Annotated in this window: 64 protein-coding genes (1 of these 64 running past the window's edge); 49 read left to right on the top strand and 15 right to left on the bottom strand. The window is 42.2% G+C overall.

What is annotated here, in order from left to right:
* From ABIS22_05290 to ABIS22_05280, 3 genes are all read left to right on the top strand, one after another.
* Nucleotides 1-572, top strand: the 3' portion of a protein-coding gene (locus ABIS22_05290; GenBank protein MEO7741300.1) for a DUF3152 domain-containing protein. It extends 163 nt beyond the left edge of the window; only the last 572 of its 735 coding nucleotides appear in the window; its start codon lies off the left edge, out of view; it ends in the stop codon at nt 570-572.
* Nucleotides 569-1,393 (top strand): hypothetical protein, encoded by an 825-nt coding sequence (locus ABIS22_05285; GenBank protein ID MEO7741299.1) that lies wholly within the window; start codon nt 569-571, stop codon nt 1,391-1,393. Before ABIS22_05290 ends, ABIS22_05285 begins: the two co-directional genes overlap by 4 nt.
* Nucleotides 1,394-1,669: 276 nt before the next feature.
* On the top strand, nt 1,670-1,876 hold the full coding sequence (locus ABIS22_05280; protein MEO7741298.1) for a hypothetical protein: 207 nt from the start codon (nt 1,670-1,672) through the stop codon (nt 1,874-1,876).
* A 41-nt stretch (nt 1,877-1,917) separates the two neighbouring features.
* Here the strand turns inward: ABIS22_05280 and ABIS22_05275 are convergent, their stop codons facing one another.
* Both ABIS22_05275 and ABIS22_05270 read right to left on the bottom strand, forming a co-directional pair.
* Nucleotides 1,918-2,379 (bottom strand): hypothetical protein, encoded by a 462-nt coding sequence (locus ABIS22_05275; GenBank protein ID MEO7741297.1) that lies wholly within the window; start codon nt 2,377-2,379, stop codon nt 1,918-1,920.
* Nucleotides 2,351-3,166, bottom strand: coding sequence for an ROK family protein (locus tag ABIS22_05270; protein MEO7741296.1), 816 nt, complete (start codon nt 3,164-3,166; stop codon nt 2,351-2,353). The genes ABIS22_05275 and ABIS22_05270 overlap by 29 nt, the downstream gene beginning before the upstream one ends.
* An 88-nt stretch (nt 3,167-3,254) precedes the next feature.
* Between ABIS22_05270 and ABIS22_05265 the strand changes: the two genes are divergently transcribed.
* From ABIS22_05265 to ABIS22_05245, 5 genes are all read left to right on the top strand, one after another.
* Nucleotides 3,255-3,641, top strand: coding sequence for a hypothetical protein (locus ABIS22_05265; GenBank protein MEO7741295.1), 387 nt, complete (start codon nt 3,255-3,257; stop codon nt 3,639-3,641).
* A gap of 99 nt (nt 3,642-3,740) precedes the next feature.
* Complete coding sequence (locus ABIS22_05260; protein ID MEO7741294.1) at nt 3,741-4,814, top strand: S1 RNA-binding domain-containing protein; 1,074 nt, start codon at nt 3,741-3,743, stop codon at nt 4,812-4,814.
* Nucleotides 4,815-4,848: 34 nt separating this feature from the next.
* A complete protein-coding gene (infB, locus tag ABIS22_05255; GenBank protein MEO7741293.1) occupies nt 4,849-6,621 on the top strand; it encodes a translation initiation factor IF-2 in 1,773 nt (590 codons plus the stop codon).
* Nucleotides 6,622-6,800: 179 nt separating this feature from the next.
* Complete coding sequence (locus ABIS22_05250) at nt 6,801-8,342, top strand: hypothetical protein (GenBank protein MEO7741292.1); 1,542 nt, start codon at nt 6,801-6,803, stop codon at nt 8,340-8,342.
* A 68-nt stretch (nt 8,343-8,410) separates the two neighbouring features.
* Nucleotides 8,411-8,842, top strand: a complete 432-nt coding sequence (locus ABIS22_05245; protein MEO7741291.1) for a DUF5663 domain-containing protein — start codon at nt 8,411-8,413, stop codon at nt 8,840-8,842.
* On the opposite strand, the gene ABIS22_05240 is transcribed toward ABIS22_05245, so the two are convergent.
* From ABIS22_05240 to priA, 3 genes are read right to left on the bottom strand one after another with little or no spacing between them, the layout of a single operon-like run.
* The gene (locus ABIS22_05240) at nt 8,830-9,732 is read right to left on the bottom strand and encodes a methionyl-tRNA formyltransferase (protein ID MEO7741290.1); all 903 of its coding nucleotides are present in this window, start codon (nt 9,730-9,732) and stop codon (nt 8,830-8,832) included. The genes ABIS22_05245 and ABIS22_05240 overlap by 13 nt on opposite strands.
* Nucleotides 9,695-10,267, bottom strand: a complete 573-nt coding sequence (def, locus tag ABIS22_05235; GenBank protein ID MEO7741289.1) for a peptide deformylase — start codon at nt 10,265-10,267, stop codon at nt 9,695-9,697. Before def ends, ABIS22_05240 begins: the two co-directional genes overlap by 38 nt.
* A gap of 21 nt (nt 10,268-10,288) precedes the next feature.
* Nucleotides 10,289-12,229 (bottom strand): primosomal protein N', encoded by a 1,941-nt coding sequence (priA, locus tag ABIS22_05230; protein MEO7741288.1) that lies wholly within the window; start codon nt 12,227-12,229, stop codon nt 10,289-10,291.
* 57 nt (nt 12,230-12,286) lie between these two features.
* On the opposite strand from priA, the gene ABIS22_05225 reads away from it, so the two are divergent.
* From ABIS22_05225 to ABIS22_05105, 25 genes are all read left to right on the top strand, one after another.
* Nucleotides 12,287-12,943 (top strand): phosphoribosyltransferase family protein, encoded by a 657-nt coding sequence (locus ABIS22_05225; GenBank protein ID MEO7741287.1) that lies wholly within the window; start codon nt 12,287-12,289, stop codon nt 12,941-12,943.
* Nucleotides 12,944-13,020: 77 nt separating this feature from the next.
* Entirely contained in the window at nt 13,021-13,320 is a 300-nt protein-coding gene (locus tag ABIS22_05220) for a winged helix-turn-helix domain-containing protein (GenBank protein ID MEO7741286.1), read from the top strand.
* The gene (gene recJ / locus ABIS22_05215) at nt 13,321-14,958 is read left to right on the top strand and encodes a single-stranded-DNA-specific exonuclease RecJ (protein MEO7741285.1); all 1,638 of its coding nucleotides are present in this window, start codon (nt 13,321-13,323) and stop codon (nt 14,956-14,958) included.
* A gap of 270 nt (nt 14,959-15,228) precedes the next feature.
* Nucleotides 15,229-15,381: a hypothetical protein gene (locus ABIS22_05210; GenBank protein MEO7741284.1), complete on the top strand. Its 153-nt coding sequence runs from the start codon at nt 15,229-15,231 to the stop codon at nt 15,379-15,381.
* Between the two features lie 129 nt (nt 15,382-15,510).
* Nucleotides 15,511-15,726: a hypothetical protein gene (locus ABIS22_05205; protein ID MEO7741283.1), complete on the top strand. Its 216-nt coding sequence runs from the start codon at nt 15,511-15,513 to the stop codon at nt 15,724-15,726.
* 3 nt (nt 15,727-15,729) lie between these two features.
* Nucleotides 15,730-16,182, top strand: a complete 453-nt coding sequence (locus ABIS22_05200) for a GatB/YqeY domain-containing protein (GenBank protein ID MEO7741282.1) — start codon at nt 15,730-15,732, stop codon at nt 16,180-16,182.
* A 17-nt stretch (nt 16,183-16,199) separates the two neighbouring features.
* Complete coding sequence (locus tag ABIS22_05195; GenBank protein ID MEO7741281.1) at nt 16,200-16,745, top strand: nucleoside monophosphate kinase; 546 nt, start codon at nt 16,200-16,202, stop codon at nt 16,743-16,745.
* Nucleotides 16,730-17,491 carry a type I methionyl aminopeptidase gene (map, locus tag ABIS22_05190; GenBank protein ID MEO7741280.1) on the top strand — a complete coding sequence of 254 codons (762 nt, stop codon included), beginning with the start codon at nt 16,730-16,732 and terminating at the stop codon, nt 17,489-17,491. Before ABIS22_05195 ends, map begins: the two co-directional genes overlap by 16 nt.
* A 48-nt stretch (nt 17,492-17,539) precedes the next feature.
* Nucleotides 17,540-18,778 carry a cell division protein FtsA gene (gene ftsA, locus ABIS22_05185; protein MEO7741279.1) on the top strand — a complete coding sequence of 413 codons (1,239 nt, stop codon included), beginning with the start codon at nt 17,540-17,542 and terminating at the stop codon, nt 18,776-18,778.
* Between the two features lie 63 nt (nt 18,779-18,841).
* The gene (ftsZ, locus tag ABIS22_05180) at nt 18,842-20,038 is read left to right on the top strand and encodes a cell division protein FtsZ (GenBank protein ID MEO7741278.1); all 1,197 of its coding nucleotides are present in this window, start codon (nt 18,842-18,844) and stop codon (nt 20,036-20,038) included.
* 15 nt (nt 20,039-20,053) lie between these two features.
* Complete coding sequence (nrdR, locus tag ABIS22_05175; GenBank protein ID MEO7741277.1) at nt 20,054-20,509, top strand: transcriptional regulator NrdR; 456 nt, start codon at nt 20,054-20,056, stop codon at nt 20,507-20,509.
* Nucleotides 20,506-20,763, top strand: coding sequence for a hypothetical protein (locus tag ABIS22_05170; GenBank protein ID MEO7741276.1), 258 nt, complete (start codon nt 20,506-20,508; stop codon nt 20,761-20,763). Before nrdR ends, ABIS22_05170 begins: the two co-directional genes overlap by 4 nt.
* On the top strand, nt 20,756-21,388 hold the full coding sequence (locus ABIS22_05165) for a vitamin K epoxide reductase family protein (protein MEO7741275.1): 633 nt from the start codon (nt 20,756-20,758) through the stop codon (nt 21,386-21,388). Before ABIS22_05170 ends, ABIS22_05165 begins: the two co-directional genes overlap by 8 nt.
* A gap of 12 nt (nt 21,389-21,400) precedes the next feature.
* The gene (locus ABIS22_05160) at nt 21,401-21,658 is read left to right on the top strand and encodes a hypothetical protein (GenBank protein ID MEO7741274.1); all 258 of its coding nucleotides are present in this window, start codon (nt 21,401-21,403) and stop codon (nt 21,656-21,658) included.
* Nucleotides 21,659-21,890: 232 nt separating this feature from the next.
* Entirely contained in the window at nt 21,891-22,484 is a 594-nt protein-coding gene (locus ABIS22_05155) for a hypothetical protein (GenBank protein MEO7741273.1), read from the top strand.
* A complete protein-coding gene (ileS, locus tag ABIS22_05150) occupies nt 22,484-25,345 on the top strand; it encodes an isoleucine--tRNA ligase (GenBank protein MEO7741272.1) in 2,862 nt (953 codons plus the stop codon). The genes ABIS22_05155 and ileS overlap by 1 nt, the downstream gene beginning before the upstream one ends.
* Before the next feature lie 205 nt (nt 25,346-25,550).
* Nucleotides 25,551-25,763, top strand: coding sequence for a hypothetical protein (locus ABIS22_05145; protein MEO7741271.1), 213 nt, complete (start codon nt 25,551-25,553; stop codon nt 25,761-25,763).
* 56 nt (nt 25,764-25,819) lie between these two features.
* Complete coding sequence (locus ABIS22_05140) at nt 25,820-26,041, top strand: hypothetical protein (GenBank protein MEO7741270.1); 222 nt, start codon at nt 25,820-25,822, stop codon at nt 26,039-26,041.
* Nucleotides 26,042-26,055: 14 nt separating this feature from the next.
* Entirely contained in the window at nt 26,056-26,436 is a 381-nt protein-coding gene (locus ABIS22_05135) for a metallopeptidase family protein (GenBank protein MEO7741269.1), read from the top strand.
* Between the two features lie 76 nt (nt 26,437-26,512).
* Nucleotides 26,513-28,828 carry an Ig-like domain-containing protein gene (locus ABIS22_05130; protein MEO7741268.1) on the top strand — a complete coding sequence of 772 codons (2,316 nt, stop codon included), beginning with the start codon at nt 26,513-26,515 and terminating at the stop codon, nt 28,826-28,828.
* A 78-nt stretch (nt 28,829-28,906) separates the two neighbouring features.
* Complete coding sequence (locus ABIS22_05125; protein ID MEO7741267.1) at nt 28,907-29,791, top strand: CAP domain-containing protein; 885 nt, start codon at nt 28,907-28,909, stop codon at nt 29,789-29,791.
* 12 nt (nt 29,792-29,803) lie between these two features.
* The gene (locus ABIS22_05120; GenBank protein MEO7741266.1) at nt 29,804-30,619 is read left to right on the top strand and encodes a sugar phosphate nucleotidyltransferase; all 816 of its coding nucleotides are present in this window, start codon (nt 29,804-29,806) and stop codon (nt 30,617-30,619) included.
* 65 nt (nt 30,620-30,684) lie between these two features.
* Complete coding sequence (gene rplU / locus ABIS22_05115) at nt 30,685-30,993, top strand: 50S ribosomal protein L21 (GenBank protein ID MEO7741265.1); 309 nt, start codon at nt 30,685-30,687, stop codon at nt 30,991-30,993.
* A gap of 106 nt (nt 30,994-31,099) precedes the next feature.
* The gene (locus ABIS22_05110) at nt 31,100-31,861 is read left to right on the top strand and encodes a ParA family protein (protein MEO7741264.1); all 762 of its coding nucleotides are present in this window, start codon (nt 31,100-31,102) and stop codon (nt 31,859-31,861) included.
* Nucleotides 31,851-32,741: a ParB/RepB/Spo0J family partition protein gene (locus ABIS22_05105; GenBank protein ID MEO7741263.1), complete on the top strand. Its 891-nt coding sequence runs from the start codon at nt 31,851-31,853 to the stop codon at nt 32,739-32,741. Before ABIS22_05110 ends, ABIS22_05105 begins: the two co-directional genes overlap by 11 nt.
* Here the strand turns inward: ABIS22_05105 and lepB are convergent.
* Nucleotides 32,738-33,337, bottom strand: a complete 600-nt coding sequence (lepB, locus tag ABIS22_05100; protein ID MEO7741262.1) for a signal peptidase I — start codon at nt 33,335-33,337, stop codon at nt 32,738-32,740. The genes ABIS22_05105 and lepB overlap by 4 nt on opposite strands.
* A 101-nt stretch (nt 33,338-33,438) precedes the next feature.
* Here lepB and ABIS22_05095 point away from each other — a divergent pair, with 101 nt between their 5' ends.
* From ABIS22_05095 to ABIS22_05085, 3 genes are read left to right on the top strand one after another with little or no spacing between them, the layout of a single operon-like run.
* Entirely contained in the window at nt 33,439-35,109 is a 1,671-nt protein-coding gene (locus ABIS22_05095; protein MEO7741261.1) for an LCP family protein, read from the top strand.
* 29 nt (nt 35,110-35,138) lie between these two features.
* Nucleotides 35,139-35,918, top strand: a complete 780-nt coding sequence (locus tag ABIS22_05090; GenBank protein MEO7741260.1) for a hypothetical protein — start codon at nt 35,139-35,141, stop codon at nt 35,916-35,918.
* Nucleotides 35,919-35,967: 49 nt separating this feature from the next.
* Nucleotides 35,968-37,134, top strand: coding sequence for a trypsin-like peptidase domain-containing protein (locus ABIS22_05085; protein MEO7741259.1), 1,167 nt, complete (start codon nt 35,968-35,970; stop codon nt 37,132-37,134).
* Here ABIS22_05085 and prmC read toward each other — a convergent pair.
* The 5 genes from prmC to ABIS22_05060 all read right to left on the bottom strand — a co-directional run bounded on the left by prmC (nt 37,131) and on the right by ABIS22_05060 (nt 40,675).
* Nucleotides 37,131-37,976, bottom strand: a complete 846-nt coding sequence (gene prmC, locus ABIS22_05080; GenBank protein ID MEO7741258.1) for a peptide chain release factor N(5)-glutamine methyltransferase — start codon at nt 37,974-37,976, stop codon at nt 37,131-37,133. The two genes, ABIS22_05085 and prmC, sit on opposite strands and share 4 nt — an antisense overlap.
* Complete coding sequence (gene prfA / locus ABIS22_05075; protein MEO7741257.1) at nt 37,939-39,009, bottom strand: peptide chain release factor 1; 1,071 nt, start codon at nt 39,007-39,009, stop codon at nt 37,939-37,941. Before prfA ends, prmC begins: the two co-directional genes overlap by 38 nt.
* A gap of 62 nt (nt 39,010-39,071) precedes the next feature.
* A complete protein-coding gene (locus tag ABIS22_05070; protein ID MEO7741256.1) occupies nt 39,072-39,398 on the bottom strand; it encodes a type B 50S ribosomal protein L31 in 327 nt (108 codons plus the stop codon).
* Nucleotides 39,399-39,533: 135 nt separating this feature from the next.
* A complete protein-coding gene (locus ABIS22_05065; GenBank protein MEO7741255.1) occupies nt 39,534-40,148 on the bottom strand; it encodes a hypothetical protein in 615 nt (204 codons plus the stop codon).
* A 23-nt stretch (nt 40,149-40,171) separates the two neighbouring features.
* Entirely contained in the window at nt 40,172-40,675 is a 504-nt protein-coding gene (locus tag ABIS22_05060) for a low affinity iron permease family protein (protein MEO7741254.1), read from the bottom strand.
* A gap of 165 nt (nt 40,676-40,840) precedes the next feature.
* Here ABIS22_05060 and rpsB point away from each other — a divergent pair, with 165 nt between their 5' ends.
* Nucleotides 40,841-41,560, top strand: a complete 720-nt coding sequence (rpsB, locus tag ABIS22_05055; protein MEO7741253.1) for a 30S ribosomal protein S2 — start codon at nt 40,841-40,843, stop codon at nt 41,558-41,560.
* Between the two features lie 2 nt (nt 41,561-41,562).
* Nucleotides 41,563-42,159 (top strand): elongation factor Ts, encoded by a 597-nt coding sequence (gene tsf, locus ABIS22_05050; GenBank protein ID MEO7741252.1) that lies wholly within the window; start codon nt 41,563-41,565, stop codon nt 42,157-42,159.
* Between the two features lie 74 nt (nt 42,160-42,233).
* On the opposite strand, the gene ABIS22_05045 is transcribed toward tsf, so the two are convergent.
* On the bottom strand, nt 42,234-42,794 hold the full coding sequence (locus tag ABIS22_05045) for a hypothetical protein (GenBank protein MEO7741251.1): 561 nt from the start codon (nt 42,792-42,794) through the stop codon (nt 42,234-42,236).
* A 109-nt stretch (nt 42,795-42,903) separates the two neighbouring features.
* Here ABIS22_05045 and frr point away from each other — a divergent pair, with 109 nt between their 5' ends.
* The 5 genes from frr (at nt 42,904) to greA (ending at nt 47,164) form a co-directional block, all read left to right on the top strand.
* Complete coding sequence (gene frr, locus ABIS22_05040) at nt 42,904-43,458, top strand: ribosome recycling factor (protein MEO7741250.1); 555 nt, start codon at nt 42,904-42,906, stop codon at nt 43,456-43,458.
* Nucleotides 43,459-43,475: 17 nt separating this feature from the next.
* Entirely contained in the window at nt 43,476-44,627 is a 1,152-nt protein-coding gene (locus tag ABIS22_05035; GenBank protein MEO7741249.1) for a M50 family metallopeptidase, read from the top strand.
* On the top strand, nt 44,605-45,372 hold the full coding sequence (locus ABIS22_05030; GenBank protein MEO7741248.1) for a type II CAAX endopeptidase family protein: 768 nt from the start codon (nt 44,605-44,607) through the stop codon (nt 45,370-45,372). The genes ABIS22_05035 and ABIS22_05030 overlap by 23 nt, the downstream gene beginning before the upstream one ends.
* Before the next feature lies 1 nt (nt 45,373).
* On the top strand, nt 45,374-46,615 hold the full coding sequence (locus tag ABIS22_05025; GenBank protein ID MEO7741247.1) for an aminoacyl--tRNA ligase-related protein: 1,242 nt from the start codon (nt 45,374-45,376) through the stop codon (nt 46,613-46,615).
* A gap of 93 nt (nt 46,616-46,708) precedes the next feature.
* Nucleotides 46,709-47,164 (top strand): transcription elongation factor GreA, encoded by a 456-nt coding sequence (greA, locus tag ABIS22_05020; protein MEO7741246.1) that lies wholly within the window; start codon nt 46,709-46,711, stop codon nt 47,162-47,164.
* Between the two features lie 50 nt (nt 47,165-47,214).
* Here the strand turns inward: greA and ABIS22_05015 are convergent, their stop codons facing one another.
* A complete protein-coding gene (locus tag ABIS22_05015) occupies nt 47,215-47,850 on the bottom strand; it encodes a hypothetical protein (GenBank protein MEO7741245.1) in 636 nt (211 codons plus the stop codon).
* 84 nt (nt 47,851-47,934) lie between these two features.
* Here ABIS22_05015 and ABIS22_05010 point away from each other — a divergent pair, with 84 nt between their 5' ends.
* Entirely contained in the window at nt 47,935-49,446 is a 1,512-nt protein-coding gene (locus ABIS22_05010; GenBank protein MEO7741244.1) for an amino acid--tRNA ligase-related protein, read from the top strand.
* A gap of 55 nt (nt 49,447-49,501) precedes the next feature.
* Here ABIS22_05010 and ABIS22_05005 read toward each other — a convergent pair whose 3' ends face one another.
* Both ABIS22_05005 and ABIS22_05000 read right to left on the bottom strand, forming a co-directional pair.
* On the bottom strand, nt 49,502-49,813 hold the full coding sequence (locus ABIS22_05005) for a DUF5663 domain-containing protein (GenBank protein MEO7741243.1): 312 nt from the start codon (nt 49,811-49,813) through the stop codon (nt 49,502-49,504).
* A 44-nt stretch (nt 49,814-49,857) separates the two neighbouring features.
* A complete protein-coding gene (locus ABIS22_05000) occupies nt 49,858-50,958 on the bottom strand; it encodes a hypothetical protein (GenBank protein ID MEO7741242.1) in 1,101 nt (366 codons plus the stop codon).
* A 164-nt stretch (nt 50,959-51,122) separates the two neighbouring features.
* Here ABIS22_05000 and ABIS22_04995 point away from each other — a divergent pair, with 164 nt between their 5' ends.
* From ABIS22_04995 to ABIS22_04975, 5 genes are all read left to right on the top strand, one after another.
* A complete protein-coding gene (locus ABIS22_04995; protein MEO7741241.1) occupies nt 51,123-52,886 on the top strand; it encodes a DUF2207 domain-containing protein in 1,764 nt (587 codons plus the stop codon).
* Nucleotides 52,887-52,889: 3 nt separating this feature from the next.
* A complete protein-coding gene (locus ABIS22_04990; GenBank protein ID MEO7741240.1) occupies nt 52,890-55,202 on the top strand; it encodes a helicase-related protein in 2,313 nt (770 codons plus the stop codon).
* An 88-nt stretch (nt 55,203-55,290) separates the two neighbouring features.
* Nucleotides 55,291-56,586 carry a serine--tRNA ligase gene (gene serS, locus ABIS22_04985; protein MEO7741239.1) on the top strand — a complete coding sequence of 432 codons (1,296 nt, stop codon included), beginning with the start codon at nt 55,291-55,293 and terminating at the stop codon, nt 56,584-56,586.
* A 51-nt stretch (nt 56,587-56,637) separates the two neighbouring features.
* The gene (gene raiA, locus ABIS22_04980; GenBank protein ID MEO7741238.1) at nt 56,638-57,009 is read left to right on the top strand and encodes a ribosome-associated translation inhibitor RaiA; all 372 of its coding nucleotides are present in this window, start codon (nt 56,638-56,640) and stop codon (nt 57,007-57,009) included.
* A gap of 87 nt (nt 57,010-57,096) precedes the next feature.
* Nucleotides 57,097-57,671 (top strand): preprotein translocase subunit SecA (locus ABIS22_04975; protein MEO7741237.1); only part of this gene is annotated, 575 nt, incomplete at its 3' end.

Here is a 57,671-nt window from a genome sequence, read left to right as displayed (position 1 = left end):
AAGTTCCAACAGTGAAAGATCCAGCATGGTTGGCTGCAGTTAAGGTGGCGGAGCAGCAAGCTGCTGCCAAACCCATTAGTCGTACCGTAACCTATAGCGTCACTACTAAAGGTAATGTTACGGCATCACTGGCTGAATTTAGACAGCAGGCAAATGCTACATTAAATGATGGTCGAGGGTGGGCACGACTTGGGGTGGGGTTCCAAGAGGTGGAATCCGGCGGTAGCTTCACACTTGTACTTAGCGAAGCAAGCCAATTACCAACATTCTCTACAGGTTGTACTGCTGATTATAGTTGTCGTGCTGGCCGGTACGTTGTTATTAATCAGGACCGTTGGATGGGCGCAACGCCATCTTGGAATAATGCAGGTGGATCCCTTCGGGACTATCGACACATGGTTATTAATCATGAAACAGGCCACTGGTTGGGTCATGACCATGAGCAGTGTGGTGGTGCAGGTCAAGCAGCCCCTGTTATGCAGCAACAATCGATAGACCTACAGGGTTGTACATTTAACGCATGGCCACTCGCAAGTGAAATGTGGTCGACACAGCTGGGGATTAACAGATGAAACTAGTACCACTTAAGAAAAAATTTCATCATACTAAACCGTCTTCACGAATAGGATTATTTCTTAGTCATCATAAAAAAATTTCTATAGCTCTTGGAGGAGCCTTGTTTGTGTGTCTAATCGCTGGTTCGTACATATGGTGGAGTTTTTCTGCCTGGGCGCAGTTTGAGGATCGATATGTAAGCCTTCGACAAAACACTGCTACTAAATTTAGTGATACGCTGAAGCTTCCAGTTGGAACGGCGGATCAAAAAATAAAAAAAATAGCCGCTTTTGATGAACTCGGTAAAGATATCACAGGTCAGCAGAACATATGTGAGGACGTACCTGGTCTAATTAAGTGGCAACACACTGTAAGTGCTATAAAAAGATATGAAGACGACTGTAAGTCATTACTTGTAAAGTTAGGTGTCTTAAAAACAAATATCACTGAAATGACAGGTTATATAAAAGATGAGCAGGCCGTAGCTACGCTTATCCAGACTGCTAGTACCGGTTCGTTAGCTGAACTTGATGAAACGACAATGCAAGATACGGCAGCGAAATGGCATACTTTTAGCGAAAAGATGAAAGTTCTTAAGGTGACAACAGAATTTGAGCCAGTTTTGATAGATTTAAGGACTAAATCAGATCATCTTGATGCGTGCTGGCAGGAAGTTATTGCCGCACACACGGCTAAGGATAGGGCAAGATTTGAGAAGGCTAGGGATGAGCTGAGTAGGGCATACGGATCATTTAAAGATAGCAGGCAGGTTAGTGATAAAGTATCCGCTGAAGTCCAAAAAACACTTGAAGCTCAGTACGCACAGAATAAGTCTTAAATAAACTCTACAATATAAAAACGACCAATCTCGCAGATATGGTCGTTTTGCATTTGAATCTAAATTTGGAATTCAAACAGGTGCATATTTATAATATAGCACCCAGTGACTATTTGCAACGCTAGCATCATCATAAAATATGCTTATGTAAACATTGACAAAAAGCATAAGCTGTGGTAATATGAATTCATACACATGTCATATGTGAGGTAATCGGAGGGTTCATAGGTGTTGATAAGACACTTGTGGGCTTTTTTTAATAAGGAGAAAAGTACCATGGCAGGAACAAAACTAGGCGGCCAAAAGGCTGCAGCTGCAAACAAAGCAAAGTACGGATCAGACTTTTACGCTAAAATTGGCGCAAAGGGTGGTCAGAACGGTAAGACTGGTGGCTTCGCTGCTAATCCAGAACTTGCACGTATTGCTGGCGCAAAGGGTGGTCGTATTAGCCGCCGTAAGAAAACTCTTGTTGTAGAAAAATAACATTTTTTTGCTTAAAATAACACTCCGTTTGGAGTGTTATTTTAATTCTTAATACTGTATCTCTTCAGGCCGCAAAGACGTGCGTCGTTAACTTTCCATCTATGGCTACACACAGGGCAGTTATACTGGTATTTTTTTGTTTGAAACCCAGTTGCATTGCATGCCGGGCAGCTACTCCGAGCGTGTAGCCAGTCACGATAGCTATCTAATCCTCCTTGAACTGTGCTATCTTCGATTATCGCACCATATCGCGGTCCAAGTAGTGTCACGGCATAGTCCCATGCATCACGCTCCATCTCTATTAATTGAATATCTCGCGAGTAACCGGTGTGGTCGAGAATCCCATGAGCAAGTTCGTGAAGCAATGAGGCAGTATCTTTTGAATCTTGAGCGTAATATACGGTGTTGTTATCTGGTGACCAGTAAAAATTATCTCCAGGGGCAAAGTTTAATGCCGGAAAATCGGATATGATGCTATTTAACAGCGAGGCAATCGATGGCATAGTAGTAGCAGCCGTAAATAACTGCTTCTTCTGGGTGAGCAGCCTGTAGGAATTGTGGGCATGGGATATGAGAAGGTAGCCTATCGCGTAGTATTGCTTCAAGGCTAGTTCCAAATCTTTCAAAATAAGTTCCAATGCTACCACCGATGATAACGACGTCAGGTTGAACCATAGGTATGACAGCAAGAAAGCCTCGACTTATACGGTCACTAATTTGAAGCCAGTCATTCTCATCCGTTATATCTCTTGCGAATTTGCCAAATATTCCGTAAATTGCTTTTCCTGACGCAAAACTCTCCCATTCTCGGACTTTACCCTCGAACTCAATAAGTATACGGCCACCTTCACTATGACGGAGACCTGGGTCAATTTGGCCATTCGTCGTAACACCTGTGCCTATTCCTGTACTAACCGTCACATAAAGTGAGGACGTAGGAATTGGGTCTAAGATTCGAGTTTCGGCGAGCCCAGCTAGGTTCGCGTCATTATCCACAAAGATTGGAATACCTTTGAAATATGGTGCGAGGCTTGCAGTGATATCAAAATTTTCCCACGTAAGATTATTGCACCAAGTGACAACATTATTCACAACGGTTCCTGGCAGCGCAATCGAAATAGCATCAATTGTTTCGTTTCCAAATTGCTCACTCAATGTTGCCGTAAGAAGAGTGACATAATCCGTCTGATCTGGAGGCGTCTGGAACTTAACTTTTTTTTGTATCAGTCCATCCGACGAAAAACTCGCCACCAACGTTTTTGTCCCACCCGTGTCGACCGTCACTAACATGCTTTTAGTGTAGCACACTCTCTCCTCGGTTGCGTCAGAGATGAAAAAACAGTATAGTAAAGATAAAGTTAAGAGAGAGGTAATAGACGTGAGTCAACAAGTACGAACAAATCAGGGTGGTTCGGTACTAAGTTTTATGATCATAGCGGCTGCATTGTTATTCGTTATTTTGGGAGGTATTTATATTGTTCGAAGAGAGGGTACCAAGACACAATCTATTGGCGATAGTGCGCAGACTTCGGACGGTACGACGAGTCCAGCTGCAACGGATAATAAGGGCACAGATTCATCTCCTAGTAAAACTCCCACCAGTCCAGATACAACGAGCAATCGCACAAGCGAAAGCAGCCAAGGCGCTGTAGTGCTTCCACAGACTGGTCCAACTGAAACAACCGTCAGTGCATTAATGTTGTCCATTTTAGTAGGCTTAGTTGTTGCATATAGTCATTCAAAACGCAGTCTTTCATCACTTTGACTTCTCTCTCTATCTGGGGTACAATGGAGGATAGTCTAGGTGCGCTATGTTTAATGCGCGTCAGGAATATCAATTAAGGAAGGAGTCTTAACAAGACTTATGGCAACTAAAGCCGCAATAACAATGGATGACTTGCTCGCCGATGAAACTGGCGCTAAGCAACTAACAGCAGGAGAAGTAATTACAGGAAAAGTTCTTTCACTTCGTAAACACGAAGTACTGATTGATCTTGGCGCTCAAGGAGTTGGATTTGTTCCACGCCGTGAAGTTGGATTTTCTCGTGCACTTAAAGAAGGTGACGAGGTCACTGCAAGTGTCGTTGATTCCGAAATGGATAACGGATACTCACTTTTGTCACTTCGTAAAGCTGCAAAAGATCGTGGCTGGGAAGAAGTGATTGCTCGCCAAGAGACAGGTGAAGTTATTGACATCACTCCATACGATGCAAATCGCGGTGGTCTACTCGTGGAATTCGAAGGTGTTCGTGGCTTCCTTCCTGTTTCTCAACTATCAGCTGAACATTACCCACGCGTTGGTTCAAGTGATAAAGATGAAATCCTACAGCGTCTTAATGCACTTGTTGGCGTAAGTTTTAAGGTACGCATTCTTGATTGTGACCGTAAAGCTAACAAACTGATCTTTTCTGAAAAAGAAGCGATCAAAGATGGTCTTGCAGCTAGATTCGAAAAACTAGCCATTGGAGATAAAGTAAATGGTGTTGTAACTGGTGTTGTCGACTTCGGTGTATTTGTTAACGTTGAAGGTATCGAAGGACTTGTGCACATCTCGGAAATTAGCTGGGAGCGTGTTAACAACCCTGGTGATTACGTTAAAGTTGGTCAGACAATCGATGCAAAAATTATTTCAATCGATAAAGATCGCTTAAGCCTTAGTATTAAACAATTGTCAGATGACCCGTGGATGACAGAAGTTGATCAGTTCAAACCAGGCAGTAGTGTCGAAGGAACGGTCACAAGGATTACCCCATTTGGCGCATTTGTTCAGATTAGCCCAGCCGTCGAAGCACTCGTTCATATAAGTGAGCTTGGCGAAGGCAGTGATGCAGATCCTGAAAAAGTCTTTACTCTGAATGAACGCAAAAAATTTGTAGTTCTTGATGTAGAAAAAGATAGCCGCAAGATCTCACTCAGTCTTGCTGATAAGAAAAAATAACACTTCCCCGGAAACCGGATAGAAAGGAGCGTGTATGGCTGAAAAAGTAGTTGTTGTTGCTGACTCGATTACAGTGGGTGAATTGGCCGAAACGCTTAATTTACCGGTAACCTCACTGATTGGTGAGTTATTTAAGAATGGTATTGTTGCAACTATTAATCAACGCATTGATTTTGAAACTGCAACAATTATCGTCGAAGAACTTGGACTCGATGTAGAGCTTGAGAAAAAAGTCGCAAGTACAGCGAGTGAACGTAAGATTCATACTCTTAGTGATAAAGCGGTTGATCGGCCGCCGATTGTTGCCGTAATGGGGCACGTTGATCATGGTAAGACAAGTTTACTTGACGCTATTTTGCAGCAAAAAGTTGTTGATGGTGAAGCAGGTGGTATCACGCAGCACATTAGTGCTTACCAGACAGTACGTAAGGGTCGCTCGATTACCTTACTCGATACGCCTGGACATGAAGCTTTCGCAGCACTTCGCCAACACGGCGCAGCTCTTACTGACGTTGTTATTATTGTTGTTGCGGCTGATGATGGTGTAAAACCTCAGACGATTGAAGCAATTCGTTTCGCTAAAACAGCAAATGCCAAAATTGTAGTAGCAATAAATAAAATGGATAAAGAGTCTGCTAACCCGGGTCTTGTAAAAGGCCAGCTTGCTGAACATCAGATTATTTCAGATGATAAAACTTGGGGCGGGGACGTCCCAATGGTAGAAGTAAGCGCAAAGACTGGTGCGAATATTGAAGAACTTCTCGACACGGTTCTTTTAGTTGCTGATATAGAAGAGCTTAAGGCGGATATTGACGTGCCTGGAGAAGGCCTAGTTATTGAATCACATATGGAAACAGGACGTGGTTCAGTTGTCGGGCTGCTCGTTGAACAAGGTGTTCTAAAGCCAGGACAGTTTCTCGTCGCTGGCACTACTTACGCTAAAATTCGTACACTACTTGATTTTGCGGGTAAGCCTATTAAATCTGCAGGTCCCGCCACCCCAGTTACGGTAACTGGCTTTAAAGAACTACCGCAGTTCGGGAATGTTTTTTCGGTTGTTGCTAATGAAAAAATCGCTCGAAACCAAACGGCACTAGCTAAGATTGAACATGATAAAAATGCTGCGAGCACAAATGTTACCGGTGCTGACCTTCTAAAGATGATGACTCAAAAGCATGAGTCACAAGATCTTAATGTGATTGTAAAAGCTGATGTACAGGGTTCACTAACTTCAGTCATGGATAGCTTGCGTTTGGTTGATACGGGTGGCGAGATCACACTCCGAGTTATTGGTAGTGGTGTTGGTAGTATCTCTGAAAATGATATTCGTCTTGCAGCTAACGAAAACACGATTATCTATGGCTTTAATGTTGAACTGCCTCCTGCAGTTAAGCGGCTTGCGATGCGTGACAAAGTACAAGTACGTATTTTTAAAGTTATTTATGAGTTACTCGATGATGCTCGTAGCTCAATGGAGGCTATGCTTGCACCAGAAGTCGTTGAGACTGAGATTGGAACACTAACAATTAAAGGTGTGTTCCGAACTCTTAAAGACGAAATTATCGCAGGTGGAGAGGTCACTAGTGGTAAAGCCGTACCAAATGTACTCGTTCGTATTAAACGCGGCAAGGAGAAGATAGCTGAAGCTGAGGTTACAAAGGTTCAGCGTCAGCAACAAGAGGCCAAAGAGGTATTTGAAGGTGAGATGTGTGGTCTATCCATCAAACTTGCTCATAAGATGATCATCGAAGAAGGTGACGTCCTTGAGTTCTTCAGTCGTGAACTTGTTAAGCGAACTCTAAAATAAACTCAACTTTATTCGCTATTAATACAAATAACCACACTCGTAAGGGGTGGTTATTTGTATTAAGTAGGTTTATAGTTCATAATGCTTGCTTTTTATCAACAAATATGATAGTATGAGGTTATAGCCCAAATAAAAACAGCAAAAATAATTCGAACATATCTCAAAGGAGAACCACCACAATGAGCGAACAATCACCTAAATCTACGAATAAAGCCCAAGAACTACTTAATAGTTTTGATGAAGAACAAGTTATTTTTGATGAAAAACAATATTGGGCAGCAATGAACGCTGATGCAGGCACTGAAGATTTTAGTAGTGAAGCTCGTCAACGACTTAATGACGTTACTGAATACGATGCACATCTTGCGAAGATGGCTGCACGTGACGAAAACTTTACTCCTCATGATGCTGCTGAAGGCACACGTACTAACGACTTTGACCCACTCCTAGACGAAGCACATGCTGATAATGAGGCATTTGATGCTAATCTTGAAGCTGCTCGAGAAGCTAAAGAAGCATTTGCTTTAAAAGTTGAACAAATTATTGTAGGAAATAAATTCCTTCGATACGCACGTCAACTTGCACGTGATGTTGCAGCACAAAAAGCTTACCAGCCTGAAGAAGGTGACAACTTTGATGTGCTTGCTGATAATATTGAAGCAAAACAAGATCACATTGAATCAATTGTTGCAAAATTCCTTGATAGCGACGAAGCTAAAGACCTATCTACAGAAGAAAAAGATGCAATTATCGATGACATTTATGATGCTACAGAAGGTAAATCTATTGAATATGAGTCGACTGTAAAAATTACACCTGAAGAAGACCCTCTTGATAACGAAACAGATGATTCTGACGAAGAGACAACTTCAACTACACCTGAATCAGATCCACTAGATTCAGAAACTGATGACGAAGAAGATTCTCTTGATTCTGAAACAGACGACGAAGAAGATTCGCTCGATACAGAAATTGACGACGACGAATTAGATAACGAAACTGATGACGAAGAAGACCCTCTTGATAACGAAACAGATGATTCTGACGAAGAGACAACTTCAACTACACCTGAAGAAGAAGAAACTGAATCTACTCCTGAAGTAAAGCGAACTATCCGAAAGAGACTAGCAGTACTATTTTACCGGGTTAAAGAATCTACAGGAAACTTTATACGATCTCGTACGAATGGTGAGCACTCAAAGACTAACCGTAATATTGCAATTGGAGCAGTTGCACTAGCTACTGCAGGATTTGCCGCATGGTACTTCATGGGTCGTCATACTGGTGGCGTCGGAAGCGGTGTCAAAGATAATACGAACACTTACACTGGTGGTGCAGGTGCGGGCAATGGTCACTCTGAGGTTATAAATCCTACACACCCTAGTGGTGCAGGTAGCGGTGAAGTTGTTCCTACCACCCCAGGTACAACAGGTCCAAAAGTTACTGAAGTTATTAAAACTCCTACTAAAGTAGCTGTTACACACGAAGTGTTTAGCCCTGCTGCACACACTGTCACTCCTGGTGAGGGTTGGTTCCAGACTATGAAAGAACTCAATGTTCCAGCAGGTGACCGCGCAGCTTTACTTGAAAAGGTTGGTCCAAAACTTGAAAAAATGGGTGCTGCTTACCGTGATGCATCAGTTGGTGGTTGGGGTATCAATATGCCAGCTAACGGCCAGTTCAGCGACGCTGTACTTAAAGTTATCGCAGAAGCTAAGTAATAGCTTCCTGGCAATCGCAGTCTCATAGTATATAATACAAATAGAAGTAAAATAAAAAGGAATCCCATATGTTTCAACTAGATGATGCATTTCTCCAAGATATCGGCATGGCTGATCTACCAGATGACCAAAAGGAAGCGTTCTTACAGCACATTTATGCAACTTTAGAAGAACGTGTTGGTGTAAAGCTATCTGACGGACTCAGCGATGAGCAACTTGAAGAGTTTGAGAAGATTATCGATAAAGACGATGCCACAGTTGGTGCATGGTTATCAACACATGTTCCGGCATATCAAACGGACGAAATCTTTATCCGAATGCAGGAAGTTACAAAATTACCAGCTAATGACCCAGGTTTAATTGCAGAATTTGCCTCGACAAAATGGCTTGAACTTAATCGACCTGATTACCGAGTTGTTGTTGCTGCTGTTCTCGATGAACTCAAGAAAGAGATTATCGGTAATACAGATAAATTACTTGACTCTAATCAAGCAGCATAACCGTTCAAGAATGCTATTGCACTCATTGTGCGACCGCTAGGAGCGACAAGTTCATCAATTGATAGAAAAGCACCGTCCTGACATACAATGTCGAGCGGTGTTTTTTTACTGTGTTCGACATGGCTTTTTGTAATAATACAGTCTTGTCCAAGAAGGTTTATCTTCGATTTCGGAAATCCGAGATATGCTCTCACGTGACGGTCGGCCTGCACTGCAGTCAGTAAGCTCGGGTCTAGCTGGCCATCGGATTTTTGAAGTAATTGGCTGTATGACGCATTCGTATTTTTTTGGGGGGTTGGTACCAATGACTCATCGAGAATATGAGGAAGGAGTGAAAATAACAGAGTGGCACTTTTGAAAGCAATTGTATTGTAGAGTTCAAATTTTGTTTCATGACCAGTAAGTAGTACTTCGGTTTGTCCATATACCGGACCTGAGTCCATTCCAGCCGAGAGCTGCATAATAGAAACACCCGTTTTTGAATCACCGTTTATAATAGCTGATTCAATTGGTGTTGGGCCACGATACTGGGGAAGAAGAGAGGGGTGAATATTAATGATACCAAGTGGAAAAAGATCAATGATACTTTGTGGAATAATACGCCCATATGCCACAAGAATGGCAGCATGGGCACCGTAGCTTGCGATTTGATCAGCTATATCAGTTGGACGGTCTGGAAGCAGGACAGGAATGTTATGAGCGGCAGCGACTTCCGCAACCTCCAATTTTCGGTTGTTACGAGAGTTTCCATCGCTATGATGAGAAATCACCGCCTTGATATCGTACCCATGATCAATGAGGCCTTTTAGTATAGGTACGTTTGTTGTCTTCAGGCCACTAACCAGGCGCTCATTACCAAAGAATAGGAGAGTTTTTGATGTGTTCATCATAATCGAGTGGTTGTAGCTCGCCTTCCTCATCGAGTGTGTAGAATGCTTCAGTCTTATCGCGTATATGATCTATGAAAACAATGCCATTGATGTGATCAATTTCATGTTGAATAACTCGCGCTAGAAAGCCTTCGGCTTTAAAACGAACTTCATTGCCTTCAAGATCAACCGCTTTCACACGAATTTTTGTATAGCGGGGGACTTTACCATATACATGGCTTACACTAAGGCAACCTTCATAGTCATCAACTACACTTCCTTCATATTTTACGACGACAGGATTAATGAGTGCTGTAAATTCTGGCAGGCTTTTGTCATCAAAATCACTGCGTACAATAACAACTCGATCAAGTCTGTCAATTTGAACAGCAGCAAGAGCTGCACTGATTTCATGTGGTCGCGAAGCTTCCCAATCTAGCGCAGCGGACGTCATGTCGTCGACAAGTTTTAAAGTTACATCATCGATAACATGAATTTTTAGTGATTTTTGCCGAAGATGCGGACTAGGCAGTGTTATGATGTCTTCTTTTTTCATTAGTACAAGTATAACAGATAACTACAGCAAACTAATGGGGTCAAGCTCAGTCTGCCAATGAGTAGATGGTACATGATCAAGTGCTTCGATAAGAAGCTGGCGTTTTGCCGATTTTAGCGTTAATTGCCAACGATATGTATTATGCTGGCGTTCGTAGAATGATGGTACAGGTCCAAGAACTTCAACACCATTAGGTAGTTTTTGACGCAGCTGAGCCGCGAGTACTTGAGCTTGATTAACAGCCGCCTTTTCTGTTTTATAGATACATGTCAATCGAAGAAGATAGCAAAAAGGAGGGAAGTTACCTTTCTTGCGTTCAACAAGCGTCTTTGTGTAAAAATCCGTGTAGTTTTGAGTTAAGCCGTCAACGACAGCCGGATGGGTGGGTTGGTAGCTTTGCACGACAACATCGGTTTTGTGATGTGAACGCCCAACTCGTCCGACAACTTGTGCTAGTAATTGAAATGTCCTTTCACTTGAAGTGTAGTCTGGCATCGACAAGCCTGCATCGGCTTGAATAACACCGACTGTTCGTAGGTGGGGCAGATCGAGGCCCTTAGCTACTACCTGTGTACCAATTATAAGATCTATTTTTCCATTGTAGAGTTGTTCATATTTTTGATCAATTGATTCACCCGATTCACTATCACCATCAAAACGGAGAATGATTTTATCAGGATATATTTTACGTAGTTCAGATTCAATCAGTTTTGTTCCGATACCTTTATGCACAATGTCAGTGTGCTGACATACTGGACAGCTCGTCGGTACTTTCTCGATAAGTCCACAAATATGACAACGAAGATGATGCTTGTCAGCATGAAGCGTCAGTGGAACAAAGCATCGTTGACACATCGCTGACCATCCGCAATTTTCACAAAGTGTAGTTGATGCGCTACCGCGACGATTATGGAATACAAGTGCTTGCTTGCCACTCGCGAAAGTTTCGCTTAATTTCATCAGTAGCACGTCGGATAAGAACCTATGCTGTTTAAAATTTGTATGCTTGGTCATATCAATCAGATGTACGATTGGCTTTAACGTATCTTGACGGGCTGGGGTAGGCATCTCGATTATCGGCCTGCCATGTAACGGAGCCGTATAATAATCAGTTACAAGTGGAGTTGCACTACCAAGAATCAACTTTGCACGATGCGCTCCTGCGAGGATACTCGCCGCACGAAGGGCTGAATATCTTGGTGCTTGTTCCTGTTTAAAAGCTGGTTCATGTGCCTCATCGATAATGATGACACCTATTTTTTGTAGTGGAAGAAATAATGCTGATCGTGGACCAATTACAACGCGAGGTATCGTACTTTCGAGAGCGTTCTTCCATGTCAAATGTCTCTGTGCTTCTGTTTGTCTTGAATGTGTCAGTAAGATATCTTCAAAATGATGTGAAAATTCATCTACAAGTTGCGAGGTAAGTGCAATTTCCGGGACAAGAATAATCGCAGATTCACCTCTCGATATTGAACGCTTTACGAGCTCGATATAGACATGTGTCTTACCAGAGCCAGTTACTCCATGCAGGATCGCAGATCCTGGGGTCATATTATCAATAATATCTAACGCTTGTTGTTGATCTAGAGTGAACACAATTTTTGTTCGGTCACGTGAAGAGCTATGTAAAGATGTATGTTGGGGTCTTCGGGCCTTTTGAATACCTCTTGGTAGTATTGTTTGTAGCACAGTAGCGAGCGGAGTTTTATAGTAGGTGCTTAGCCAATGTGCAAGTTGGACGAGAGCACTAGGCAGTGCGACAGGCTCGATTGTTGAAGATATTTGCTTAGTATCGTAAGTGGGCTTTGTCACTTCCTTCATAACGATACCTACTAATTGCTTTTTACCGACCTCGATTACGACAATTGTACCAATGGCTAGCTGGGCAATGGATGCATAAGTGAAGACATCCGTGTTTGAGCGAATAATTTGATTTGGAGCAACCTCAAAATAGAACATTGTTATTATTATAGCGCCGCTTTAAGCTTTTTGCTTTGCCTGTTACACTATAATCATATGTATTTTGAGAATCGTGCCGAGGCTGGAGGATTACTCTCCGAACAACTTGTTGAGAAGTATCGCTATGAAAACTGTGTTGTTGTAGCCCTTGGTGACGGGGGTGTCTTGGTCGGTGAGCAGATAGCGATCTCACTTCATTGCCTTCTTACGTTACTTATTATTGAAGATATTGAGGTGCCAGGAGAAAGCACAAGTTTTGGTGGTGTTTCGCAAACAGGGGAGTTCACTTACAATGATGCATTTTCATCAGGCGAAATAGACGAATATACAAGCGAATTTCATGGTTATTTAGAAGAAAAAAAGCGTGAGGCATTTCAAAAAATTAATCGTTTGATTGGTGATGGCGGAGTGATAGATTACGAGATGTTGAGAGATCACGTCGTTATTTTGGTTTCTGACGGGCTTGATAACGGTGCGTCAATTGATGTTGCGATGGATTTTTTAAAACCACTACGTTTACAGCGATTAATAATAGCCACGCCGCTTGCAAGTGTGCCCGCTGTTGATAAATTGCATATGGTTGCAGACGAGTTGCACATTCTTGACGTGAAAGAAAACTTCATGGGAGTTGATCACTACTATACCAATAATGACATACCTTCACATGAAGATACGATTGCAAAAATTAATGAGATTGTACTTAACTGGCATTAAAACAGCTTGTCGAATGTTGTAAGATTGTGCTAAGATTAATCATAACGAATACGACAGTCAAGTGATCAAGGGAGAGTATGTTAGACGTTTTTATTACCTCAAGGGTACGACGAAAAATTGTGGTTGTGTATGCAAAATACCCAGACTTTCACACGCATGTTCGTGGTCTTGCAAAGCTCATCAAAGAAGACCCAGGTAACATTCAACGTGAATTGAAGCGTCTAGAGAAGGTCGGTTTTTTGACAAGTGAAAAACAGGGCAATACAAAGATTTATTCAACTAATAAACAGTTCCCAATTTTTAAGGAGCTACAAAGTATTGTGATCAAATCACAGCAACAATCTGGTCGCCCAAAACGTACACCTGCTGATCTTTAAATGACACTATTTGATCAAATATTAAGAGCACGTGGCTTAGAGGGTAAAGCACGTGACTCTTTTTTATCACCAGCATATGAAGCTGGTCACGATCCTTTTTTACTGCCAGATATGAGTAAAGCAGTTGAGAGGTTAGTGGTTGCGCATGATCTTCAAGAAAAAATTACAATTTATGGTGACTATGATATTGATGGGCTTACAGCAACAACTGTCCTTCTGGACGCATTTGATTCATTCGGATTTACGCAAGTAGATGCATTCATCCCTAATCGTTTTGTTGAAGGGTATGGTCTAACGGTAGATGCAGTGGAACGGATTGCTGCAACAGGTACACAACTTATCGTAACTGTAGATTGTGGAAGTTTGAGTGAGAAAGAAATTATAAGAGCCGGAGAACTAGGTGTTGATGTCATTGTGACAGATCATCACAATGTTGCTCCCATACAGCCACCAGCAGTAGCTGTCATAAATCCAAAGCGTTCTGACCATAAATACCCATTCATTGATCTACCTGGTGTCGGTGTGGCATTCAAACTAGTGCAAGCTTTACAAGGTCGTCTAGCGGGACTGCCCATTGGTCAGGAAAAATGGCTACTAGATCTCGTTGCACTCGGAACTGTATGTGACGTCGTGACATTAATTGATGAAAATCGTACGCACGTATACTGGGGGCTAAAGGTATTAGCCCAAACTCGACGACCAGGCCTTAAGGCTTTAATGGCAGTTGCGGCTATTGAGCCCTCTATGGTGACGGCACGTCATCTCGGGTTCGGCCTTGGACCAAGAATGAACGCCGCAGGCCGTCTGGAAACAGCGCAATATGCATTGGATATGTTGCGTGCTCGAAACGGAATATTTGCACTTGAAAAGGCAAGGCAGCTAGACGAATTAAACATGAACCGTCGTGCAGATCAGGATAAAATTTTCAGATCAGCATTGATACAGGCCGAAAAGTATACTGCAGATCCAGTACTTGTCGTTAGTGCGGCGGATTGGAGCCATGGAATTATAGGTATTGTTGCCGCAAAGTTGCTTGAAAAGTACAAAAAACCAACATACGTTTTGCAGGAAATGGGCGATGTCACAAAAGGTTCAGCACGTAGTTATGGTGATTTTAGTGCGGCCGACGCAATACGGGCAGCAGACGATATAGTTACAAAAGGCGGTGGTCATAAATTAGCTGCTGGTGTGACCATGCCAACGACAAATATTGATGCATTCCGCCGTCGTGTTAATGAATTTTATGTTTCACAAAAATTATTTAATCAACCAGCGCTCTTACTCCCGAAGGCTGATGTGACAATTAGTAATTTATCAGAAGTAACAGACTCGCTGCTGGACCAATTAAAGAATCTTGAACCGTTCGGTAATGCTAATCCTGAACCAATTTTAAAAATCGAAAACATTCTTGTTGTAGGTGTAAGAAAGATGGGCTCTGATAATCAGCATGTGAAGCTAGAACTCAAAGACGTGAATGGTATGGTTATGCAGTTTATATCATTCAACGCACCAGAACATTTTTTCGTTCAGCCTGGTGAATTTATAACAATTTGGTTTCAGCCAACGTTGAACGAATGGCAAGGCAGACGAAGTACGGAGGGGCGATTGTTACACCTAGAATTGGGTATTGCTGATTAAGCTTGCAAACAGCTTATCTTAGTGGCAGTATAGCTGTATCGGATGTCTGCGAGATACATTTCTTGCACCGATACTAAGTAGGAGGTTTGTGTGGCGCACATTCACGTAGAACCTGTGGTGCGATATTTCGATATCGTCGTCCAGGGCATTGGCTCCATTAACCAGGTAGAGCTTCAGCATGACCTGCTTCGGGGCGAGGACATAAAAGCACTGGGTATTCGGAGGACCGAAGAGTTTCAGAAAGACTCGATGGTCACTATCCGGGTGTTCATGGAGTCTGATGCGAATGTTGAGAGGTTGCAACACTATCTCTCCAGCAAGATCACAGAGTGGTTCAATCAGGGAGGTGAATTCGCTGCGACGCTCAGTCGAACACATGATCGACACGTCATCCTTCTGAAAGAAGCCGTCCCCGTCGTCTGAACTGACTATCCGACCCTCGAGGTTGAGTTCCGCGTTTTAGCGGTTAACTCCCTCGAGGGCGGAACTCAACCAAGTAAAATTATGAATCCTGTTGCACCAGTCATGTATCTCTGTTATAATCGTAACATTATGGTACAAGTCACACGTAAAGATGAAAGAGAAGCAAACGAGAATATTATTCGTCGTTTTAACCGCAAAGTGCTACAAAGTGGGGTTTTGGCTGAAGCTAAGGCTGTCATGCGTTTTGCAAAACCACTGAGCAAGCCTGAGCGTCGTACAAAAGCGATTATTCGCCGTGCACGTAAGCAAGAAAAACTAGCTAACGCCCGTCTAGGAATTCGCTAGTCAATGGCGCTCAAACAGCGCATTGCAGACGATTTAAAAGCCGCCCTTTTGGGCGGCGATCGTTTTGTGACTGAAACACTTCGTGGTTTAAAAGCTGCAATTCTTAACATTGAAGTCGCAGAAGGAAAGCGTGAAACTGGCCTTGATGACGTAGCGATTGAACAAATAGTGGTACGTGAAGTGAAAAAACGAAATGAAAGTGCGACTATCTATGAACAAAATGACCGAATGGAATCAGCTGCTGATGAACGCAAAGAGGCTGAAATTTTGTCAGTATATCTTCCCAAACAACTATCTGAAATAGAAGTTCAAGCCATTGTTAACACGACAGTTAGTGAAATGGGTGTTACGGATATCTCAAACATGGGTAAGGTGATTGGTGCTGTTAAACAAAAAGTTGGCAACACTGCAGACAGCGCAACGGTAGCCCGTATTGTAAAGTCAACGCTTAATTAACACAAAAAGGAGTAGTAATGATCGTATTTTTTGGCCCAGCTGGAGCGGGAAAAAGTGTCCAAGGACAGATGCTAGCTGCACGCCATGGATGGCGTTGGTTAAGTGCGGGACAATTATTACGTGACACACATGATTTAGAATTAATCAAAGAGATGCAGACGGGTGCTTTAGTGAGCCCCCAAAAAGTTAACTTACTTATGGGCGACGCGCTGTCTCGTGCAAAAAGTATTGAGCGAGTTATTCTCGATGGTTTCCCCCGAGAACTCTCACAAGCTAAGTGGCTAGTTAAATCTCAGCCTGAACATCAGCGATCCGTTGGATTAGTTATAGTTCTTGAGGTGCCACGTTCAGAACTATTAAAGCGACTTGAAGTGCGTGGTCGTATCGATGACACGCCGGAAGCAATTGACGAGAGACTTCGAATTTATCGCCAAGAGATGTACCCCATCCTTAGTTTTTTAACAGAACAAGGCATAAATATTGCACATATTGACGGTACAGGAACAGTGGGTCAAGTACACGATCGTATTATGGAAGAGCTTGTGGCATGCAGCCTCGTATAAAATCAGAATCTCAAATTCAAGCAATGCGCGATGGCGGTAAAATTATTGCTACAATATACCAAGATTTAGTATCAATTGTTCATGCGGGAATGACAGAAAAAAGTATTAATAAATGGGTAGAAGGTGAGATCACTCGTCACGGTGCAATAGCAACCTATAAGACAAGCGAAGTAAACTTTCCGGCTGTTATATGCATTTCTACTAATGATCAGATTGTTCATAGTGTACCCAGTGATTATATTTTAGAAAAAGGTGACATTGTAAGCTTTGATTTAGTTCTTACTTACAAAAATATGAAAACAGATGCTGCCTTTACTCTGATTGTAGATGAGAAGCCAAGTGGCGTTAAGAAGCATTTAGTGAACATAACAGAACGAAGCCTTTACGCCGGTATTGATGCTATTAAAGGGAGAGGCACAAGAACCGGTGACATCTCTGCTGCAGTTGAGAAGGTTCTCCGTGAGGGTAAACTGGGTATTATCCGTGACTTAGTTGGCCATGGTGTTGGATTTGAAATGCATATGCCACCCGAAGTGCCAAATTACGGTAAAAAGGGAACCGGAACTCTTTTGCAGCCTGGGGATACTATCGCAATTGAACCTATGGCCACACTTGGTGGTGAGAAAATCATTACTGATCAACAAGACGGTTGGACAATTCGCACACGAGACGGTAGTTTAGCTGCTCATTTTGAGCACACAGTTCTTATTACCGAAACGGGCGCTGAAATTTTAACCAAACTCTAAACACCTGAAGGTTGCCTAAACCACACCGTAAGCGTTATACTGAAAACTATGCAAGAAATATCTAAGTACGCTGTCGGTATTGATATTGGTACGACGACAGTACGCTGCGTAGTTGGTCACATAGATGCCACAAGCGGAACACCAACAATTGTTGGTGTCGGTCAAGCGCCAAATAGTGGTATGCGTAAAGGCGTCGTGGCTAATTTAACCGGACCAGCTAGGGCAATTGATGATGCACTCGGTGAAGCTGAGCGTATGAGCGGTTATCAGGTAGATGGTGCAACTATCAGCATCAACGGTGCACATATTATGAGTACAAAAGCTGACGGTATGATCGCAGTGGGTACGGCTGATCATGAGATAAATCATAGTGATCTCGATCGCATTGAAGAGGTTGCAACGTTAGGAAAAGTACCAGCAAACCGAGAGATTCTTGAAGTAGTTCCGCATAGCTACCGACTTGATGGTCAGGACAATATTAAAGATCCCTTGAACATGACCGGTACTCGTCTCGAAATTAGTGCAAACGTAGTGTCTGGATTAGGCCCACACGTTTCAAATCTTCAAAAAACCACAGATATGGCAAAGGTGCTATCACATGCAATTATACCTGCAGGTATGGCAGCCGCTAAAGCTGTCCTTACAGAGCAACAAATTGAAAATGGCGTTGCCTTACTTGATATTGGCGGTGCGACAACAAGTGTCGTAGTTTTCGAAGAAGGAGATCTCCAGTACGTCTCAGTTATTCCTGTCGGGGGTACGAACATCACGAATGACCTCGCCATTGGCTTAAAAACTGACCCAGAAATTGCTGAAAAAGTGAAATTATCACATGCACAGTTAAGTGGTCGAGTTGATCATGCCAAGATTCAAGTTAAGCACGAGAAAGAGACTTTCAGTTTCGACCCTGCTGATGTTGATGAAATAGTTGAGGCTCGTTTAGATGAAATATTTGATGCCATAAACAAAGAACTAAAAAAAGCTGGTCGCGCTGGACGACTTCCTAGTGGTGTTGTGCTGACAGGTGGGACTGCACAACTTAAGGGTATAGCTGAATTTGCCAAAGAAAAACTAGGGGTTGCAGCACGTATTGGTAAAGCAACGGGTTACGCCGGGGTTGCTGACCATATTGAGGAGCCACAGTTTGCAACTGCAATCGGCCTAATGCTTGCTGATGCGCAAGGTGGCAATGAAGCAGAGCCACGCGCTAAAGGTGCGAACAGTAAAGCTGCAATAAAAAATGCGAGTGGCTTTATCACCAAGTTTATTGCTCGGTTTAAGGCGTAATTTGTTTTTAAATGATAAATGCTATACTAGATAAGAATAGAATATCGGGGAGAGACTAATTCCATGCCGGAAGTAACACCAAGTGAGATACAAACATTTGCAAGCATTAAAGTTGTAGGCGTTGGCGGTGCCGGCGGATCTGCTGTTAATCGTATGAAAGACGCAGGCCTACAGGGGGTTCAATTCATTGCAATGAATACAGACGCCCAGGCGCTCCATAATTCAAAAGCAGATGTAAAAATTCATCTTGGGCATTCTACTACAGGTGGTCTTGGTGCTGGTGCAAACCCAAGTGTCGGTGAGCAAGCCGCTGAAGAGTCTCGTGACCAAATTCGTGAAGCCCTTGAAGGCGCAGATATGGTATTTGTTACGATTGGTGCCGGCGGAGGTACAGGATCTGGTGCTGGACATGTCGTAGCTGAAGTCGCACGAGATATGGGAATCCTTGTTGTCGGTGTTGCGACAAAGCCATTTAGTTTTGAAGGTGAAAAACGTCGTCAAAATGCTGAATGGGCAATTGCTCAACTTGGTCGACAGGTTGATACATTAATCACAATTCCAAACGATAGACTTCTTCAAACTATAGATCGCCGAACGCCACTTCTTGAAACATTCAAAATAGCAGATGATGTGCTGCGCCAAGGCGTCCAGGGTATATCAGAACTTATCACAGAGCACGGTCTTATTAACTTAGACTTTGCTGACGTAAGGGCAATTATGAGTAATGCCGGCTCTGCACTCATGGGAATTGGCCGTGCAAGCGGTGACGATCGTGCCGCGCAAGCCGCACAACAAGCAATTGAATCACCGCTTATTGAGGTATCAATCGACGGTGCTAAGGGCGTACTCTTTAATGTAACAGGTGGTTACGATATGAGTATGAGTGAGATCCAAGAAGCAGCTGAGATCATCACTAGTGCTGTTTCACCAGATGCTAATATCATTTTTGGTGCGACTCTTAAACCTGATCTTGAGGACGAGCTCATTATAACGGTTATCGCGACGGGCTTTGATAGTGCATATTTCCATGAACAGGCAGCTCAGCTTGAAAACCCAGGTGCAAGCGTGATGCAGCCGGTAGCAACTGTGAGTGATGATGCGGTTGATTCAATCGATCTTGACCTTGATAAGACAGATGTTGCTGCGAACTTTGCTTCGGAAGATACACACGATATCTGGAATCAGCCAGCTGATGAAGAAGATGAATCAGATACACCTGCATTTCTTCGTCGTCGCAAAAAAAATAAATCTGACGAATAGGAGTTAGTTACGAGTATGAGTCAGCAATATAAGATTGGTGATACGAGAGTTATTGAGTCGCGTGAAGTTGGTGATGGAGTAACGATCCGTCGTCGTCGTGAAACCTTAGACGGTAAACATAGGTTTACTACCTATGAGCGTATTGAAAAGCCCAATCTTGCAATCGTTAAGAAAGATGGAACACGTGAGTTATTTGATCGTGACAAGCTAGCTACAGCTATCAAGCGTTCAGTTGGAAAGTTTTTTTCATCCGAAGTCGAAGTAGAAGAGATCATTTCGAATGTTGAAGATTCACTATATGAGCTAGGTGAGTCTGAAATCATCTCTAAATTAGTAGGGGATAAGGTTCTTGATGAATTAGCGCTAAGGAATGAAGTTGCATATGTTCGCTTCGCAAGTGTCTACCACGAGTTTAAGACACTCGATGAATTCGAGGCAATTCTAGCTCAGCGACGCAAGAAAAATATATGAAAGCATTAATTGTTTACAAAAACGAGAGTGATCATGCGCGAGCCGTGTTGGATTATCTTCGTGATTTCGAACGTCAAACTGGTCACAAATTAGACACTATTGATCCAGACTCTGTCTCAGGCTCCGAATTATGTCGCGTCTATGATATTGTTGAGTATCCAACAATTGTTGCTATGTCTGACGAAGGAATGGCGTTAAACAGTTGGCGTGGCTTGCCGCTCCCAACAATTAGTGAGGTTAGTTATTATGTTTAAAAATATTCAGAGCTTTTTCCGTCATAAAGATAAGAATCTTCGTGATAATAGGTGGATTTTTACCAGTATGCTGGTCGGTGCTATATTAAGTTTGATCGCAGCGTTTGTGTTATCTGTAGAATCATTTCAGTTAGCAAAAAATCCTAACACGCTGCTTAGTTGCAGCATTAATATAATTGTTAACTGTGCAACCGTTGCCAAGCACCCGTCCGCGCAGTTACTGGGTTTTCCGAATAGTTTCCTTGGTATGGTTGCTGAGCCGATTGTTATAACTGTTGCAATCGCTGGTTTAGCAGGTGTGAAGTTTCCTCGTGCATTCATGTTTGCAGCTCAGATCGGTTATAGCCTAGGCCTTATTTTTGCCTACTACCTGTTTTATGTTAGTTTTGTCATAATTCAGGCCCTTTGCCCGTGGTGTTTATTGGTTACACTGACAACGACGCTAGTATTCTTTGCAATTACACGTTATAACATTCGTGAGGACAATCTGTATCTTCCTAAGAATATTTCAGAAAGTCTCCAGAGATGGGTGAAAAAGGACTATGATAAGCTACTGCTAGCGAGCCTTATTGTACTTGTTATAGCTGCTATCTTAATAAAATACGGCGATGGTTTATTCGCTTAACATTGATAATATATGAGCGAATTTAATAATAACCAACACGAAACAGAGTCAAGATATGATCTTGGGTTAGACAAGAACGCTATTCTCATAAAACTTTTGGAGATAGCAGATGAACTCGGTATTGATATGTCAGATTTTGACCCAGAAGATCTGCTAGGCGAGGATGATAACGACTTTCTCGGCAACCTTACAACTCTATCATACCAAACAGGTATTGATCATGAAGAGTTCTTTCAGATGATTGGCATACCTGTTGAACAAGATATGTAAACAGAGTAGAATAGAGTAAACACCCTTTGTATAAAGGTAAGTGGTTATCAGCCGCGAATGTTCCGGGAAGAAATCTGTCTAGAGACTAGAACCCAGGCGTTTATGCAACGTTACAGCATACAACTAAGCGCTAAAAAGAATTTCTTTTTAGAAACTGGATGGTACCGTCCGCTTCATTATATAGCGGATTCCAGTGACTAAATAGGGATTTTTTTATTTAAGGAGAAAAACTATGATCTCACCAGAAGTTCCCGTTCAAAAAACCGAAGAAGTTTTTTCTAAAGGTAAACTATTTGAATTGATACATGAAACTCAACCTGATGGTCGGGTATTTGAAAAAGCTCGGCGCGCTCCGGGTGTACGTTTAATTATCTCTGATCAGAAAAGTAAAAAAGTATTATTAACAAAAGAGTTCCGTAAAGAACTAGATGATTGGGACTATCGTCTACCTGGTGGCAAAGTGTTTGATACACTTGATGAATATGAGAGTTTTAGAGAATCTCGTCAGGATATATTAGTAGCTGCACGTAGCAAAGCAATTGAAGAATCATTACAAGAAACTGGAATTGAAGTAAGTGAGCTCAAGCAATTTAAAAAATCAACACTTGGCGCGACAGTTGAATGGGATTTATTTGTGTTTGAAGTAACACAGTGGCAGCATTCGACAATTGGCCAGCAACTTGAAGAGGGTGAGGATATTGATGCTGATGGATGGTTTTCGTATGAAGAGGTGATTAATATGATTTTGAATGGTGATTTAAAGGAAGAGCGTATTGCTCTCATACTTTTACAATGGATAAGTGCACAAAACGAAGGAGATAAGTGATGAAATTTAAGGCTAACACCCGCCGCCGTGCGCTTGAGTATGAAAAAGACATTGTAATACAATGGAAAAAAAACAAGACATTTGAAAAATCCGTAGAGCAACGATCGGAAGACAATTCATATGTATTTTATGATGGTCCGCCATTTATTTCCGGTGTTCCTCACCATGGAACTTTGTTAAGCTCCATTGTTAAAGACGCAATTCCGCGCTATCAGACAATGAAAGGCAAACGAGTTGAGCGCGTATGGGGATGGGATTGCCACGGTCTTCCAGCTGAGCGTTACACTGAAAAAAAGCTAGGTATTAATTCTCGTGAAGAGGTACTAAAGTATGGTATCGAAAAGTATATTATTGCCTGTCGAGAGAATATGGTACAGACGAGTGGTCTTTGGGAGGGTACAGTTGATCGGATCGGTCGTTGGGTCGACTTCAAGGGCGCTTACAAAACTATGGATAAAGAGTACATGGAAAGTATATGGTGGGCATTCAAGACTTTGTACGACAAAGGTAAAATTTATGAGGGCGAAAAAGTTCTTATGTACTGCACACTTGATGCAACACCTCTTTCAAAAGCAGAAGTAACAATGGACGCTGGTGCTTACCAAGATGTAACGGACCCGTCTGTGTATGTAAAATTTAAGCTTTCTGATAATGATGCGAGCCTTTTAGCATGGACAACGACACCATGGACTCTACCTGCAAACACTGCAATTGCAGTTAATAAAGAATTTGATTATGTCGAAGTTGAGGTCGATGGTGAGCGACTGATTCTCGCAAAGGATCTTGCTAAAAAAGTTTTAACGGATGAAAAGCATCAACCTTTGAACAATAAAGTTATTCGGACACTTAAGGGTGAAGAGCTTGTTGGCAAGACATATGAACCACTTCTTGGTGTCAATCGTGGTGAAGGTGCGCATAAGATTTTTCATGCCGACTACGTCACTCTCGAGAGTGGATCTGGGATTGTTCATTTAGCCCCTGCATATGGTGAGGAAGACTTTGAGCTAGCAATAATAAATAAAATACCAGTAATTCATGTTATTGATGAGAATGGTCACTATACAGAAAGTGATTGGGTTGGTCAGAATGTATGGGAAGCTAACAAACCAATAGCTAAGACACTTCACGATCGTGGTATCGTGTGGAAGATTGAGTACTACCGCCATAGCTACCCACACTGTCATAGATGTGGTACTCGCTTAATGTACCGAGCGCACCCAAGCTGGTTTATGGATATCGATAGCCAGCGTGAAACTATGCTCGAGAAGAATGGAAACATAAACTGGTTTCCTTCACATGTAAAAAATGGACGATTTGCTAAAACTGTCGAATCTGCACCTGATTGGAATCTCTCACGCGACCGTTTCTGGGCGACAGCTATGCCGGTTTGGAAGGGCGTTGATACAAAAGGAGAAGTACACATTAAAGTTGTCGGTAGCTATGATGAGCTTGAGCAGCTGAGCGGTAAGAGGCTTGATGATTACCATAGGCCATGGATTGATGCAGTTACTTTTAGTATCGATGGAGTAACCTATGAACGTATCGACAAGGTAATGGATAGTTGGTTTGAGGCTGGCAGTATGCCTTTTGCACAATTCCACTACCCATTTGAAAATCGAGTTAAATTTGAGCAAAATTTCCCTGGTGATTTTGTTGTTGAATATATAGGACAAGTTCGTGCATGGTTTTATTACATGCACTCTATGAGTGTTGCCCTGTTCGGGGAGAACTCCTTTAGAAACGTAATTGTTACTGGAAATGTTGCAGGTAATGATGGTCGAAAAATGAGTAAAAGCTATGGTAACTTTACAGACCCTAATGAACTAATGGATAAGTTTTCAGCAGATAGTCTGCGCTTCTTGCTACTTCAAAGTCCACTACTTAACGGTGAAGATTTCGCTCTTCAAGATAAAGAAGTGGGGGATATTGCCCGCAAGCTTAGCATGGTCTGGAACATGTACGATTTCTTTACAATGTATGCAGAAGTAGATGGATGGGAGTTTAAAGGAGAGAGATCGGACCCGTTACCTGAGTGCGACAACCCACTTGATCAATGGATTATTAGTCGTGTACACCAACTTACTGCAGAGGTTGAAAAACATATGGATGCGTATGATATTCCAAATGCAACGAAGCCAATCTTACCATTTATTGAAGATGCGAGTAATTGGTACGTGCGTCGCAGCCGCCGTCGTTTTTGGAAGTCGGGTGATGATCAGGATAAAAACAACGCGTACCGAACACTTCACTATGTACTAACACAGCTAGCGCAGATTATGGCGCCATTCACACCTTTCTTAGCAGAAGAATTGTACCAGAAACTTACTGATGGTGAATCAGTGCATCTTCTCGATTGGCCTAAGGTCGGGCATATTAATGAACTTGTTGTTCGTGACATGGAGACAGTCCGTGACTATGTTAATCAGGGCTTAAGTATTCGTGCTAAAGAACACTTGAAAGTACGACAGCCACTAGCTAGCATTACGATTCCATCATTAGGAGATTTTGTTAATTTTGACGACATATTGATCGAAGAATTGAACGTTAAGAACGTCACACTGGGCAAAGAATTAGCATTGGATCTTGAGTTAACACCCGAATTGCGACGTGAGGGTCTAATGCGAGAGGTCGTGCGACATATTCAAACAAGTCGTAAGGCTGCAGGCTTAAATGTTGACGATCACATAAACCTACACCTAAAGACAAAAGATAGCGATTTACAAAAAGCAATTAGTGACCATCGGGAAGTCATTATGTCTGAGACACTGGCAGATTCATTAGAGGAGTCTGTCTATAGCTACGAAGTATTAGTAAGCGTCGAAGGAGTTGATTTAGTAATAAGTCTAGAGAAAGCTACATAGGACAAAGCACAGCACTTGAAATCTGATATGCTATCGAGTGTCGCATACCCATTTTTTCAATAAGCGAGATATTAGATCCAAGCCTCAAAACTTTCGTTCAGAAAGTGACGAGTGTGTACCAGGCTATAAAGATTGTTTCAGCGTACATATTGACATAGTATCATGTTTATGCTAATATGTGTATAAATACATTTAAAACAAACATATGACATTCCACTTATTAAAATCAATTAGTTTTCGACCCATCGATCCCATCGATAATGGTCTTCGCGAAGAAATTATTGCTGAACAGCAAGAGCCAGACGCGATCACATTTGAAGAAGGATTAGACGAAGGGCAGAGTCAAGCATTCTGGGAGAATGTTGAAGAAGACATCCATAAAGATCCAGAATGGTTCACATTTGATAACGAAGAGTAACTACGCACATCAAAGGTCGCACATAACTGCCTTTTTTGTTATGCTTGTAGGTAGATATGGGATTGCTTGATGAATTAATTGGTGCACTTAATGATGTAAAGTCTATCGGGAACGACTTTACTGATGAAATCTTAGGTCTCCGAGACGAGATTGCATCACCAGTTAATGATATTAAAGATCAAGCTACTGAGTCAGTTCAGTCGATTAATAAGACAGTTGACCAAGCAAAACAGGCAGCTAGTAGCGTATCACAACGAGTAAATAAATTGATTCAATAAATAAGTAGGACAAGATGACTGACCAAGAATTTGATACGTTAATTACTAAAGCTATGGATGAATTACCTCAGGCTTACATCACAGGTTTAGACAATGTCGCAATTGTTTATGCAGATGAGCCAACACCTGAACAGAAGGTAAAAATGAAAATAAGCCATGGACAGTTGCTTTTGGGACTATATGAAGGAATTCCTTTAACGCAGCGCGGAGGTGGCTACACCTTTGTACTGCCAGATAAAATTACATTATTTAAAAACTCAATTCTTGCCGTATCAAATGACGACACTAGCTTATTTGAGCAGGTCAAGCGCACGCTTTGGCATGAAATTGCACACTATTATGGGCTGAATCATGACCGTATGGAGCATCTACAGAATACTCCATCTAATCACTAGCTGTACGACTATCTATATGGTACAATAGCCTCAAGCTAACCCCACATGTGGAGTGTGGAGAAGAGAGATACTGTTTATGGGACTTCAAATTGGGCACAACGTCTTTAGTAAACCTACGCCAACGACTCTTGTTATTGCTGTATTCGCTCTCATCTTAGGTACAATTAGTTTTGCCGCGCCACAATTCTTTAGTCGCAATGTATTTGCACTTTCACCTAGTATCGATACGCCCGTGGAAGTTACGCAGTCATCACCACAAGGTTTTTCAATGGGAGATACGCGCAGTAACGGACATCTTAGTTTTATGACAGATAGCTCGGCATTAAACACAGGAGCTCTGCACCTTATAACTGACGCAAATCCAGTAAACGGTCAGGACAAGGCGCAATTTGTTAAGCCGGTTAGTGCTCTACCGCTCTCAGTAGTTCTTCAGCATAACCTTGGATATAGTACAAAACAAAATAGTACTTCATTTAATAGAGGTCTACCCTCATATCAAATGGAAGTACTGTTGGATGGTACTGCTGCAAAATACGCAACTCTGGTATATGAACCATACAATAACGTAGGAGTAGCCAATATTCATAAAGGTGAATGGCAAACATGGGACGTAGCAGCGGGAAAGTTTTGGATTACACGTGACTATACTCCGCTCCAGAAAAGCCAAGGTGAATTTCAATATACATTACCATATATTTTGTCTCAATTTCCCAATGCAGTTGTCATCAGTGTAGGCACTAATGTAGGGAGCAACAACCCGGCGTACGATACAGAGGTTGATGGCCTGAGTTTTAACGGCAATAAGTATGACTTCGAACCAACAGAATTATCTGCGCCTACTAGTTTGACACCATCAAGTAGCTCATACACAAATAATCCTTCGTTTGATAATACATGGTCTGCTGTAGCTGGAGCTGTAAAGTATCAATATGAAACAACATACAATAATGACCAATACTATACAGACACAAGTGATGCCGGAAACTATGTTTTAGGTGGTTCTACAATCATCCGCCATAATAATAATTCACCTCAGGCATCATACACTTGGCGAGTTCGCGGAATCGATGTTAACGGTAATTTTGGCCCGTGGAGTACCTACAATACGGTAACTGTAGACTCGATAAATCCTACCATTCCTGAGCTTATAAACACTACAAATAATGGTTTTGAACGGACAAATGACTTCTACTTTACATGGACGCAATCTATAGATACTAATTCTGTAAAATATGAATTCCAATCGTCATCGAATGGCTCTATTGATAACACCGGATCACTTATTGGCGCGTGGAATTCAATCACTAACGGTGATAGTGAACAAAATAACTTAACATCTCCAAAAATTCATTCAACTGGAGCACCGGACGGCACTTATTACTGGCAGGTTCGTGCAATCGATGTAGCGGGTAATAAAAGTCCATGGACGACACCGTGGAAAATGACAATCGATTCAGCCGCACCTGCCGCGCCACAAAATCTCACCCTAAAAGATTCGCATAATAATGTCATCACAAACAATGGAGCAACAGGATCTAGTGATGTGACAATAAGCTGGATTGGTGTAGATGATGCTGCACACTACGAGTATAAGTACTGGAATAACATTCCATCTTCAGCATATAATACCGAAGCGAGCGCTTACATCGTAGATAATGGTCAATCATTAACTAGAAGTGGAACATTTAATCAAGGCGAGGGGACGCACTACATACAAGTACGTGCAATTGATAGTGCGGGTAACGTCTCTGCTTGGTCTAGTACCTTTACAGTAGTATATGACGTAACAGCTGCGGTCCTAACAATAGACCCATCTGCCGATACCACAGATACGACCCCAACTATAACTGGCACGACGACTCATATTAGTCAGCCTATTGTCGTAACTGTCGATACAATCGAATATGATGCAACTATTAACCCTGACGGAACATGGACTATTACTGTCAGCACGCCAATCGCGCTTGGTACCCATACGATTACGGCTACAAGTAAGGATGAAGCAGGGAATATCTCATCTGTAACTTCAAATGTAGCTATTACAGAGGTGTCGGCTCCACTGGGCGATACAATTTCTTCACCTATACTGGCACTTGCACAAGAATTACCTGCAACCACGATCGTTACGAGTCCAATTACTGGCCAGGTGAGCGGAGGAAATGTGTCAGATACCGCAACAACAAATGATGGAAATACAAGTGATGTGCTTGGCGCCCAGACAAAAAAGAGTGATACGACAACACCAACTGAAGTAGTCGGCACAATTGCCTCAACTTCTCAAGGTTGGAAAATTTTCGGCCTTCTATGGTACTGGTGGCTTCTTATTGCTGCACTTGCGTTAGTTGCTTGCTGGCTACTCGGAGCTCGCCGCCGTAGCGCTCAGGACGTTTAACAGAACTATCTATAAGGGACCGTTCACGGTTTTAAAGCGCTCGCTTTTTGCTCATGCTTTTTGTATACTACCTTTATAGTGAACAAAACAACACAAAAAGTAAAAAAACCACTAATTCACCACGTAAAAATGGCGGCAGTACCACACAAGGCAAATCAGTATCGCCCACATTTAATTCGCCGTTACGGTCTTGCAGCCGTACTTATGTGCGTAATTGCTGCTCAATTATGCTACAACACGGTGACGCAAGGATCTGTACTTGGACAGGTGAATGACATTAATACATCTGTATTGTTAGCGGACACTAATCACGAGAGGATTAAACAAGGCCTCCCTGAGCTTGCTGTAGATGCGTCACTCACTAAAGCCGCAAACCTGAAAGCAAAAGATATGTTTGCGCGTCAGTATTGGGCACACAATGCTCCAGATGGTACGCAGCCTTGGAAATGGATGACAGATTCTGGCTATAACTATGATTATGCTGGTGAAAATTTAGCAAGGAATTTCACTACGAATGGTGGTGTTATGACTGCATGGATGAATTCACCCGAACACAAAGATAACATCCTCGGTCCCCATTATACAAACGTTGGTTTTGCTGTTGTCGATGGAAAACTAGACGGTAAACAGACAACACTTGTTGTTGCGATGTATGCAGACCCTACACTAGCAAGCGTAAAAGGTGCTACGGTTAGCCAAGTCGAGGCACCGCCAACCAATACATCAATTGGACCTCTCTCGCGTGTTGGTATTGCTGTTCAGTCTCTGACGCCAGCGGCAATTGGCTCAATTATAGTTCTAATCGTTGTGGCTGCTATCGCGTTTACAGCCCATATGTACAGGCGTAAATTACCAAAGAAACTTCGGCAGTCTTGGTATAGACATCACGGTGCCTATAAGACCATAGGTCTAATGTCGATGGTGGCGTTTATATTTGTTTTGTACAGCGGTGGTCAAATCTAGTAAACTAAAAGTATGAAGATTACAAAAGCAATTATTCCTGTCGCCGGATGGGGCACACGTCGACTTCCGATAACAAAGGCCATTGAGAAATGTATGCTGCCAATCGGTAATCGGCCATTAGTAGACTATGTTGTTCAAGATTGCCTTGCGGCGGGCATCACTGAAATTTTTTTCGTCGTGGGCGAAGAAAGTACACAGCTGCAAAATTATTATAGATCGAACATTAGTCTCAATGATTATCTTCGTCGTAATAACAAGGCGGATAAATTAGACATTGTAGCTCCGCTAAAAGATATTAAATTACATTATATATTTCAACCAAGCTATGGTAAATATGGGACAGCTGTCCCAGTTGCACTTGCTGCATCGATCGTTGAAGAAGATGAGTCAGTCGTCGTACTTATGGGCGATGATTTTATCTATAATAAAGATGGTAGTAGTGAGGTGAAAAGACTCATTGAAGCAACACCGGAAGGTAACTGTAGCCTCCTTGCAACACATGTTCCAATTCAGGACGTAGCAAGATATGGTGTTATAGAGCAGGACAATAATGGCAATTATGTTCGCATGATTGATCAACCTAAACCAGATGAAGCACCTAGTAACCTTATTAATATCAGTAAATACGTACTTACAAAAGAGGTACTTGATCTAACGCTTGATTTGCTACCGGCTCAGAACGGTGAGTACCAATTACCAGATGCAATTAATAAATATGTTACAAATGGAGGAATAGTGAGAGTTGTAGCTTCGATGGGACAATATCTTGATGGTGGTAGTGTCGAAGGGTGGCTGCACGCAAATAACATCGTTCTCGATAACCAATAGAGCACTTGTTCTGTTCACCTACATCTGTTATAATTGACAACTGATTAAACAATTAAAGGAATCATATGAAAAAAGCAGTCGTTAAGATCGGTGGCAAACAATTTATTGCCAGCGAAAAAGAGACCCTTCTGGTGGACCTCCTCCAGGAAGGAACAAAAGAGCTCACGCTTGATGCACTGTTGGTTATTGACGGTGACAACACTATCGTCGGCACACCAACGGTAAAAGGTGTGATAGTAACCGCTAAAGTAGTCGAGGACCTAGTTAAGGGTGAAAAACTTCGTGTCATCCGCTACAAAGCTAAGAAGCGTGTTCATACTGAAAATGGACACCGTCAAAAATACAGCAAGATTGAAATAGTTTCAATCAAATAAATAGTCTTACTATATAAAATACTCCAGTAGATCTGGAGTATTTTATTCTGCTCACTCCGTCATGCTCGTGCTACAATGGAAAGAACAAAGAGGGAAGATATAAACAGTGACCACAGTTATTTCAGTAACCAATCAAAAGGGTGGTGTGGGCAAAACCACTAGTGCCGTCAACATAGCGTATTTTTTGGCTAAGCAGGGTAAAAAAACCCTATTGATTGATTTTGATCCTCAGGGAAACGCAACGAGTGGTCTTGGTATTGATAAGCAAAAACTTGAATCAACTATGACTGAAGTCATTCTTGAAACGAAGACACTTACAGAAGTTATTATTGCAACTGATCATAAAAATCTATTCTTGGCTCCAACCACCCCACATCTTGCCAATACTGAAGTTGAGTTAGCTCAAGCTAATCGTCGATTTAGTCGGCTTAAAAATGCCGTCGACAACGTTCATGGCTATGATTTTATCATTATAGATAGTCCTCCGAGCCTGAGCCTACTGACTGTTAATGGCCTTATTGCTGCTCGCTATGTGCTTTTGCCTGTTCAAGCTGAATTCTATGCTCTTGAGGGTCTAGGACAGCTTCTAGAGACTATGAAGCTTGTACGCAAGAGCATGAACCCAACTCTCGAACTACTTGGCGTACTACCGACGATGATGGATAGCAGGACAACTCTTAGCAACCAAGTATATGAGGAAATTAAAAAGCATTTTCCAGGCAAGGTATTTAAGACCACGATTCCTCGTAATATTCGTCTAGCTGAAGCGCCAAGTCATGGATTACCTGTTGGTGCCTATGACCGTTTTTCAAAAGGGTCTAGGGCGTATAAGGCGGTAACAAGGGAGGTCATTGATCGTGTCAGCTAGTAAAAAAGGACTTGGTCGAGGATTTGACTCTCTCATCCCAACTGAATTACTCGATGAATCATTCGATCCAACTGCTTCGCAGGATGAGCAGGTGTCTGAGCTTCGAAATATAAAGCTCGCTCAAATTGAAGCTGATCCTGAACAGCCTCGTAGAACTTTCGATGAGGCGTCGCTCGAAGAATTAGCACAGTCGATTGGTCTACATGGGGTACTCCAGCCGATCGTTGTAACCCCACACAAAGGTGGTTATATGATAGTTGCTGGTGAGCGTCGTTTTCGTGCTGCCAATAAGGCTGGACTTGATAAAATTCCGGCACTTGTTCGCACTCTCAGCAATCAGCATAAACTCGAGCTGTCGCTCATTGAGAACTTACAACGTCGAGATCTAAACGTACTTGAGACTGCGACTGCTTATCTCAAGCTTCGTGATCAATTTAATCTCACACTTGATGAGATTGGCCAGCGGGTTGGCGGCAAAGCCGTCAGTAGTGTTAGTAACACATTAAGGCTACTTCGATTACCGCAAAATGTACGGACTGCACTTGCTAAAGGGAAGATTCGCGAAGGTCAAGCTCGCCCACTTGTCGGGCTTGATGAAAATATTATCAATGATATCTTACCGCGTATCCTTAGTGAGGAATGGAGTGCTCGCAAAATTGAACAGTTTATTGTTCAACTCAAAAAAGCTGCTGCAACACCGGCTGACAAAAGCCCCATTGTGGTGCAGCCTTACGAAGCCAACGTGAAGCAACTTGCAAATAGACTAGCAACACCGGTGCAGATTAAGACTAATGCAAAAGGTGCCGGTCAAATTACGATCAACTTCCGGAGTGACGCTGACTTTAAGCGAATTCAGAAAATGCTCGACAGGGCTTTTTAGAAAGTTCGTATTTTGTTAAGAGGATAGATTCGTAAGCTGACTGGTCCAACGACATCATAAAATGGAATAAGCCCAAGCCCACTGCGTGAATCGTACGAGTAATCACCTTGACGATGATCACCAGCTACAAATAACGTACCATCAGTTACAACAGTATCGACTGTTCCACTAGTAGGTGACCCAGGCTCTCCATGATTATTATCGTCAGGATGAAAGCCTTGAGGGTGATCGGTATTATACACAGTTAAAACGCCATCTGATACTGTGACACGCTCGCCAGGAAAAGCGATGACGCGTTTAACAATGTACTCGTCACCAGTACCAACATTAAATCGTGGGTTCTTAAACACGATTACTTGTCCACGTTGTGGAACATAGCTTTTATTCTGTAGTTGTGCCCATGTGACAGGTAAGCGGTTGACGACAAGGCGATCACCAGTAAAAAGCGTCGTCTCCATGCTTGGTCCAACGACGTTGTAGCTACGGAAAACAAAAGTATTTATAAGGAGTGTGCCTATGAGAACACAGATTATAAAAACTATGATGCCAAATACATCTTTGAGGGCAGGGTGTCGCTGTAAGTAAGTTGTTTCCACTTTTATTAACTATACACTCTTTTATCCAGACCTAAAAGAACTAATATAGTTACGGTTAGTTCATTTTTTAAAACTTTTTGTGTATTATAGTATGAGTATTTATGACGAAACAAAGATCAAATGTCGACGGCTTTATGCCACGCCGATCTGCCAGCCAACTGGGAGAATTTCATAATCCACATCAAAAACCAAAAATAAATGAGCCTCTTAGTGGCCATCTCCAGAGTAGTGATAAGACAGTCGGTGCTCCAGTTTTGGTTAATGAAAAAAGAGGTGTTACGCGTGGTGATATAGATGACTCACTCCGTGACATTGATGGTGAAGTTATTAATGAAACAAAAAGAGCTCGACGCCGTCGTCTTAAGAAGGGTACTCCAAAATCAAAAACTAAGCGTATCATCAAATGGGTCATTATTCTTATCCTTCTTGGGCTTGTAAGCATTGGTGGTTACCTAGGATACAAAGTACTTTCAGCGAGCGGCAGTGTGTTTAAAGGTAGTATTTTTGACCTTGTGCAATCACAGCCACTTAAGCAAGACACCAATGGACGTACGAACATCTTAATTGTTGGTACATCTGAAGACGACCCTGGTCACGAAGGGGGCACTCTTACTGATTCAATTATGATTATGAGTATTGATCAAACTAAAAAAAATGTCTACTTGATTAGTGTGCCTCGTGATCTCTATGTAAAGTATGGTCAAGCATGTAATGCGGGATATGCTGGTAAGATTAACGAATATTATGGATGTGTAAAAGAAGGTGATAGTTTAGATCAGCAGCGCGCTGGACTAACAAAGACAGGTAGCTTCATAGGTGAGATTTTTGGACTTGACGTTCAGTATGGAGTAAACGTTAATTATACAGTAATGCGACAACTCGTTAATGCTGTTGGTGGTATTACTGTAACAATTGAAAGTCGTGATCCCCGTGGTCAAATGGATAGCAACTTTGATTGGAAGTGTGGAGTTGGTGACCGTAAGGTAAGTCGTTCTGAGGTTCTGCGTCGCTGCCCGCCAAGTGGACATTACATTGATTATCCAAACGGCCCTGTTAATCTTGATGCAGAACATGCACTATATCTTGCTCAAGCTAGAGGTGATATCGCACCAACTTACGGATTTGAACAATCAAATTTTGATCGAGAGAAGAATCAGCAAAAAATTGTTAAAGCAATACGCGACAAGGCAATCAACGCTGGAACATTGAGTGACCTGGGCAAGGTGACGGGAATTATTGATGCGCTTGGAAGCAATCTTCGCACTACCTTTGAAACGAAAGAAATCCGTACACTTGTTGATCTGATGAAAAGTATAAAGGATCAGGATATCCAGTCTATTAGTTTGATCGATGGAGATGCACCACTTATGACAACTGGCAATGCTGGAGGCATGAGCATCGTACAACCTTCTGCAGGCCTATATGATTACAGCGCAATTCGTGCGGCAGTTAGGAAGCAGCTTTCAAGCGACGCTGTTACGAAAGAAGCAGCGAACGTTGAAGTTCTTAATGGTTCGGGTGTACCTGGAACTGCACAGGTTGAGGCAGACGCCCTTACGGCAAAAGGTATCACGGTCACCGTTATCGGCAATGCACCGGAAGGTACGTACGGAGATATAGACGTGTATATGATTGCTACTGATAAACCTGCCACAAAAGCACGTCTCGAAGATCTCTATAAGATAAAAGTTAAAACAACAAAACCGCCAGTCGCAGTGTCAGCTGATACGGATTTTGTCGTTATATTTGGAAAGAGCAGATCGTCAAATTAGTCAGGCAGTGATATAATGAACAGTAGATTATGGAGTTTTTAAAAGCCGCCAAAAGGCGTACTGTACTAAGTGAGCTGACTTACATTGCTCTTAATATTGGACTGGCTGCGGCCATTCTTGTGGTCGTGCTTGTCATTGAGTCGCCAGTTCCTGCGATTGCAATTGTTCTTCTAAGTAAGTGGCGTGTGCTAGCCGTCCGTCCACGGTACTGGTTTGCGAACATTCAAGCAAACACAGTAGATATTATCGTGAGCCTTAGCTATGTCGTTCTGCTATACGCAGCAGGTGGAGCGTTGTTTGCGCAGTGTTTGATTGCAGCGCTATATGTAGCATGGCTATTGTTCTTAAAGCCCCGCTCAAAACGTAGTCTTGTAGCATTGCAGGCTGGGATAGCACTATTTTTTGGTATTGCTGCGCTAAGCATCGTTTCATTTGGTTGGCCAGTCTCCGTAGTTATTGTAGTTATATGGATTATTGGCTATAGCACTGCCCGTCATATTCTCGGTTCGTACGACGAGCCACATTCGCATTTCTTTAGTCTCATCTGGGGGCTAATACTGTCCGAGATTGGTTGGCTGACCTATCACTGGACGATTGCATACAGCCTTCCGGGCGTTGGACATATCAAGTTACCCCAGGTTGCGATTATAATGTTAGCAGTTTCGTTTGCTGCTGAGCGTATATATACTAGTTATGAAAAACACAATGAAATAAAGGTAGGTGAGATAATTTTACCTATTCTTCTTTCAGTCAGCATCGTACTCGTACTTTTGGTGCGATTTAATGATATCGCGGGAAGCGCACTTTAAGTGTATCTTCAGACAAATAAAGTAGAGTTGTAACGAGAAAGTGGGAACTATGAAAAACGACGAGATAATCACACCATCAGACCAAAAACCGGCTATGAACGTTCGCAAGAACCATACGTTACAATTTGTTATTGGAGCTATCATACTAGTACTTATTTGTTTTGCGGCAGGATTTGGCGGTAACTACCTGTCATCTCTCCTAAACGGTAGTTCATCACTCACGTCTCGTGAACAAGTACAGCAAGATGGTAACCAGCTTGCAAGTAAAGAGGAGGAAGATATCGCCGGTATAGCCGCTAAAGTCGGCCCAAGCGTTGTCTCGATCATTACTCAGTCGCCGGGTTCAGCATCTGCTGGTGCACAGGAAAGTGCAGGAACCGGTATTATTGTTGGAGCTGATGGATATGTGCTTACAAATAAGCATGTGATTGATGGTGCTGCAACGGTTCAGGTCACATTATCGGACGGAACGGTATATGAGAATGTTGATGTCTTAGGAACTGACCCATTAAATGATGTCGCATTTCTAAAAATTAAAGATGCCCATAATCTCCCAGCGGCACAACTTGGCGACTCGACTTCTGTAAAAATCGGTCAAAAAGTGGTTGCTATCGGAAACTCTCTTGGTCAATATGACAACACGGTAACGAGCGGTATCATTTCCGGCGTCGGACGACCAATATCAGCACAAGCAGGAAATTCTGTTGAGAATTTAACTGACTTAATTCAAACAGATGCAGCAATTAACCCAGGTAACTCAGGCGGACCATTATTAAATATGCAGGGTCAAGTAATTGGACTAAACACTGCTGTCGCTCAAGATGCACAGGGGATTGGATTTTCAATCCCGATTAATGCAACGAAAGGTATCCTGAAGGGTGTGTTAGCTGGCGGTAAAGTACAACGAGCATTTCTAGGAGTTAATTATATTTCAGTAAATACTGCTGTAGCAAAACAGTACGGCCTTACAGTGAAAAACGGCGCATATGTATATAAAGAAACAGGATCTGCAGTTGGTAGTGGCAGTCCAGCTGATAAAGCTGGTATCAAAGATAAAGATATTATTACAAAAGTTGGTGATATTGACGTTGGTATAAGAGGGAGTGTCTCAAGCTTGATTGCAGAATATGCTCCAGGTGATACGATTCAATTAACGATCTTGAGAGGTAACCAGACACTTACTGTCAAGGTAACACTTGCGCCGTATGCTAGCTAATCTTTTGTCAGTGCAATAATATAGTCACGACTTTCAATGTGGTGGTATCTGTACGACATAGCAAATTCGATAATTGCGCTGTGTTGCCAAGGGTCTGCTTCTAATAGAAGCAGACCATGCAGCGGCTGTTCTGTCGCAGCTTGAACGATAAGCTTTTCAATGAGACCACGCCCATTTTTATCGGCAAATAATGCGAGTGATGGCTCATGACGAGTTTCGGGTGACACGTCCCAAGATGTGTCGACGTAAGGTAGGTTGGCAAGAATAATATCCGAAGGTAACACGTATTGCTTAAGTAGGTCACTACGTATTATATCGACTTGGGCCTTTAATTTAGTTGCATTGAGGCGGGCGATTTGAAGTGCGTAGTTGCTTATATCAAGTAGGGTGACGGAAAGCTCCGGGTGTTCAAGCTTTACGGTAATGCCAAGACAGCCAGATCCAGTTCCGACATCAACCACTGTTTTGTACGTGTGTTGGGTAGATCTAGTTATAATTTCTCCAAGGAGCTCAATCATCACTTCAGACTCAGGTCTCGGAATGAGAGTCGCAGTGGTTACTTGAAACTGACGACCATAAAAATCTTTATGTCCTATAATGTAGGCAATAGGAACGCGATCAATGCGAAGCTGTAGTCGGGCTTCAGCAACCTCGTATTCACGTGCCTGCAATGTATCTTCCCCATGGGCATGAAGGTAAGTGCGTGGTTTTCGAAGTGAATGTGCGAGAATAATTTCAGCATCAAGCCGCGCTGAAGTTATGCCTATTGAGTCAAGAATACCTGCTGCATGTTGCAACCATTCTTTAATTACTGGCGTTTGCGGCAGCAAGTTCACGTTCATATGCTTGTAAGTGCTCGATTATGTCATCAATAGCGCCATTCATAGCTACAGGAATACCACTACGGCTATATCCTATACGATGGTCTGTGATGCGGTCTTGTGGGAAGTTGTAAGTTCGGATTTTTTCCGATCGATCACCTGATCCGATGAGGCTGCGTCTTTCAGCTGCTTGCTTAGACTGTTCTTTATCAATTTTTGCCTGAAGAAGACGACTGCGCAAAACACTCATCGCTTTTTCCTTATTCTTTATTTGAGATTTTTCATCTTGGTTTGTCACCACAAGTCCAGAAGGTAGGTGAGTGATACGAACAGCCGAGTCGGTTGTATTTACAGATTGTCCGCCGTGTCCACCTGCGCGGTAGACATCAATTTTTAAATCACCTGCAGCTATTTCGATATCTGTTTCCTCTGCTTCAGGAAGTACAGCGACAGTAACAGTACTTGTATGAATGCGACCCTGAGATTCGGTTGATGGTACGCGTTGGACTCGGTGAACACCAGACTCAAACTTTAATCTTGCATATGGTGCGTCACCTTTAATACCAAAGACAACTTCTTTATAGCCTCCAGTGTCGTTTGCACTTTCTGAAAGTAGTTCAGTCTTGAGACTGTTCGCTTCACAGTAACGAAGATACATCCGGTATAGCTCAGCCGCAAATAAGCTTGCCTCATCGCCACCAGCACCAGCTCTAATTTCCATAATAACGTTCTTATCATCATTAGGGTCACGCGGGGCGAGCATTAAAAATAGCCTATCTTCAAGTTCAGAAAGTTTCTTTTCAGTTTCAGCTGCATCTGATTTGGCTAGCTCCGCTAATTCATCATTGCCGCCGCTGAGCTCTCGGGCTTCAACTAATTGTTGCTCAAGGGTCTGACGCAGAATCGCTTTTTCTAGAATCGCTTCTAATTCTGTGAAACGCTTATTTTTAGTACTAAATTGAGAATCTGCATAAGCATTTGGATCAGCCAAAAATTCACCGAGCTTTTTTTTCTCAGTTGTAAGGTCGGTAATATTTAGATTAATTGTTGGCATATAGTTATATACTACATTTAAAAAGAGGTCGCTGGCAAGAGCGACCTCTTTTTAAAATAGCGTTATTTCTCGCCGCTTGTTTTCTTGGCTTTAACCGCAGCAGCTTTTTTAGCTTTGCTTGCGAGTGCTTCTTTACGTGCTTCAGCAGCAGCAAATTTAGCCTTAAATCGGTCGACGCGACCTTCGGTATCTATGATCTTTTCCTCACCTGTAAAGAAAGGATGAGATGCACTGGAAATATGGACCTTCACAAGTGGGTACTCGTTTCCATCTTCCCATTTAATTGTATCTGTAGTCTGCGTAGTTGACTGTGTCAAAAAGGCAAACCCGGCCACATCGTCGCTAAATACGACTGGGCGGTATGTTGTTGGGTGTAAACTGCTTTTCATATCTGACCTATTGTAGCCGATATGACACTCATTGTCAAAGGGGTGAAATATGAAAAGGACCCGCAGAAAGTCCGGAGTGTGCGCATAGCACTCTCTGCGGGTCCTTTTCATACGGGTCTGAACTTGGTCTGGCGTCTACACTGCGACAGACTCGTACAGTGGAAGGGGAATGCTAATGAGACCCTGTCGGAGCTCGAGGCATGCCGACCATAGCGGAAGACCGCGACACCAGTGCCGCGACTTCCCTGAAACAAGCTTCTCGCTGTCTCCGACGAAACGCTCGATTGCTCGACGTACTCCACCGGTTGTGTTGTCGTCGCTCTTCCTGATCTGTTCATTGATCTGACTTCTCAGATAATCGACGAGCTGTTCGATCTGGATGCTCTGAAGCAACTGGATCGACAGTTTTTCTGCCTCTTCGATCATCAGTGTCGCTCTGGTCCACGCGGTGTCGGTCTGTGCGTCCATGTTCTGGTTACAACCGTCCTTGAGTGGTCCATAGGAAGACATCAGAGTCGAGATCTTACTTGTCACGACTTCGATGCTGAGGCTACTCGGCTGTCCCATCATCTTGTTGACTCCTTCGCGAGCCATCAAGCAGACGGTGTCGAGGTACGTCTGACGAACGACCGTGACGGTCATGTAGATTCCTTTCGTACGTACTTCTCCTGGATGGAGATGTATCGATGTTATTATAGCACAAAACGTGTAAAATACAATGACTATGCAATCAAAAGTACATTTTGACAATAAATTCTTCTCATTGAGTTGAGCTAACTAGCTTCAGGTGGTTTTGGGGCAGTAGGTGCACTGTCGTGATGGAATATGTGCAGCATAGAGTTACCACCAATCTTTAAACTTTGGCGGCGTGCATGTTCGGCATCAATTTTTGCGTGAAGTTTTGCGATTGAGCGAGCAGTCGACGGGTTCTGGATTAGTAGCTTAAACTCATTATCCAATTCTTTTAAATCTTCGTCGCTAAAATCTTCTAAACCGACAAAAGAGGTACGTGCACCTTTTGTAGCGTGTATTAGTTCATCAAGTTTTAATTGGACAGCTTTACCGTCCCTATTTTGAGTATTCTGGATTAAGAAAACCATCAAGAAAGTGATGATAGTTGTCCCAGTGTTTATAACAAGTTGCCACGTATCGGAAAAATGGAAAATTGGCCCAGTTGCGGCCCATATGATAATAATGAAAACTGCGCTGAGGAACACGGTTGCTGTCCCGGTCCAATTAGAAATACGGTTAGCGATGCGACGGAATAAATCTTTCATGAATATGAGTATAGCATTAGCACAAAACGCACGCTACTGCTATCCGTTGACAAATACTAATTACCTCTGTTAGAATAGTTTAGTAACAATTTATTAATGACACAGCCTCTCTGCATACTCCTGAATAACAGGGCAGAAAGGTGAGGAAAAAAGGAGTACATAATTATGGCAGTAACTGTCGATATAAAGGCGCTACTTGAAGCGGGTGTTCACTTTGGACACAAAACAAGTCGTTGGAGTCCAAAAATGGCCCCATACATTCATAGTAAACGTCAAGATAGTCATATCATTGACCTTACAAAAACTGTCGAAGGCCTCGAAGCGGCACTACCATTTCTTACTAAGGTTGCAGCAAGCGGTAAGCAAATTCTTTTTGTTGGTACAAAAAAACAAGCAAAAGATATCGTTAAACTTGCTGCTGAATCAATCAACCAACCATATGTGACTGAACGCTGGGTGGGCGGTATGTTAACAAACGTTGCGACTATGGGCCAACAAATCAAGAAACTTAAAGATCTTGAAAAGCGTATGGATAGTGGTGATCTTGAAAAACGATACAACAAGCTTGAAGTACAGCGTTTTCAAGAAGAGATTGATGAATTGAATGTTAAATATAGTGGCATTAAAGATCTAAACGGTAAGCCAGGCGCAGTAGTTGTTCTTGATACTATTACTGAGGCAAATGCAATCAAAGAAGCAAAGACACTTGGCGTTCCAGTTGTTGCCGTTGTTGACACAAATGCCGATCCGACACTTATTGATTACGTTGTCCCAGGCAACGACGATGCAATTAAAGGTCTTCAGCTACTACTTGATTATTTTGTTGCAGCTGTATCAGAAGGTGCCGGCACTGTTAAAAAAGAAGCTAAATCAGAGGAGAAATAAAAATGGGCGTTTCGATTGACGACATTAAAAAACTGAAAGAACTTACAGGCGTTGGACTTACTGATGCAAAAGTTGCATTAGTGGAAGCTGATGGCAATTTTGATAAGGCACTTGAAGCAATGCGTAAAAAAGGCCTTACAAAAGCCGAGAAAAAAGGTGACCGTGAAGCTCGTGAGGGTTTGATCGACAGTTACGTCCATAGTGGTCGTATCGGTGTCATAGTAGAAGTGAATTGTGAAACAGATTTTGTTGCTCGTCTTGATGGGTTCAAAGAGGTAGCTCATGAAATTTCACTTCAAATTGCTGCAATGTCACCTGTATATATTACAGAGGCTGACATTCCTGAAGATGAATTTGCGCGTGTTCGTAAAGAATCTGAAGAAAAGGTTGCTGCAGAAGGAAAGCCAGCTGATATCGCTGCAAAAATTGTTGATGGCCAGGTTAAGAAATACTTTGCAGAAAAAGTACTTTACACACAGGTCTACATCAAAGATGAAAAGAAGACGGTTGGTGATTTCATCAAAGAAAATATTGCAAAGTTAGGCGAGAATATTATTGTCCGTCAATTCAAGCGTATTGAACTTGGAGTAAATGACTAATCCAACCTTTCAGTAAGGTGAGTGATTAAATAAAAACTGGCCAACTGGCCAGTTTTTATTTAATACTAAATAGTTTACTTGTCATCTCGGTTTAGTTCAGCACGGATTGTATCTGGGTTTTCTAGAATAGACTGTTGAATTTCAGCTGACAATAACTCAGCAGCAATATCGGGGCGATTATATTTTTCTGCAGCATCATGGGGGTCACTAAGACCATTCTCCATTCGATCAGCCGCACTTCGGTTAGCAGCATCTGCCTGTGCCGCATGGAATATTCCTTCTGAGTAGCTATCAGAGCTATTCGTGACTGGCTTCCACTCAAGATTCTGACCACCGCCACCACTAACACGTCCATTGAAGAGGCCGATGGCGCGGTTGAGTATAAAAGCTTCTGTACGAGCATTCTCGATATCTTGGAGCATAGCTTCTAAGTCGCCAGTTGGCTCATTTGAACCGTGGCGTCTCTTTATCTCAGCCTGCACACCATATACATCCTTGCTAAGATTGTCATAGCTAGCTTTAGACTCAGCTTCAAGAGTTGATCGAAAGTTTTCAACCTCGCCGTACGTTAGGGGCGTCTGTACTGGTTCAGCTTCGCTAGATTCAGGTGCTTTGAGGGTCATTTCGAGTGACATGTTTTTGCCTTTTTTTGTTTTTGTTGAATTATAAATCTATATTATCATGTTTAGCAAAATAAGTCAATAGATGAGATTTATATATTCTAATCTGATATAATAAATGCATATGTTTGATACAAAACCCTACGAAGATAAGATGACAACAACACTCGAACATTTCGAAGAAGAGCTAAAAAAAGTCCGAACAGGCCGCGCTCATCCAAGTATGCTCGAAGGAATTACTGTTGAAGTATATGGAGCGAAGGTACCTCTGAATCAGGCTGCCAACATAACTGCACCTGAAGCACAGCTGTTACAGATTACACCGTTTGATCCAGGTAACATTCAAGCAATTGCTGGGGCAATTCGTTCTAACCAATCACTTGGATTTAATCCAAGTGATGATGGTCGAATTATTCGAGTACCAATACCTCCGCTAACAGAGGATCGTCGTAAGCTCCTAGTAAAACAGACAGGAGATAAGGTCGAAGATACCCGCATTGTGCTTCGCACTATTCGCCAGGATGCCCTTAAAGAAGCAAAACGGATGAAAGAATCCAAAGAACTTAGTGAGGATGATCTAAAGATTGTTGAAAAAGATATTGATAAGTCGATGGGCGAATTTCAAGAAAAAATTGACTTCGCGTTTAAACAAAAAGAAAAAGACATCTTAACGATCTAACCTGAAGGGTATAACACATGTTTGGAACACTAATAGGTATTATTGTCGGTCTCCTTATCCTTGTGATTTTGGTGGTCGTGCATGAACTTGGGCACGCAATCGTTGCTCGGCGTAATGGAGTTGTCGTAGAGGAGTTCGGTATCGGATTTCCTCCACGAGCGTGGTCTAAAAAGTTAAAAAGTGGTGTTCTATTTACGCTCAATTGGCTACCGCTCGGTGGTTTCGTGAAACTACAAGGTGAGCATGATGCAGCTAGGAAGAAGGGTGATTATGGTGCAGCTACATTGTGGCAGAAAACGAAAATCCTTTTAGCTGGTGTTCTTATGAACTGGATTGTTGCAGTTTTTTTACTCACGATTCTAGCATGGACGGGCCTTCCAAAAATCCTTCCAAATCAGTTCTCCCTAGCTAGCGATTCGACAATCATTAAGCAACCTGTCGAAGCAAGCACTGTCTCGAAAGATTCACCTGCTCAAAAGGCAGGAATACAGACGGGGGACCAAATTATTCGTTTTGCAGGTGAGCCTGTAAACACAGCAAGTGACTTAGTCGATAGTACGAAGCTTAATAAGGGTAAGACTGTTGAAATTATTTATTCGCGTCACGGCATTGAGTATAGTACGCAGGTATCGCTCCGCTCATCCAATGAGAATGGCCAAGGCTTTCTAGGAGTAGGTCCTTATCAACGTGAACAAATTCGAGCATCGTGGTCGGCTCCAATTGTGGGAATTGTCACAACTGGTCAATTTACTATCGTTACACTTCAGGGGCTAGGGGATTTAGTTGCAAATACTGCAAAAGGGATAGTACTTCAATTTAGCACGGACCAAACAAATCGAGACGAAGCAAAACAGGATCTTAAGACGGCAGGTGACAGTGTGGCTGGCCCTATTGGAATATTAGGAACTATTTTCCCAGCTGCTAGCGCTGCAGGTCCGACCCAGCTGGTTTTTCTTACGGCTATCATTTCGCTAACGCTTGCAGTCATGAACGTACTACCTATTCCCGCACTTGATGGTGGTCGTTGGTTTGTTATGGTTATATTCCGTCTTCTAAAAAAGCCACTTACTAAAGAGCGCGAAGAAAAGATCCAGGGTGTTGGCTTTATGGTATTAATGGCGCTAGTCGTCTTCATAACGGTGTTAGATGTTACAAAACTCTTTAAATAAACTTTCTGGAGAACGTCCCTATGATTGGGTACAGCTTTTTTTTGTGCCGGCATGGGTATTGACTGGCTATGTAGTCTCCGTTGTTATCACTAGTGTTCTTGCGATTAGCATAGCAAAACTTGGTATTCCGCTTGGTCTTGTGAACCAAGCTGTCTACGGACTCGTCATCTCTATTGTCGTATATGCATTAACGCTCATGTTTGTTATTGGACTGCCAGTTTTGCTAAAAAAGCAGACTGTAAGTCGTGTACTTATCGGCCTTACGCGACTTCCAAGTTGGAAGGATATTTTGCTTGCACCGGCTGGATTTGTTATTTACTTCATCGCTTCAGCTGTTGTCATGGTTCTCCTCGCACAGTTTATCCCTGCTCTCAATCTTAATGAAGCCCAGGATATTATTTTCAAAGGCTTATCAGAACAGTATGAATTTATTCTGGCCTTTTTGGCATTAGTAGTTATTGCTCCAATCGCTGAAGAGATTTTATTCCGCGGTTATCTATATGGAAAACTCAAACGAGCGGTACCGACATGGGTAGCAATGCTTATGACAAGCGCATTATTTGGATTGGTCCACTTTCAATGGAATGTTAGTATTGATGTGTTTATTCTCAGTCTTGTACTATGCAGTCTTCGTGAAGTTACCGGTAATATATCTGCAGGCATACTACTTCATATGTTAAAAAATGGTATCGCATTTTATTTCCTCTTTATAAATCCGTTACTTTCTCATACACTAGGAGGATAATATGAGAGTTTCTAAATTATTTACAAAAACCAGCAAAACAGCACCTGCTGATGAAGTTGCAAAAAATGCGCAGTTATTAATTCGTGCAGGATTCGTCTTTAAGGTTATGGCGGGAGTATATGCATATACTCCTCTTGGACTACGAACACTCGAAAAGATTAAACAAATTGTTCGCGAGGAAATGAATAATATTGGCGGCCAAGAACTTATCATGACAAATCTGCAGAACAAGGCCACTTGGGAGGGGACTGGTCGCTGGAGCGATGAAGCAGTCGATGTATGGTTCAAGACTAAGCTACAGGATGATACTGAGTTGGGTCTCGCATGGAGTCATGAAGAGGCCATTATGGAAATGATGCAGCAATACATTAAGAGCTATAAAGATCTACCGACAAGTGTTTATCAGTTCCAGACAAAATTACGTAATGAGCTTCGCGCAAAGAGTGGGATCATGCGTGGTCGTGAGTTCGTTATGAAGGACATGTATTCACTACATGCAAGCGAGAAAGACATGGATGAATACTATATCTCAGTTATTGATGCGTATGATAGAATTTATAAACGATTAGGGATTGGCGATAGTACATTTGTGACATTTGCGAGTGGGGGAGCGTTTACAAAGTTCAGTCATGAGTTTCAAACTATTTGTGATGCAGGTGAAGATATTCTCTATGTAAGTGATGACCATAAGATTGCTGTTAATGAGGAAGTCCTGGATGACGCCACGACTGAACTGGGTGTCGATAAAACAACGCTGAGCCCAGTCAAGAGTGCTGAAGTTGGAAACATATTTAAATTCGGTACAGAAAAATCTGAAAAGATGGGAATCTACTATACCGACGCTGAAGGTAAGCAGCAGCCTATATATCTAGCATCTTACGGTATTGGTATTACGCGCGTAATGGGTGTACTGGTTGAAAAATTTGCTGATGATAAGGGTATTGTCTGGCCAGAGAGTGTCGCACCATTTAAGGTATACCTTGTTCGGATTGGTGGCGACGAAGCTGTGAGTCATGCCGATGCGCTTTATGATGAACTCACTGAAAAAGGAATCGAAGTGCTTTATGATGACCGTGATGAGCGACCTGGTATGAAATTTGCCGATGCCGAGCTCATAGGTCTACCGCATCGAGTGACGGTTAGTGACAGGCTAATTTCCTCACATGAATATGAATATACGCTACGTTCTACTGGTGAAACGACCATCTTGACACGCGATGATCTGATTGATAGAATAAGCTAACTACAGGATAGCCTACAGGGGGTTTGTGGTAACAATTTTATGATTACTAACAACGCGACTATGCGTTTTTTATTACACTAAAGGAACAAATACATGAAAAAACTATATCAAATAACTGAGGACGGTAAAAAAGAACTTGAACTTGAGTTAGTTGGCCTAAAGGCTCAGCGAGGAGGCATTGCAGATAAAATTGCCGATGCTCGTGACTTTGGTGACCTAAGCGAAAATGCTGAGTACGACAGTGCTCGTGAAGCGCAGGGACTTTTAGAGAGTCGTATTGCTGAAATCGAAGATATCTTACTCAACGCTGATATTATCAAAGCTGGTAAAAAATCAATTGTTGCACTTGGAAGTACAGTTGAACTAAAAACTGGCACGAAGACGGTTAAGTATAGTGTAGTCGGACCCGTCGAAGCTAATCCAATCGAGGGGAAGGTTAGTAACGAGTCGCCAATCGGTGAAGCACTGATGGGCAAAAAGGTTGATGACGATGTTACTATCAAAACGCCAAAAGCTTCAATCACATATAAAATTGTTGCAATCAGCTAGTTAATCCTTTGCTTATAATATATCGCTTTAAATGAGCGATATATTTCTATTTATTGCTCATCATCCTGGAAAGGGTCGTAACGCACGGTAAGTTTCTCTTCTTCCTGCTCTCTGAGTAGTTCCTCGTAGCGTCTTGCAATAATAATTGCAGCAATATTACTTTCATCTATTTTATCGAACGTATCTCTTTGATCAACGACAACACTTGTTACTGCATCAGGTAATGGTATGACGTCAGCAATTTGACCAAGCGTCAGAATAGTCTTTAAATCTAGTTCAGCTGCTGATTGCACTAAATTTGTAGCTACTTTTCCGATTCTTCTCCGTAGTCTACGCTTCCAAAAGTATCCCAAAACACCTGACTTATCACTATGTATGGAAATAACATCGGCAGTAGCAATTAATTGCGTTTCTTGATGTGTAATTGCACGGAGCGCCCTTCGAGCCATGGCAAATCCGGAAGGTAGTCGAGCTACATCAGCGAGGTAGTGATTACCGTCAGGCTGCACACTTAGAAAATCTATTGTTCTTTGAAGATCTGGCTCGTTACCGAGTTTGTTTTGGTAGGCAATAGGAAGGTGAAGGCCGACTATGGCTATAGTTGTTCGCTCTGCCTGACGACGACGAACCTGTTCCATCGGAGCACGTGTGATGCGCTTGATATTTTTTTGAATTTGCTGCTTCATGTCTATATATAATGATAACCCATATAAAATGCCATTTCATCTCTGTTCTGATATACTTATTGAAATAGGAGCACGCATAAAGTAATGGCAACACTAAAAGATTATAGAGATGAGCGTTTACGTAAACTGGCTGAACTAAAAGAGCTCGGTATTGATCCGTATCCGGCAACTAGTCATCGAACTCATAATGCAGGTGATATAGTTGATAAGTTTGATACGCTTGAGGGTCAAACTGCGACAGTCACCGGGCGTATTCAGAGTATTCGTAAATTTGGTAAACTGGCATTTATTGTTGTCAGAGACTTTAGTGGTCAAATACAGTTATTTCTTCGAGCTGGCGAAATTTCAGAACTCGACACCGAGCAGGGTATTTTAGGACTGGAACAATTATCCCTTCTTGATACTGGTGACTTTGTTGAGGCGACAGGCTTAATCATCCGCACTCAAACAGGTGAGATATCAATTAATGTTAAAACACTCAGACTTCTCACTAAGGCACTTCGCCCAATGCCTACTGAGCTTATAAACAAAGAAGAGCGTTTTCGTCGACGGTATGTTGATATGAATGTTAATCTAGAAGTACGTGATCGCTTTGTGAGACGATCAAAATTCTGGCAGGCGACCCGCCAATTTTTTATTGACAATGATTTTCTTGAAATTAATATTCCAGTTCTCGAAAATACGGCGGGAGGAGCAGACGCTAGCCCATTCGTTACGCACATGGATGCACTTGACCAAGATTTCTATCTTCGCATAAGCCATGAACTACCACTCAAGAGATTGTTAGTTGCGGGTTATGAAAGAGTATTTGATATAGGCGCTCGTTTTAGAAATGAAAACTACAGTGACGAACACCTTCCTGAGCATATTGCTATGGAATGGTACTGGGCATATGCTGATTGGGAAAAGGGTATGGATTTGACTGAACGAATGATTCGTTCAATCGTAGATGCAACCTGGAAAACACGCAAGTTTACTCTTGCTGACGGCCAGACTATAGATTTTGGCGACGATAATATTCATTTTCCTAGGATTAGCTTCGTACAGGTATTAAAAGAGCAGTACGACATAGACGTCTTTGATTCATCTATTGAAGATATCGCAGCGAAACTTAAAGAAAATAATCTTGAGGTTGAAAAACAAGATAATCGCCAACGTAGCCTTGATAAATTGTGGAAAAAATATCGCAAAACACTTGGTGGCCCTGCGTTTTTAGTGGATATGCCAACTTTCATGCAGCCACTCGCTAAAGTCCAATCAAATAATTCAGCTCTTACAGAGCAATTCAACTTAGTTTTTGGTGGAAGTGAAATGTGCAAAGCGTTCTCAGAGCTCAATGACCCAATTGACCAATATAATCGTTTTCTCGAGCAGGAAAAGTTACGAGATAATGGTGATGATGAAGCTCAGATGATGGATATCGATTATGTCGAGGCACTTGAATATGCTATGCCACCAGCCTGTGGTCTTGGCTTTTCTGAGCGTATTTTTTGGTCACTTGAAGGCGTAACTGCCCGCGAGGGTGTTCCATTCCCGCAGCTGCGAAATGAAGTCGACGACACGACACGTGCAATTTATCCTGATATCATAGTGTGATAAATCTGAGTAGGCTCATTAAAAATACCGGACTTTTGTCCGGTATTTTTAATTACTAGGCTGTTTCGTTTATGCCGTTACTATTTTCTGCTAATTCGCCAAGAAGGATATCAATTTCATCTTGAACAAGTTGTTTGAAATCGGGTATTGTCTGTTCAAGCCATGTACCAAGTTCTTCTTCAGATGCATTCTCCTGCTTATCAAGCAAAGTTTTTAGCTGTTCATCATTTAGAGAATCGGTAATTTCCGCTCCAACACGTTCTTGCAAAGTTTCGTTTAGATGGGTGAGAAGGGCGTCCTTATCCTGGCCGGTAAGATCAATACCAAGCGAATCAAGTGTATCTGCGGTAATAAAATATTGGTTCATCGTTTAATGTTCCTTATCTATGAATAGTGTTAATGTTTATTATATTACAATTGCTCTTGTTGTGCGTGTTGTTTCCATGTTGATGAGGCAGCAGCAGTGGCGGCATTGACGGTTGCTCGGGTACGAGCCACAAAACTTAGCGCTTTTGAGCCAATAGCACGTCGCTTTGTATTGGCAGTCTGCCATAGTTCACCTGCTTTGTTTTGTATTGAAGCGACTTTTTCACGTCGAGCTTGCTTACGCTCACGAGAGAGGATCGCTTTTTCGATAGTAGATTGTCGCTGTGCTTCCGCTTTTTCAGCAAGTTCAGCGATGCGAGCTTCTCGGTCAGCATCCGCACGAGCTTGGTTTTCTGCACGTATTGTCTCTAGTTGTGCTGATTCAAATGCGCGGGCTTCTTGTAAACGTGCAACACGTGCATTTTTACGTGCAACTGCAGCATCATATTTATCACGTACAAAGTTTATAGTAGCATCTTTTTTATCAGCGACTGTGTTATAAATAGAGTCCACTTTATCGGTAACAAAGTTAGCAGCCGAATCAACTTTATCTGTAAGTGCATCACGACTTGTTTGAGCAAAATCTTTGATTCGATCGGCACCGTAAAGGGCATTAAGCGATGCAGTTTCGGCTGCACTTGTGATGGTACTCTTAACCCGATCGGCAGCATACAGCGTATTTAGGGCTACACTATCTGTGGCGCTTTTGACACCGCGTCCGACTACATTTCCCGCACTAACGGTAACACTAACTGTAATTTCACCCGCTTGACGAAGATATGAAAGACTCTTATTGCCAATATTTCCAAAAAAATTTTTAACAGCTTCTTTTCGTTCTGCATTTCGGTCTACTTCAGGTACGATGCTTGTTGTTTCCATACTATCTTCAGGTGTTAGATTAACTGTAGATTCTATGCTTTCAAGATATTCTTCAGTGCGTGCACTATCTTCAGCTATTGCTTCAGCATGTGCCTTATTAACAACGCGCTTTTCAAGGAATGATCCGACACGATCAGCAGCACGTTTTAATCGAGCAGCAGTGGGTGAGACTTCACGGTTGTCATCTTGCTCATAAGAGCTATCGGCAACATCTGCAACTTCGCTAGTTACTTCCTGTGGTACATATGATTCTGATGTGCGGCGCATTTTTTATTTTTCCTTTCGCTTATTTTGAGCGAGTGATATTTATGAATACATTTAAGCATAAAAAGTACATAAAGTCAACTGTGAATACATATAATTTAATAACTTGCAAATATAAAATTAAAGTGGATATGTTTATTTTGGTACTGCTAAAGTATAGTAAAGATATGAAAAGAGTAGGGACTATTTTAATTGCAGGCGTACTTTCCATTATTTCAGTCTTACTGCCACTGAACAATGCACATGCCAGCGTGGATGATTTCTCTTTCAGTAATTTTAATGCGGACTACTATCTGACAAAGGACAGTGAAGGGCGCTCAAATCTTAAAGTGGTTGAAACGTTGACCGCGGAGTTTCCAAATTTTGATCAAAATAAAGGCATTAACAGAGCAATCCCCAGTGTATATGACGGGCATACAGTTTCATTTCATTTGGACTCATTATTACGCAACGGTCAACCTGAGCCGGTGTATAGTCAGACAACTGAAAATGGCAATGTGGTCATCGCAACTGGCGGTGATAACTACTTGAGAGGGACTCAAGTATACCAATTAACCTATACACTGCGCGATGTAATAAAAGATTTCGGCGACCATCAAGAGTTTTATTGGGATACAAATGGAACTGGCTGGAGTCAAGTATTTAATAAGGTAACAGCGACAGTCCATTTTGATGATTCATCCAATTCGGCTTTCAGCGGGGATGTAAGGTGTCTTGAGGGTATTCAGAATTCGAATCAAGAATGTATAGCTGATAAAAATGATACAGGTGTAAACTTTTCATCGAATGGTAGTATCAGGGCGAATGAAAACGTTACGATGGTACTTAAGTTTCATGCGGGAACATTTACAAATCGTCCGTGGTCAATTCTAGATAGTGTCTCCTACATACCATTGGCTATTTTTAGTATCATAATTATCGTTTCAATTGTTATATGGATAAAATTCGGCCGCAATGCTAAAGGAAGAGGAACGATTATTCCCCAGTATCTTCCTCCCAAAGACATCTCTGTATTAATGGCAGGTGAATTATATGCCGCTATACCTAGGGCTGTGACGTCTCAAATCATTGACCTAACGGTGAGGCATAACATTCGGCTAATTGAATCACAGGTTGATGGATTTTTTGGTAAATCATCAGAGTATTCGATCGAACTACTAAATAGCGCCGGCTTAACTGATATCGAAACTGAAATACTAACTGATTTATTTGGCTCGCTTAATACTGGTCAAAAATATACATTTAAGAAAAGTGATGTTACAACCGGTCAAAAGTTACAAAAGTCAGTGAAGATAGTCAGTAAGTCTGCGATTTCACTAGGCTATAGGCAAGATTACGCAAAGCCGACACGAATACTTACGATTAGTTTCTATGTTGCAATCATTTTTCTCTTGATTGGTTTTGTTGGCTTAAATCAAAGTACCGATTTTGCGCCTGTTCTCTCAATAATACTTGGATTTATCGCTGTCGGCCTTGCAAGTATTGTTAAGGCAAACATACATCCGCTAACTGACAAAGGTCGCGAAGTGTATGACTATTTAAAGGGACTTGAAATGTATATAAAGCTTGCCGAGGCTGATAGGATGCGAGTGCTACAAAGTCCACAGGGTTCAGAGAAAGTTCCAGTAGATCTCAATGACAATGCTCAGGTCGTTAAGTTATATGAACGAGTACTGCCTTATGCCGTCTTATTTGGGCAGGAAAAACAATGGGTGAAGGAGCTTTCGGTAAGGTATGACCAAATGAATTCACAACCTGATTGGTATAGTGGATCATCAGCATTTAATGCGGCAGTTTTTGCATCTAGTATTAGCGGGTTTACTACAACAGCAACAAATTTTAGTTCTCCATCAAGCTCGAATTCGAGTGGATTTGGCGGTGGTGGATTTTCGGGCGGTGGCGGTGGCGGCGGCGGTGGTGGAGGTCGTTAATTTATGAATAATGATATAATTCCACAATTACCAATTTACGGTTTTCGTGAAAACATCTTAGATGCCGTCGACAATAACCAAGTGACGATCATTACTGCCGAAACAGGAGCCGGTAAAAGTACTCAGGTTCCTCAATATTTAGCCGAGCATGGATATCAAAAAGTAATTGTTACGCAGCCACGCATTTTAGCTGCACGCAATTTAAGTCATCGAGTAAGAGAAGAGCTGGCTGTACGCACTGGAAGGAACAGCGACCAGATTGTTGGGTATCGCACTGCTCATGAGCGCGATGATAGTTCGGAAACCCAGATTCTTTACTGCACTGACGGACTTCAGCTAGTTCGCGAAATAACAGGTGCGGGTATTAGTGAGCGTCAAGTCCTTGTACTTGATGAGGTACATGAATGGAATGAAAATATGGAAGTTCTTGTCGCGTGGGCAAAGAAACGCTGCCAAGAAGAACCACGTTTTAAAGTAGTTATTATGAGTGCTACGATTGAGACTAGTACACTTGCTACATATTTTTCTACTGAAGCAGTTATTGTTGTTCCAGGACGGACACACGCTGTAACGAAGAGGCGGGGTACAGATGTTATAAATGAAATTCTAAACAAACTTACTACAATGAAAAGTAATATGTTAGTATTTTTGCCTGGTAAGTCAGAGATTCAAAATGTTAGTGATGCAGTGATGGTAAAAGCGACCGAGCTTGGTGTACCTGTAATTCCACTTCACTCGCAGCTTGAAGCAACGGCTCAGCAGGACGCATTTTCCAGTTATCCAAACGGTAAAATTATTCTAGCAACAAACATTGCTCAAACAAGTGTGACGATTGATGATGTAGACGTCGTAATTGATTCAGGGCTAGCGAGACAGAGTGAAGTTAGAAATGGTGTTGAAGGACTATTTATAGCACAGACGTCACAGGCAGACTGTCTTCAACGAGCAGGTCGAGCTGGGCGTACGAAGCCAGGCGAATATATTCTTGCACCCTATGATACAATGCCGTGTCTTCCATTAGAGGAGCGACAAGAGTACGCAACTCCTGAAATACTGCGCAAGCATATTGATCGCTTAACACTGCGACTTGCAAATGTGGGTATAGATATTGAACTCCTTGATTTTTACCATGATCCCAGTCACAAGGCAATCGCCATGGCAAAAAGCACGTTAATTGCACTTGGTGCGTTAACAAAAACGGGTGATGTAACCAATATTGGCCATCAAATGGAGCAATTTCCGGTTGAATCAAACTACGGTCGAATGATCGTTGAGGCGCAAAAGTATAGTAAAGCCGTTCAATCCAAACTCGCAGCTATTATTGGTATCCAGGAAGTTGGCGGAATTGTGAAAGGCGGGCCTCGTTATACTGGTTGGCACAAATATACGAAGCAAATCAAATCGGATCTTTTGGCACAATATGATGTGTATCTTTCACTCCCAGATATTGACCCTGAATTGTTTGAAGAAATAGGAATAATAAGTAAGAATGTACACAAGGCAAAAGAGGTGATGGAAAGACTTGACTATGATCTGGGCTTGGGAAGGGACGAGCTAACTGCCGTGACATTAGATGAGCAGGAGCAGTTATTTCGTTGTATAGTTGCAGGTCAGATTGATCAATTGTGGCTAATTGATGAACATGGTGATGCCGTGCATATTTCAAGTAAGGTTCATAGAGAGCTATCAAGCAGTACTGTCGTGCGTAACCCGAAGCTTGTTACGGGTACTCCTTTCGATTTGCAGGTACCAACTCATAGCGGAGACCTTGAAACTCTTCATCTGGTTCAAGGTATTACAGCTGTGAGCACTGAATGGTTAATTGATTTAGCACCACATCTTTTTGCACCAAGACGCGGTAAACCATATTATGATCCAAGATCGGGTAATCTTTCAGTTCGACAATTGGTAAGATTCGGTAGTCAGGTTCTTGAGGGAAGTGGTGAGCCACTTCGCGATAAGACACCTGAAAATCGAAGACTATTTATCGAGGCACTCGCTGCATGGCTGCAAGAGCAGCTTGAGCGAGAGCGTCGTAATCTTAGTCGATATCATACCAAACGGATTCCATCGATATCACTTCGACAACTTCAACAACAGGTCAATGCGATAGCAGACGGTGCAATTTCACTTGAAGAACTTAGTTCCGAGAAACGACGCAGTCTTATGGGGCTCGCAAAACTAGATACTCATTTAGGGTCTAGTTTTATGGCACAGCTAGGGACCACCCGTCGTGAGCCTCACCGCCATGAATCCAGTCACAGAGGATGGCAGCCACGGCATAAGCGAAAATACGACCGTCGTCACGAGCATTAACGAGCTAGAAGAAGATACAATGTGTGCTGTTTGCTTGGATAGAGCCAAACTCTAGCCCTTTATCAAAGAGGGCGCTATAATAGTGTTCATGTTAGATATTCGTTTCGTCCGAGATAATGCTGAAAAAGTAGAAAAAAACGCCAAGAACAAAGGGTACGTAATTGATGTGAAATCTATATTAAGTATGGATGATACGCGTCGTACACTTGGTCAAAAGATTGACGAATTACGAACGAGACGTAATGATATTTCGAGTGCAATGACAGGTGGTAAGCCATCCGACCAGTTAGTTGAAGAGGGTAAAGATCTAAAGCTACAACTTGCAGATCTTGAAGAAAATCTTAAAATTGCAGAAGAAGCTTTTATTGATGAGTTTAAAAAATTACCAAACATGGCTCTTGATACTGTTCCTGTTGGAGCAACTGAAGAAGAAAATGTTGTCATTAAAAATAGCGGCAACAAGCCAACTTTTGATTTTTCACCTAAAAATCACTGGGAAATTGCAAGTGCTAAAGATTGGATTGATAAAGAACGAGCGGCAAAAATTGCCGGCGCTCGATTCGCTTATTTAAAGGGTGATCTAGTTCGCTTAGAGTTTGCACTATGGCAGTACGGTATGGATGTACTAGGTAATGAAGAAGTACTACAAAGTATTATTCATGAAAACAAATTAGATGTTAGCAGTAAACCGTTTATACCTGTGTTACCACCAGCCGTTGCTCGCACGGAAGTATTTCAAGCAACTGGGCGCTTAAACAAAGAAGAGCAAACTTATAAAATTGAAGATGAAGACCTATGGCTAAATGCAAGCGCAGAGCATACCTTATCTCCAATGTATATGAATGAAATTTTACTTGAAGCTGATTTTCCGATTCGTATGGTAGGCTATACAACGGCATTCCGACGTGAAGCGGGTACGTATGGTAAGGATGCAGAAGGTATCTTTCGTCTTCATCAGTTCAATAAGCTTGAAATGGAAAGTTTTTCAACAAAAGAAACTTCACTTCAAGAACATTTATTCATGGTAGCGATTCAGGAATACCTCATGCAGCAATTAAAACTCCCATATCAAGTTTTAGAGAAATGTACGGCTGATATTGGAAGGCCAAATGCCAAAGGTGTTGATATTGAGGTATGGCTACCAGCGCAGGCTAGATATCGTGAAACGCATACAGCAGATTACATTACTGATTATCAGACCCGTCCTATGAAAACTCGTGTTCGTCGCGCTACAGGTGAGGTTGAGTTGGCGCATACAAATGACGCAACTGTCTTTTCAGAACGCCCACTTATCGGTATTCTCGAGAATTTTCAAACGAATAATGGTGACGTGATTATCCCAGAAGTACTACGTCCGTATATGGGCGGGAGAGAGATTATTTAATCCATAAGTGCTATAATAGAGTTACCAAACCTAATAAAAAAGGAGGGTAGCATGATTAAAGCAATTGATATTACTGGGGTCAAATTTGAACTTGACGATACGACAAAAAAATACGTCACCAGAAAGATTGGACGGCTCGATCGCTATCTTCCGCGTCATGCACGCAAAAGCGTGACGGCTGAGGTTAAGCTACGCGAAGTTAATAAGGCACATGGAAACAAGTACGAAGCTGAGATTATTATGCATGTCCCCGATAAGATGCTAACAGCGAAAGACTCAACAGTTAATGTACTTGCAGCTGTTGATATAGCAGAGGCAAAAATTGTCGCACAGCTACACAAGTATAAAGAAGCTACAATTCCACACGTTGGCCGTCGTGGCGTTCTAAGTCGCTTTAAACGCAGCTATGCGCGTGAAATGTAGTGGTGTTTATCCCTTTTCTATCTGATGAAAACAGCGTATACTAATACGTAGTATTTTACAGAATTTTCAGACAGCGAGGGGTTCCTTATGATTAGTAGACAATCAGCGTTAACAAAAGTGTTCGGTGATCCGCAAGTTCGGATTCTCAAGGCATTACAAAAAAAAGTTGGTGCTATTAATGACCTTGCCGACACTTATAAAAAGCTCACAAAAACTGAGTTACGGCAGCAAACTGATGTACTTAAGAAAAGACTTGAAAAAGGCGAGACTGTTGACTCGCTTCTATCTGACGCATTCGCATTAGTACGTGAATCAAGTGACCGTGTCCTTGGAATGCGTCACTTCGACGTTCAACTTATAGGCGGAATGGCGCTCCATGAGGGTAACGTTGCTGAAATGAAAACAGGTGAAGGTAAGACACTTGTCGCAACCTTGCCAACGTATCTGAATGCGCTTGAAGGCAAAGGTGTTCATGTCGTAACAGTCAATGACTATCTTGCACAGCGTGATGCTAGCTGGATGGGTGAGTTATATGGCTTTCTAGGCATGACTACTGGTGTGATTGTTAATGAAGCATCTTTTGTTTATGACAAGAATTTTGATAATGAAGAGCATACTGATCCTCGCATGCGTAAGCTACGTCCTGTCACTCGTAAGGAAGC

Source organism: Candidatus Saccharimonadales bacterium (genome assembly GCA_039928925.1).
Taxonomy (GTDB): Bacteria; Patescibacteriota; Saccharimonadia; order Saccharimonadales; family Saccharimonadaceae; genus UBA6022.
The sequence above is the reverse complement of the archived record's forward strand: the minus strand, read 5'-3'. Positions and strand labels throughout refer to the sequence as shown.

Coding starts and splice junctions, on each gene's coding strand:
- ABIS22_05015 (MEO7741245.1), bottom strand. CDS start 47,850: ATGAAGCAGCAAATTCAAAAAAATATCAAGCGCATCACACGTGCTCCG.
- infB (MEO7741293.1), top strand. CDS start 4,849: ATGGCTGAAAAAGTAGTTGTTGTTGCTGACTCGATTACAGTGGGTGAA.
- ABIS22_05030 (MEO7741248.1), top strand. CDS start 44,605: ATGTTACAAAACTCTTTAAATAAACTTTCTGGAGAACGTCCCTATGAT.
- ABIS22_05095 (MEO7741261.1), top strand. CDS start 33,439: ATGACGAAACAAAGATCAAATGTCGACGGCTTTATGCCACGCCGATCT.
- ABIS22_05155 (MEO7741273.1), top strand. CDS start 21,891: ATGATCTCACCAGAAGTTCCCGTTCAAAAAACCGAAGAAGTTTTTTCT.
- serS (MEO7741239.1), top strand. CDS start 55,291: ATGTTAGATATTCGTTTCGTCCGAGATAATGCTGAAAAAGTAGAAAAA.
- ABIS22_05130 (MEO7741268.1), top strand. CDS start 26,513: ATGGGACTTCAAATTGGGCACAACGTCTTTAGTAAACCTACGCCAACG.
- ABIS22_05035 (MEO7741249.1), top strand. CDS start 43,476: ATGTTTGGAACACTAATAGGTATTATTGTCGGTCTCCTTATCCTTGTG.
- ABIS22_05025 (MEO7741247.1), top strand. CDS start 45,374: ATGAGAGTTTCTAAATTATTTACAAAAACCAGCAAAACAGCACCTGCT.
- ABIS22_05085 (MEO7741259.1), top strand. CDS start 35,968: ATGAAAAACGACGAGATAATCACACCATCAGACCAAAAACCGGCTATG.
- ABIS22_05280 (MEO7741298.1), top strand. CDS start 1,670: ATGGCAGGAACAAAACTAGGCGGCCAAAAGGCTGCAGCTGCAAACAAA.
- ABIS22_05135 (MEO7741269.1), top strand. CDS start 26,056: ATGACTGACCAAGAATTTGATACGTTAATTACTAAAGCTATGGATGAA.
- ABIS22_05070 (MEO7741256.1), bottom strand. CDS start 39,398: ATGAAAAGCAGTTTACACCCAACAACATACCGCCCAGTCGTATTTAGC.
- ftsA (MEO7741279.1), top strand. CDS start 17,540: ATGCAAGAAATATCTAAGTACGCTGTCGGTATTGATATTGGTACGACG.
- recJ (MEO7741285.1), top strand. CDS start 13,321: ATGACACTATTTGATCAAATATTAAGAGCACGTGGCTTAGAGGGTAAA.
- ABIS22_04995 (MEO7741241.1), top strand. CDS start 51,123: ATGAAAAGAGTAGGGACTATTTTAATTGCAGGCGTACTTTCCATTATT.
- ABIS22_05010 (MEO7741244.1), top strand. CDS start 47,935: ATGGCAACACTAAAAGATTATAGAGATGAGCGTTTACGTAAACTGGCT.
- ABIS22_05145 (MEO7741271.1), top strand. CDS start 25,551: ATGACATTCCACTTATTAAAATCAATTAGTTTTCGACCCATCGATCCC.
- ABIS22_05140 (MEO7741270.1), top strand. CDS start 25,820: ATGGGATTGCTTGATGAATTAATTGGTGCACTTAATGATGTAAAGTCT.
- ABIS22_05250 (MEO7741292.1), top strand. CDS start 6,801: ATGAGCGAACAATCACCTAAATCTACGAATAAAGCCCAAGAACTACTT.
- greA (MEO7741246.1), top strand. CDS start 46,709: ATGAAAAAACTATATCAAATAACTGAGGACGGTAAAAAAGAACTTGAA.
- ABIS22_05245 (MEO7741291.1), top strand. CDS start 8,411: ATGTTTCAACTAGATGATGCATTTCTCCAAGATATCGGCATGGCTGAT.
- priA (MEO7741288.1), bottom strand. CDS start 12,229: ATGTTCTATTTTGAGGTTGCTCCAAATCAAATTATTCGCTCAAACACG.
- ABIS22_05270 (MEO7741296.1), bottom strand. CDS start 3,166: ATGTTAGTGACGGTCGACACGGGTGGGACAAAAACGTTGGTGGCGAGT.
- ABIS22_05275 (MEO7741297.1), bottom strand. CDS start 2,379: ATGCCATCGATTGCCTCGCTGTTAAATAGCATCATATCCGATTTTCCG.
- prmC (MEO7741258.1), bottom strand. CDS start 37,976: ATGAACGTGAACTTGCTGCCGCAAACGCCAGTAATTAAAGAATGGTTG.
- ABIS22_05045 (MEO7741251.1), bottom strand. CDS start 42,794: ATGTCACTCGAAATGACCCTCAAAGCACCTGAATCTAGCGAAGCTGAA.
- ABIS22_05170 (MEO7741276.1), top strand. CDS start 20,506: ATGAAAGCATTAATTGTTTACAAAAACGAGAGTGATCATGCGCGAGCC.
- ABIS22_05160 (MEO7741274.1), top strand. CDS start 21,401: ATGAGCGAATTTAATAATAACCAACACGAAACAGAGTCAAGATATGAT.
- def (MEO7741289.1), bottom strand. CDS start 10,267: ATGAAAAAAGAAGACATCATAACACTGCCTAGTCCGCATCTTCGGCAA.
- nrdR (MEO7741277.1), top strand. CDS start 20,054: ATGAGTCAGCAATATAAGATTGGTGATACGAGAGTTATTGAGTCGCGT.
- ABIS22_05205 (MEO7741283.1), top strand. CDS start 15,511: ATGGTACAAGTCACACGTAAAGATGAAAGAGAAGCAAACGAGAATATT.
- ABIS22_05260 (MEO7741294.1), top strand. CDS start 3,741: ATGGCAACTAAAGCCGCAATAACAATGGATGACTTGCTCGCCGATGAA.
- raiA (MEO7741238.1), top strand. CDS start 56,638: ATGATTAAAGCAATTGATATTACTGGGGTCAAATTTGAACTTGACGAT.
- frr (MEO7741250.1), top strand. CDS start 42,904: ATGTTTGATACAAAACCCTACGAAGATAAGATGACAACAACACTCGAA.
- map (MEO7741280.1), top strand. CDS start 16,730: ATGCAGCCTCGTATAAAATCAGAATCTCAAATTCAAGCAATGCGCGAT.
- ABIS22_05000 (MEO7741242.1), bottom strand. CDS start 50,958: ATGCGCCGCACATCAGAATCATATGTACCACAGGAAGTAACTAGCGAA.
- ABIS22_04990 (MEO7741240.1), top strand. CDS start 52,890: ATGAATAATGATATAATTCCACAATTACCAATTTACGGTTTTCGTGAA.
- ABIS22_05210 (MEO7741284.1), top strand. CDS start 15,229: ATGGAGTCTGATGCGAATGTTGAGAGGTTGCAACACTATCTCTCCAGC.
- ABIS22_05225 (MEO7741287.1), top strand. CDS start 12,287: ATGTATTTTGAGAATCGTGCCGAGGCTGGAGGATTACTCTCCGAACAA.
- ABIS22_05120 (MEO7741266.1), top strand. CDS start 29,804: ATGAAGATTACAAAAGCAATTATTCCTGTCGCCGGATGGGGCACACGT.
- ABIS22_05005 (MEO7741243.1), bottom strand. CDS start 49,813: ATGAACCAATATTTTATTACCGCAGATACACTTGATTCGCTTGGTATT.
- ABIS22_05060 (MEO7741254.1), bottom strand. CDS start 40,675: ATGAAAGATTTATTCCGTCGCATCGCTAACCGTATTTCTAATTGGACC.
- rpsB (MEO7741253.1), top strand. CDS start 40,841: ATGGCAGTAACTGTCGATATAAAGGCGCTACTTGAAGCGGGTGTTCAC.
- rplU (MEO7741265.1), top strand. CDS start 30,685: ATGAAAAAAGCAGTCGTTAAGATCGGTGGCAAACAATTTATTGCCAGC.
- ABIS22_05220 (MEO7741286.1), top strand. CDS start 13,021: ATGTTAGACGTTTTTATTACCTCAAGGGTACGACGAAAAATTGTGGTT.
- tsf (MEO7741252.1), top strand. CDS start 41,563: ATGGGCGTTTCGATTGACGACATTAAAAAACTGAAAGAACTTACAGGC.
- ABIS22_05090 (MEO7741260.1), top strand. CDS start 35,139: ATGGAGTTTTTAAAAGCCGCCAAAAGGCGTACTGTACTAAGTGAGCTG.
- ABIS22_05200 (MEO7741282.1), top strand. CDS start 15,730: ATGGCGCTCAAACAGCGCATTGCAGACGATTTAAAAGCCGCCCTTTTG.
- ABIS22_05285 (MEO7741299.1), top strand. CDS start 569: ATGAAACTAGTACCACTTAAGAAAAAATTTCATCATACTAAACCGTCT.
- ABIS22_05195 (MEO7741281.1), top strand. CDS start 16,200: ATGATCGTATTTTTTGGCCCAGCTGGAGCGGGAAAAAGTGTCCAAGGA.
- prfA (MEO7741257.1), bottom strand. CDS start 39,009: ATGCCAACAATTAATCTAAATATTACCGACCTTACAACTGAGAAAAAA.
- ABIS22_05240 (MEO7741290.1), bottom strand. CDS start 9,732: ATGATGAACACATCAAAAACTCTCCTATTCTTTGGTAATGAGCGCCTG.
- ABIS22_05165 (MEO7741275.1), top strand. CDS start 20,756: ATGTTTAAAAATATTCAGAGCTTTTTCCGTCATAAAGATAAGAATCTT.
- ileS (MEO7741272.1), top strand. CDS start 22,484: ATGAAATTTAAGGCTAACACCCGCCGCCGTGCGCTTGAGTATGAAAAA.
- ftsZ (MEO7741278.1), top strand. CDS start 18,842: ATGCCGGAAGTAACACCAAGTGAGATACAAACATTTGCAAGCATTAAA.